This is a genomic window from Pseudooceanicola lipolyticus, from assembly GCF_002786325.1.
GTDB lineage: Bacteria > Pseudomonadota > Alphaproteobacteria > Rhodobacterales > Rhodobacteraceae > Pseudooceanicola_C > Pseudooceanicola_C lipolyticus.
This window is the reverse complement of the sequence record NZ_PGTB01000013.1, coordinates 1-56685: the sequence shown is the minus strand read 5'-3', so window position 1 is coordinate 56685 and position 56685 is coordinate 1. Positions and strand designations below refer to the sequence as shown.

The window sequence follows — 56685 nt, the reverse complement described above, 5'->3', positions numbered from 1 at the left end:
CCAGGCGTATGATCCCACATTGCGCGACATCTTCCTGACCCATGACAGCGATGACATGATGCGGCTGCGCAGGCTGAGCTTTGCCTATTCGGATGCGCTGTATGACACTGCGCCGCTGGCACGGCTGATCGAAGATTACACGCCTCCCTCGCTGATCCGGGCGATTGCCGCGCGGCACCGCGCAGGGGCGCGGCTGCTGGTGGTGACCACCAGCCTGGAAACCACCGAAGCCATGATATGGAATATGGGGGCCATCGCCGAGGCCGGGGCCTACGGGCTGTTCCGCGCGATCTTGCGCGCATCCTCGGCGATCCCCGGATTGTTCCCGCCGGTGAAGATCGAGTTCGAGGCGGGCGGCGCGACGCGACGCGAAACACATGTCGACGGCGGCGTGATTATGCAGTTCCTGGCACTTCCGGCCGCGGCCTTCGACCCGAACTGGCCGAAATCAAACGGTGGCAGGCTCTACATCGTGGTGAACAACACCCTGGACCCGGTGCCGCAGACCGCAAGTGCCACGGCCTTGGGCCTGTCGCAGCAGGCGGTTTCCGCGATGATCCGGGCCAGCGCCGGAACCGGTGTGACGGTGGCGCGGCAAACGGCAGACCGAAACGGAATCAGCACCTCGGTCGCCTCGGTCGCGCCGGAAATCGGTGCAACATGGGACGCCTCGGACCGGTTTGACGCCAAATACATGCGGCGGGTCTATCAGCACGGATATGAGAGCGCCCTGACAGGCGACTGCTGGGCGTGAAACGGCCGCCCCGGGCCGGAATTCAGACCGCCTTTGACCTCTCGGCACAGGCCTGGGACCGGTAGTCGCGCGGCGAGATGCCGAACCTGGCGCGGAAAGAGCGGCTGAAGTGCTCGACGCTTGAAAATCCCCGGGTCAGGCAGATTTGCGTCACCGAACAGCGCAGCAGGTCCGGGTTTCCCAGATCGGTCTTTGCCGCATGCAGCCGGCGTTCGCGTATCTTCATCGCAACCGTGGTACCGGAGTTTTCAAAGGCCTTGTTGAGCGCGCGCACCGAGATACCCAGCATGTCGGCCAGGACCGCCGGAGCGAAATCCTGGTCCTGAAATCGCGCTTCGATGACGCGCTCGACCCGCTCGCGCAGGGCCTGGCGTGCCGAAACCATTTCATTCGAACGCATGTCGCCGACGGCATTCAGCACATCCCGCAACAGGGCCAGTTCCAACTGCGGCGTGCCGACGGTTGCGAAATCGCTGATCTGGTTGCTCACCCCGCGCATCCGGTCAAACAGCAATGCACCGAACCCCTGGGTGGTGTTCACCCGGCCCGACGGCAATACCGGGGTGCCGGCCACTTCGGCCAACCGGTGTTTGGGCACCAACAGCGTGGCTTTTTCGATCGATTCCAGAACGTCGAACCGGATCGGACGGGCGGAATCCCAGATCAGTACATCGCCGGGCCGCATCTCGACCGACCAATTATCCTGGCGCACCCGTTCCCGCCCCTTCTGCAGGGCCAGAATGCCGTAAAAGTCGCCGCTGTCGGCCCGCGCCATCTTGGCGTCTCGAAATCCGGCACAAGGATCACAGCGACAGGTCACGAATGTCGTCACCCCGGTGTCCAGCGCTTGGATCTCTGCCCGGCAAAAGCGCTCGTTCGCTTTGTTCAGCCGCCAGGGCAAATGCGTGGCGTTGAGTGTATCATGCCAGACATCGAACCGGTCTTCGGTCCTGTATCGATCGGTTGACCAGGTTAACACCAACACTCCCCCCGGCCCGCGACCAACCGGCCTTCGGGCTGCACGAATTATCAACACTTGGTTCTTTGCCCGTCAAGAAGGCCTGTGTTGCGGCGGTTAGGGTGGCTGTCACGAGGAGGACCCACAATGAAAACCGACATTACTTTCAATACCGAAGACGGAACCACCCTGGCCGGCTGGTTCTTTGCCGCCGCCGGTGCCGACGGCCCGGCGCCGACGGTGATCATGTGCCATGGCTTTTCCGCCACCAAGGAAATGCACCTGGACGGCTTTGCCAAGACCTTTCAGGCCGCCGGCATGAACGTGATCGTTTACGACAACCGCAATCTCGGCGACAGCGGCGGCACGCCCCGTGGCGAGATCGACCCCGAACAGCAGATCCGCGACTTCCGGGATGCCATCACCTATGCCCAGGGGCGCGCGGATGTGGATCCCAACCGCATCGGCGCCTGGGGCTCCAGCTATAGCGGCGGCCATGTTCTGGTGGTCGCGGCGCGGGATCGTCGGGTGAAATGCGTGGTCTCGCAGGTGCCCCTGGTGCAGGGCCTGGAAAATGCCCGCCGCCTGGTCCGCTCGGATCTCTGGGCCGGTCTGCGCGAGGGCTTTGTCGCCGACCGCCAGGCCCGCCTGCGCGGCGAGGCCCCGCTGACCATGCCGGTGATCGGCGAAACCTTTGGCGATCCCTGCGCGCTGCCGACCGAGGACAGCCACAGGTTCTTCAGCGATCTGCCCGAGGAAAAGCGGGGCCGGTGGCAGAACGAGATCACCCTGCGGTCGATGGAGTTGTTCACCGAATATGAACCCGGCGATGCCATTGCCCGTATCGCCCCGACCCCGCTGATGATCGTTGTCGGCCGGGACGACCACCTGACGCCGGCCGACATGACCTTGGCAGCCTATGAGCGTGCACTCGAGCCCAAGAAACTGCTGGTGCTGGAATGCGGGCATTTCGAAGCCTATACCGACGGCCCATTCGAAATCTCTGCGCCAGCCCAATGCGAGTGGTTCCAGACGCATCTTTGATGACGCGGGGACCCTGACGCACGCTCGGACGGCGAAGTTGCGCCGGACTGATCCAGAGGCCGTCCGCCTGCCACGCGGGCGGCTTTTGCGTTGCATTCTTTCGAACCATCAAGCGCGGTGAAAACATGAAGCCCGACGGCGTTCCTCCGCACGAGGAGCGGCGCGGCTTGAGCCATCGCGGCAGGTCCTGAATGCCGCGCCCTTGCGCTGGTGCACCTGTGCACAGGCTCTGCCCCGGCGCGCGCCCGCAAAAATCTCTCCCCCGCGAATAAAAAAGTTGATGTGTAATAAAATATATTTTACTAAGCCAAATAGTTCGAATGAACAGGCTGCTGGGGAGGAGCGAAGCGATGCCGGATGTCGTATTGATCACGGGAGCCGCGACGGGAATTGGCCGCTTGACGGCCGAGACGCTCGCCCGTGGCGGGCATGTCGTTTTTGCCTCGATGCGCGATATTGCCGGTCGCAATGCGCCCCAGGCCGAGGCGCTTGCTGCGCTGGCACGTCGCGAGGGCCTGTCGCTGCACCCTGTCGAGATGGATATCCTGTCGGACAGTTCCGTCGATGCGGCGGTGCGCACGGTCCTGGAAACGGCCGGTCAGATCGACGTTCTGATGCACAATGCCGGTCATCTTGTTCTGGGTCCGACCGAAGCGTTTACGCCAGACGAGGTCGCGCAGAACTTTGCGGTCAATGTGCTGGGGGCGCATCGGGTCAACCGCGCGGTGCTTCCGGTGATGCGCCAGCGGGGGCAGGGCACGCTTCTCTGGATCAGCAGCACGACGGTTCACGGCGGTTTTCCACCCTTCCTGGGGCCATATGGGGCGGCAAAGGCTGCGATGGATTCGCTGGCAGGATCGCTCGCGCTGGAAGTGTCGCGTTTCGGGATCGAGACCGTCATCGTCTCGCCGGGCGCATTCACCACCGGCACCGAACACTTTCCCAAGGCCTCGCCGCCGAATGACCAGGCGCGGGCAGACGCTTATGCGCGCTATGACGATGTGACCAGCACGATTGCGGACCGGCTGTCGGCGCTGATGCCCGACGATGCGCATCCGCAGGTTGTCGCCGATGCCGTGCTGCAGCTTGTGAACATGCCGCTTGGCACGCGGCCCTTCCGGACGGTGGTCGATCTGCTGGGCGACGGCGCCGAGGAGGTGGCCAAAGCGGCGACCGGCGTTCGCCGGGGTTTCTTCGAGCGGATCGACCTTGCCGAACTGCTGACACCGCAGCCGACATCCTGAGCGCAGAGCGCCCCCCGCTTTCCATAGGAGGCCGAATGTCTGACTATATTGTTTTCTTTGCGCCGGGCACCTGCGCGCGCGTCCCGATGACCTGTCTTGAAGAGGCCGGCGTTCCATTCGAAAGCCGCGTCGTGTCGTTCACCGCCAAGGAGCAGCGCGGCAGCGACTATCTCAGGCTCAACCCCGCGGGCAAGGTGCCGGTCCTGGTGGAGGACGGGCGCCCGTTATCGGAAAATGTCGCCATCCTGACCTATCTCGACAGCCGGTTCCCCGACGCGGGCGTGATGCCGCCGGCCGAGACCGAGTTTGACCGCTGCCGGCATATCTCGGATCTCTCCTTCTGCGCTTCGGTCTTGCATCCGATCGTGACGCGCATCCGCATCCCCGAGCGCTTCTGTTCCCTGGACGGCGCCCGCAGCGATGTCTGGAAGCTGTCGGCCGAGATGATGATCCCGCATTTCGATTTCATCGATGCCCGGCTTGCCCGCAGCCCCTGGTGGTACGGCGACCGCTGGGCCGCGATGGACAGCTATGTCAACTGGGTCTGGTTTCGCGTCACCGGCGCGGGTTTCCCGCAAGAGCGCTATCCCAACCTGATGGCCCATGCCGAACGGATCGCCGCGCGGCCCTCGGTTCAACGGGTCCTGGCACGCGAAGCGGCAGGCCAGGAAGACCTTGTCTCGCGCGGGCTGCACTACGGGTTCCAGCCCGATGCAAGCGTTCCGCTCACCTGATTCCGGTCCAAGAGGAGGAGACCCATGTTCAAGAAAACCGCCCTGGCGGTGGCCGCCGCCGCCGCGCTTGCCCTGAGTGCCGTGCCGCGCAGCGCTTTGGCCGAGCAGCTTACGATCGCAAGCTTTCTGCCCGGCCCGCACCACCTGCATACCCGCATGTTGGGCTGGTTCGGGGAGGAACTTGAAAAACAATCCGGCGGCGAACTTTCGATCCAGCTCTTTCCGGGCGGTCAACTGGGCGCCGGCCCGGTCCAGCAATACAAGCGGGCCCTGGAAGGTGTGGCCGACATGACGCTGGGGGTCAGTGCCTATACGCCGACCGTCTTTCCCAAGACCATGCTGGCAATCCTTCCGGGCAGTTCGAACACCGCGGTGGAATCCACCGGGCGGCTTTGGGACGCCTACGAGGCGCACCTGGCCGACGAATACGACGAGGTGAAGCTGATTGCGCTGATGACGGTGGCCGGGAACGTGATTTCCTCGACCCGCGATCTGTCGACCCTCGACGCCTTTGCCGGGGCAAAGCTTGTGCCCTATGCGGCGATGACGCAGCCGATCCTGGAATCGCTTGGCGCGGTGCCGGTGCAGATGCCGATTACCGATGTTTACACCGGCCTTTCGACCGGGACGATCGATGCGGCCTACACCTCGTATTCCAATATCACGCCGCCCTGGAATTTCTGGGACGTGACCCCCTATTTCGTCGAGAACGTGCCGGTGCAATTCGCGGTGCTGTTCCTGGTGATGAACAAGGAGCGCTACCAGAGCCTGAGCGACGAGCAGCGCGCCCTGATCGACAGTCTTTCGGGGCGGGTATTGTCGATGAAAGGCGCGGAATCCTTCGACCTGGCCGATACCCTCTCGAAACAGCAGATGGCCGACAATCCCGACAAGATGAAGAACAGCCAGGTTGTGCGGATCACCGATGACGAACGCGCCCGCGTGATCGCGCGGTCGCAGGACGGGCTGCAAGCGATTTTCGCGGCATACCGGGCCAAGGGCATCGCGGATGCCGAGGCGGTGTACCAGGCCCTCAACCCCTGATCCGGGCCGAGGCAGAGGAGCGCCCCCTGATGGCAAGAACCGCGACATCTCGGCCGCCGGCCGCCGAAACGGCGCCCGGTCCCGGCTTTTTCGACCGGTGGCTGGTGCGGATCGCGCTGGCCACCGGGGGCACCGTTCTGACGGTGATGACGCTTCTTTGCGTGGTCAACGTCCTGATCATGCGCAAGCTTCTCGCCGCGCCCATCGTCGGGGCGGAAGATGCGCTGATCCTGCTGCTTGTCACCTTTGTCGCCCTGTCCATCCCGTTCGGGGCGCGGACCGGCGCACATATCGAGATCGAGGTGGTAAGCGAGATGTTGCCGCGCAGGATCGCGCTGGGCCAGCAGCTGGTGGCCCGGCTGGCTGGCGGTGCGTTTCTGGCACTGATGGCATGGCAACTTGCCGAAGCGGGAAGCCAGGCGGCGCGGTTCGGCGAGGTCACCCAGCAGCTCGAGCTCTCCTACGAGCCGTTCTACTACCTGCTCGCCCTTTGCTTTGGACTGTTCGCCGCGATCCAGATCGCCGACGCCTGGCGGATGATGCGGACGGGCGCGGCCGACATGTTGTCGCTGGAGGAAGAATGATGAGCGTCGAAACGGTCGGTGTCCTCGGGCTGGTCTGCCTGTTCGTCATGCTAGCGATGCGGTTTTCCGTGGCGCTCAGCATGATCATCGTGGGCTTTTTCGGCACGCTTCTCGCCACGCAGCAGAAAATGCTGGCCCTGGGCCTGCCGGCCGAGCGTGCCGCATCGCAGGGCTGGAAAACGGCGCTGTCCAATCTCTCGGGCGAGACCTTCGAGGCGGCGTCGAACTACAATCTTCTGGTGATCCCGCTTTTCATCCTGATGGGCAACCTCGCCGGGGTCTCGGGCATGTCGAACGGTCTGTTTCGCGCGGCCTATGCCTTTCTCGGGCATCTGCGCGGCGGGCTTGCCTCGGCAACGATCGCGGGCTGCGCGGGTTTTGCCGCGCTGTCGGGGTCGTCGCTGGCCGCCGCCGTGACGATGGGCCGTGTCGCCCTGCCGGAAATGCGCCGGTTCCGGTATGACGACGGGCTGGCCACCGGGGCGGTGGCCGCGGGCGGGACGCTCGGTTTCCTGATCCCGCCATCTGGCGGCATGATCATCTATGCAATCCTGACCGAACAGAGCATCGGCCAGCTGTTCATGGCCGGCATCATTCCCGGAATCCTGCTGTCGCTGCTGTTCATCGGCGTGATCAGCCTGCAGGTCTGGCGCCGGCCCGGGCTTGGCCCGGCCGGGGCGCGCTCGGACCTGGCCGAGAAGCGCCGCGCCCTGATCGGCGCGGCGCCGATCACCACGGTTATCGGGCTGACCATCGCGGGGATGTATACCGGCTTCTTCACGCCGGTCGAAGCCTCGGCTTTCGGCGCGGTGCTGACCTTCGCGATCGCGCTGGCCGAGCGCAAGCTGAGCTGGCGCAAGATGCACCTGGTGGCGCTGCAGACGATGAGCGCGACCTCGACGATCTTCCTGATTCTGATCGGCGCCTTCGTGTTCATTCCGTTCATGTCGCTGACCGAGATCCCGACCCGCATGGTCGAGTTCCTCACCGCTTTGCCGATCGGCAGCCTTGGCATCCTGGCGGTTGTGATCCTGGTCTACATCTTTCTCGGAACCTTCCTGGAAGGAATCGCGATGCTGGTGCTGACGCTGCCGGTGGTGATGCCGATCGCCGCCGCCCTGGGCTGGGACCTGGTCTGGTTCGGGATCGTCGTGGTGATCGTGCTGGAAATGGGCATGATCTCGCCGCCGGTGGGCATCAATGTCTTCATCGTGAAATCGATCGCGCCGGATGTGCCGATGCTGCGCATCTTCGCCGGTATCTGGCCGTTCTGGTTCGCGATGATCCTGATGCTGGTGCTGCTGATCGTCTTTCCGCAGATCGCCCTGTTCCTGCCCCAGACCATGTTCTGAGGTCGGCGCCCATCTGCCAAAAGAAAATGCCGCGCGACCCGGCGGTTGCGCGGCATGGCAGGTTTGGCGCGCCGGCGCTTCACAGCATGATGTTCAGCGCCTTGGTTTCCAGATAGCTGCGCATCTCCTCGACCCCTTCCTCGCGCTCGACGCCGCTGTTCTTGAAGCCGCCCCAGGGCATGCCGACAAAATGGGTGTTCGACCCGTTCACGAATATGCTGCCCGCGCGCAGCCGCCGGGCGGTGGTGATCGCGGTGCTGATGTCATTGGTCCAGATCGCGGCGGACAGCCCGTAGGAGGTGTCATTCGCATCGGCGAGCATGGTTTCGTAGTCATCCCAGGGCGCGACGGACATGACCGGGCCAAAGATCTCGTCACGCCACAGCCGCATATGCGGTGCGACATCGCCATAGACGGTAGGCTCGACCCAGAAGCCCCTGGCAAATTCCGCCCCGTCGGGCCGCTTGCCGCCGGTCATCAGGCGCGCACCCGCGGTCTGTTGCCGGTCGAAGAAACCGGTGACATGGGCATAGCTCTTGGCGTTGTTGATCGGGCCCATATCGGTCGTGTCGGCCATCGGGTCGCCCAGGCGCAGAGCGGCGACCTTGGCGGTGATGCGCTCCAGGACATCCTCGTAGAGGTCGCGATGGACCAGCACGCGCGAATTCGATCCACAGGATTGACCCTGCCAGGGAAAGTTCATGCCCCGCACGGCGCTTGTGGCTGCGGCTTCGGCATCCGCATCGGCAAAGACGATCATCGGGTTCTTGCCGCCCAGTTCCAGCGTGACATGCTTGACCGCGACTTCGGCCGCGGACCGCTGAATGGCACGGCCCGTCGCCACCGACCCGATCAGGGCAAGACGCTTGACCTCGGGGTGGCGGACCAGCGCATCGCCGGCCTCGGCCCCGGTTCCGTTGACGATATTGAAGACGCCGGGCGGCAGCATCTCCTGCGCCACCTCGCCCAGGATCAGGACCGACAGCGGCGAGGTCTCGGGCGGTTTGACAACCACGGCATTGCCAACCGCGAGCGCGGCGGCGGTGCGCGCCACGGAAAACAGGGCAGGGTGGTTATAGGCGGCAATCCTGCCGACCACGCCATAGGGCTCCAGCAGCGTCATGTGCATGTGCCGGGACGAGGCGGGAATGGTCTCGCCGCGCATCATCGGGGCGATCCCGGCATAAAAGCGCAGCGTCTTCAGGGTTTCGTCCATCGCGTGTTGTGTCGGCCTGAGCGTGTTGCCGCTGTCCCGCACCTCGATCCGCGACAATTCGTCAAAACGTTGCGCCAGCCGGTCGCCGAAGGCCCGCAGGATTTCCGCGCGTTCGTCCACCTCGCGCGCGGCCCAGGCGGGCCAGGCCCGTTCGGCGGCATCGATGGCGCGATGCATGTCGCGGGCCGACCCCAGCGGCGCGCGCCCGATCACCGCTTCGGTGGCGGGATCGATCGATGGCGCCCATCGGCCCGTTTCGCTTTCCACCAGTTCGCCGTCAATCAGCAGGCGGCCTTCGATCGGTTCCATGTGTTCGTCCCAGGTTGTTGCGTTAACGGCCCGCCAGTGACGGCAGGAAAAGTACGATCTGCGGATAGGCGGAAATCACCACCACCAGCCCGAGCGTGCAAAGCAGGTAGGGGATCACGGCGCGGGAAATGGCGAGGATGGATTTGCCCTCGGTCGCCCCCATCATGACAAAAAGCGCCATGCCGAAAGGCGGTGTGGCCAGGCCGAGCTCGATAAAGATCAGAATGAACACGCCCATCCAGAGCGGATCCAGGCCATAGCTTTGTGCCAGCGGCAGAAAGACCGGGATGGTCAAGAGCATGATGCCCACCGGCTCGAGGAACGCGCCGAACAGCAGCAGCACCAGCGCCATGGCGACCAGCACCTGGGGCAGGCTGGCGTCGATCCCGTTGACCCAGCCCACCAGTCCGCGTGTGGCCCCCGACATCGCCAGGATCTGGCTGAAGGTGGTCGAGGCCAGGATGATCATGAAGATCATGCCGCTGATCTTCATCGCGCTTTCCGCCGCGCGCGCGACGGCGTGCAGGCTGAGGCGGCGGAAGAACGCCGCCACGATCATCACCGCCACGACCCCGAAGGCCGCCGCCTCGGTCGGGGTGGCGATTCCGAGAACGATAAGCCCCATGACCATGAAGATGATGAACATCATCGGCAGAAGGTTCACCACCGCGAGTCTCAGCTTTTCGCGGCCGCTGGTCTGGGGCACGTCGTAATCGGGCGCGGTCTGGGGGCGGATGATGGTCAGGGTCCAGACCAGCGCGGCGTAGCCGAGCGCCAACAGCACGCCCGGAACCAGACCGGCAAGCAGAAGCCGTCCGACATCGAGGCTTGCAAGGCTGCCAAGCACCACCGCCAGGCCCGACGGCGGTATGATCGCGGCCAGACCTCCGGTGGCGATGATGGGTCCGATGGACAGGGTGTCGGAATAGCCGATCCTGCGCATTTCGGGATACATGCTGGATCCCATCATGGCGACGTTGCCAAGGCTGGACCCGGACAGCGCACTGAACAGCGTCCCGCCGCCGATGGCGACATAGGACAGGCGCCCGCGCACCCGCCCCATCAGCCGATCGACAACGAAGAACACCCGCTCGGCAATTCCGGTATGAAAAAACAGCTCGCCCATCAGGATGAACAGGGGGATCGGCAACAGCGCATAGTTCATCAGGGATTCCGACGCATTGGCGGCAAGCTGTACCAGGCCGAAATGACCGCCCATGAAGATGAAGACGCCAATGACATTGGCCAGAAGAAAGGCGAAGGCGACCGGAATCCGCAGCGCCATCAGGCTCAGGATCAGCCCGATCATCAGCCCCATCGAGGCATACCAGGGCATCATGACGTGGTCTCCTCGGGTGCCGTGCTGCAGGCGGCAAGCACGGCATGGCGCAGAAATTCGATCGCGCAGAGCGTAAGGCCGGAGCAAAGGATGGCATAGAGATACCAGCGCGGCACATCGACGGCGCGCACCGCCACCTCTCCGCGTTCGAAACTGTCGAGCCCCGCAAGGCCTGCATAGCGGGCCACGAACAGGCAGATCCCGGCGGCGGCCAGATCGGTGAATGCCAGCAGCGCTTTGCGCTGCCGCGCGCTCAGCGCTGCATTGATAAGCTCCATTGCAACATGTCCACGGGTTCGGACGAGCCAGGGCGCGGCGAGCATCGCCGAGGAGGGCAGGCCGAACTCGATGACGGTGCTCAGCCAGACCGGGGCGTGCAGCTGCGGGATCGCGCGGGCGATGACGTCCCACAGGGTGCCGATGACAATGAGGCCGAGATAGACGGCGCCCAGTGCGAACAGGCTGCGGATGAAGCCGGTCCAGATCGGGCCAACAGGTATGCGGGGCATGCTGCCCTCCTCCCTTGCGCCGCCGCGGCGGGGCCGCGGCGCGCTCGTCCGGGGTTATCGATCGGGGTAGAGCAGGGGACGGATCTTTGCCGCGTAGTCGGGCAAATCGGCTTCCAGCTTGGTCCAGACGACAGAGTAAGCGAGATCCTCGTAGCGCGCCGCGGCCTCCGGTTCGGGTTCGACCAACGAGATGCCGTCCGCCTTCAGACGCTCCTCCTCTTCAGCGATGCGGGCGGGCATCTCGGCGGTGATCTTGGCCTCGAGGGCCAGCGCCGCCTCTTGCAGGACTGTCTTTGCCGCCTCGGGCAACGCGTCATAGCGCGCCCCGTTCATCATGATGACGGGCGACCCCTGCCAGACGGCGGGACCGACGCGCGCCTTGAGCAGCCGGTTCACGCCGATATCCGACGCGAAGGTGATCCAGCCGAAGCCATCGACAACACCGCGTTCCAAGGCGCTGAACACCTCGGACTGGCTCATCATCACGTTCTCTGCGCCAAGCGCATCGAACCAGTCGCGATAGGTGCCGGCCGAGCGCAGCTTCTTGCCGGACAGCAGGACGTTCCCGTCGGCGTCGAATTCGGGCATGTCGCGGAGATAGATGTAATATCTTGTCCCACTGCCGTTCCAGGCCAGAAGCTCGGCCCCGAGCCGGCTGCGCCAGGCATTGCGCAGAAGTTCGAATGCACCGTTCTGGCGCGCCTGGGCGGCGGTGATGGTGGCACCGGTCAGCGCCTCGCTTTCCGGAACGCTGCCGGCGTAATAGCCCGCGGGCCCGCCCTGAATGTCGATGACACCATTGCGCAGGGCCGTGTCCTGCTGGGTCGGGGGGATCGCTTCGGGGCCGCCGATCACCTGGATGCTCACGATGCCCTTGCCGGCCTCGTTCACCATCTCGACATATTGCAGGAAGCTTTGCGTGATCACGTTGTTTGGTGGCAGCGCGGCGACGCCGCGCAAGACCTCTTCGGCCGGCGCGGTGCCAGCCCAGCCGATCCCGACCGCCATGGCGGCCATCCTTAGAAACTGTTTCATGCGTGGTATCCTCCCTAGATCCCGAACCGTGAAACTTCAAAATCCCGACCAAAATATATTTTCAGCAGTAATACACTTTTATTATTATACGAAAATTCAGTCAATCGTTGCTTCGGCGAATTTGCCCACTTTCTCGGCGAAGGCGCCTGGATGGTACGGAGCATTTCACGCTATTGCACCAACATAGAGCCCCAGAAGGCGTCTAGGTGGTCACTTCAGCGCAAAAGGATTCCACTATTATCTTATAGTGAAAATTGTGTATATCGATCTTCCCAGCCTTTCGGCGGCCGCGACTCCGGACAAGGGGGGCAGGGTGAGCCTGCCTCAGGCCGCGGGCTGGGCATGCTCGGGCCGGTCCCGGTCTTTTGCGACGATGGCGGATCGAATTCGCGACAGCGGCACCAGCAGATCTCCAAGCCGGTCCTGCCCGAAGATGGCCGCGACATAGCGATCGCGGCGCAGAAGGAATGCGTGATCGAGATGGTCGGCATAGGGCCTGCTCGACAGCATCCGGCTGTAATCGCGCAGGATGGCGAATCTGTCCGGGCGCGGATTGACGCCCTCGGGGGTGATGCCGATAACCGCCGCCCCGGCCTGGTGAAAGGCCGCCAGATCAGCGGGCGAGATCATGGTCTCGGGCCGGTTCCCGTACAACAGCACAACCGGCTGGTCGGGCAACAGATCGTCCAGCAGATGGCGCTTGTCCTCGGGCGTCGCCACCAAGGGTTGCGGAAACATCCGCCCCACCAGGCTGAGGGATTTCGGCCGCTGGTCGGGCCAGATCAACCCGGCATCGAAACGGGGCTTGGGCTTGTATTTCATCTGGGCAAAATAATCGCGGGCCGGCGGATACAGCTTGAGCGTATGGAAGGCCGCCCGGATCAACGCGCCCTTGAGAGCGGAACTGGGCATCATGACCTGCCCCATCCGCATCGCAAGCGTGATCATTTCCCAGGCATGCGGAGCGCGCTCGGCCTCATAGCTTGCCAGCAGGGGTTCAGGGTTGGTGGCGTGCAGCGCTTCGTGCAGTTTCCACCCGAGGTTATGGGCATCGCGCAACCCGCTATTCATGCCCTGGCCGGCGAAGGGCGGCGTCAGATGCGCCGCGTCGCCGGCAAGGAAAATGCGCCCGTCGCGCCAGCGTTCCGCCATCCGGGCGTGAAAGGTATAGACCTGCTGGCGACGGATCGGTTCATTTGCATCCGGGCCGACCATAGCCAAAAGTTTCCGCGCAAATTCAGGCGCTTCGGCCTGCTCGACCGTTTCGCCCCTGTTCAGCTTGAATTCATAGCGGCGGATTCCGGCGGGGCCGGGCAGGGTGATGCAGGAGCGCTGCGGCCAGCAGAAGACCTCGGTGTGGAAACAGCGGTTGCTGGTGGTCTTGAGGTCAAGGATCAGCCAGGGCTCTTCGAAGGTCGATCCCACCATCTTGATCCCCAGGTGCTTGCGCACGAAGGACCGGCCGCCATCACAGGCAACCAGGTATCTGGCGGCCACCTGCCGCTGGGTGCCATCCGCATGTGTCAGGGTTGCCTGGACCTGGTCCGCAGTTTGCGACACCGCGGTCAGTTCGGTCCCGAACAGGTCGGTCACCGTTTCATGGCGGGCCATCGCCCCGCGCAACAGAGTCACGAAATCCGGCTGTTGAAAGGCATTGCGCTTGTCAAAACCGTAATCCTTGGAAAACGGCTTGACGGTGGCAAAGACGTTTCCCTTCGGACCGCGATAGATCGAGCCATAGCCGCGGACACAGAGGCTGGCGACCTGCTGATGCAGGCCGACCGATTGCAGGGCGCGCAGGGATTCGTCGTCGATCGACACCGCCCGCGGTTCGCGCACGATGTCCATGCGTTTTTCGACGAGCAGGGTGGCGACCCCCATGTCACCCAGAATATTGGCCAGCAGCAATCCGGTCGGCCCGGCCCCGACGATCAGAACATCTGTCGCAAGGTCGGGAGGCCGGGTCATGGCGCCTGTTCCGCCACGATGGGATTGCGCAGCACGCCCAGGTTATCGATTTCAACCTCGACCACGTCGCCGGGGAACATGTAAACCGGCGGGTTTCGCTTGTCACCGACTCCGCCCGGCGTGCCGGTGACGATCACGTCGCCGGGGGACAGCGGCGTGAAGGTCGAGCAGTAGGCAACCAGGGTCTCCAGCGGAAACAGCAGATCCGACAACGCCGCCTTTTGCATGACCTCGCCGTTCAGACGCGTTTCGATCCCCAGGTCGCGATAGTCGCCGATTTCATCGGTGGTTACGAGATAGGGGCCGAAGGCGCCGGTTCCAGGAAAGTTCTTGCCCGGGGTAAACTGGATGGTGTGACGCTGCCAGTCGCGGACCGAGCCGTCATTATAGATCGAATACCCCGCGAGATGGTCCAGTGCCTCGGCTTCGGGTACGTTGCGGGCCGGCTTGCCTATGATGATGGCCAGTTCGCCTTCATAGTCGAAGCGCTCTGAAATTGCGGGCTTCACCAGGGGCTGGCCATGCGCGATCTGGGTGTCGGCAAAACGGGTGAACACGGTCGGATGCTCGACATCGGGCCGACCGGTTTCCTGCTTGTGCTTGAGGTAGTTCAGGCCGATGCACAGGATCTTGTTCGGGTTGGGCAGCACCGGCAACAGCTGGATATCCGCCCAGCCCAGGCCCGGCTTGCGTCCCGACAGGAAGGCCGCCGTCTCTGCCATCAAATCCCGCTCCAGCAACGCGCGAATATCGGTGACCTCCGGGGCAATCTTGCCCGTCAGGTCCACGATGCCACCGTCCACAACGGCGCCGAATCCGGGTTTGCCGGCACGGGTAAAGCTGATGAGTTTCATGATCTTTCTCCGAATGGCGGCGTCAGGACCGCAGAATTGCCTCGCCCCATTTGTTCAGGGTGCGCGGGTGCTGGGGCCAGTCCACGGTATCGCGGTCATAGATCACCTCCAGCTCGGCCGAGATTTCGATCCAGTTTTCGTCCGGGTCGGTGATGAAGATGAAGATGTTGTTGCCCGGGCCGTGCCGGCCAGGCCCCCACATGATCTGGATGCCCTGCGCGGCCAGGTGATCGCACCAGTCGCGGATATAGTCCCAATCGCCGGCCTCGTAGGAGTGATGGTCCACGCCGTTGCGGCCCGGTGTGTAAAAGCAGGCGATGGTGTGGTGTTCGAAATTCGAGGTGGTAAAGGCGGTGGCCAGGCGGCCGTCGTCATGCAGGACGCGATCGGTCAGCTGAGAACCCAGCTTGTCGACGTAAAACTCGACAAATGCCTGAACATCCTCGGAGGCATAGGTCAGGTGCTGGGTCGGCCCCTGGATGCCCTTGAATGTTCGGGTGTCGTCCTGCGCCAGGCCGAAACACACAAGGTGATTGTTGGCGTCGCGAACCCCGAAGGCGCCCTCCCGGAAATAGGGCGACGGGCAGGCCTCGATCGGGAGGCCTTCCTTGAGGACCCGCGCGCGCATCAGGTCCAGCCCCTCGGCATTGCGGCAGGCCAGGCCGGCATAGGCAAGCTTCTTGTTCTCACCCGGCACGACGACCATGCGGCGCCGAGGGCCTTCGCAGCGATAGGCCTCGGCGCTTTCATGCACCAACTCCATGTCCATCGCGCGGGAATAGAATTCGGCAAGAGCTTTGGGGTTGGCGCTCTCGTAGGCAATGTGATGCAGATAGGCGCCTGCCTGGACGGCGGTGTGGGTCATGGAAACCTCCTCATAAGTTGGCCTGTTTTACCAATATGAGGAAAATTAGCAATCAGAAATGTGCTGTATTTCCTAAATATGCAATTTTTGCACGCCCCCGCGCCGATACGCGAACGTCATTTCAATATTTTGGCATCACATGTCGTGCTGATCGGCGCGCATATCGGACTGGGCTTCTGCCATGAAGTTCTCGATCAGCGTGGCATGGGCGCGCAACAGCGATGACAGCCGCTGTACCCGAACCTCGCTGGTGTCGGCCTGGCGGACGACAAAGCTGAGCGAGGCATTGATCGCAAGGTCGTCATTCGTCACCGGCACGGCGATCCCCATCAGGCCGTCATCCACTTCACCGCGGGACACCGACAGGCCCGCGCGGCGAATCTGGGTAAGCTCGGCAACCAGTTCGTCGGGCACCGCCGCTTCACCGTCATGTACCTCGGCCAGCAGCTTCTTGCGTTTGCGGGTGGTCATGCTGGCCAGGATCGCCTTGGAGGTGGCGCCGCGAACGATCGGCATCGGCTTGCCCCGCTCATAGCTGGTGCGCTGATCCAGGGTATGCGCCTCGGCAACGCACATGACCTGCCGTCCATAAAGCCGGGCCAGAACCGCAACGCAGGGTTGACCCGCCTGTTCGACGAGGGTGCGCAGAAAGACCCCGCCCGAGCGCACAAGCGGATCGGTCTCGCGCAGGCGATGTTCGAATTCCAGGAAGGTCGGCCCCAGCCGATACCGGGATTCCTTCGTGCTTTCGACAAATCCGGCCTCTACCAGCTCGCGCACGGTGCGGTACACATTGCTGGGCGAGGTTCCGATCGCTTCGGACAGTTCCGCAACGGTCCATGACGCCTGTTCCGTCAGGAACAGCGTCAGCACATTGTTGTATCGGTCAAATCCGGCCATGTCGCGAACTCGTTGCAGGGATTGCGGGTTCGACGAAAGAAAGGGCTTTCGCCCCTGCTGTCAAACAATAACCTCGAAGCTGCATTCCGGCGGAAAGATGTCCTCGGCGCGCAGGCGCCGTCGGGTCACGCCCTGTTCATGGCAGTAGGTGAGAAAGGTGTTCAACGTGTGGGCATTTTCCCGCACGCCATAGGGCCAGGGCTCGCCATCGGGGAACAGCAGCCTGTTGCTGGCTTCGAAACTGGAGGGCCCCCAGCCCAGCGGTGCAAACGAGGTCGTGATGTCGCGGAACCGGTCGAACGCGCGGGCCTTGGCCTCGTTGAAGGCGTCCATGAGGTTGCGCATGATCCAGCGATTTGCCTCGTAGATATCGCGGCGCACCACCAGGACATGCATGATCGGAAAGATCCCGGTGCGGCGGAAATACTCCTCCTCGACCTTCTGTGGATCCGGGAACAGGCGGCGCACCCCGCGGTCCCCCTGCAGAAAGCTGTTGGGCGGGCGGGCGGAAATCGCGCAGTCGATGTCGCCAGCGGCCAGCATGTCGCTCAGGCAGCTGTCGGGGCGACGGACCAGGTCGATGCCCTCGGGCAGGGCCAGGTCGACCCCTTCCTTGCGCCCCGGGCTGTTCACCCCGGCCTGCACCCAGCTTATATCGCGCAGGTCCAACCCGACATCATGGGCGAGGTAGCCGCGCGCATACACGGTGGCCGTCTGCGACCATTGCGGCAGCCCGACCCGCTTGCCGCGAAGATCATCGACCGAGGTGATACCGGAGGCATCGTTGATGAAGAAACTGCTCTGCCGGAAAACCCGCGACGGGAAGACGGGCAGCCCGACAAATTCGGGCTCTGGCGTGTTCGCGACATGCGCGCAGAACCCCGCAAGCGAATATTCCGAGACATCGAATTCTCGGCCAAGCGCAAAGCGCAGACCGACCTGTTCGAACGGGTAGGACAGGATGTTCAGGTCGATGCCTTCCGGCCTGATCCGGCCGGTCACCAGATCCCGCGTGTGCGCGTAGTCGCTGATTGCCATCGTCAGTGAAAGTGCCATGTCCGGACCGGTCCTTTGCTATCGGCGGCCACGAAATGCCGCGCGGGCGCCGCCCCGGTTTTCGGGTTGCCATGCAGGGCCGCCAGCGCGACACGAGATGTGCCGAAGGCGAACATCTCGCGGTTTCTGCTGTGCGGCTTTCGGCATGAAGCGGCGGCTGTCTTCAGTTTCGGCAGGGCACTCACGGCCCACATTTTTTGGCTATTTAGCCATATATTGGAAATTATGCAACAATTGATAAACGTTTTTTGAACCCGAATGAACCGGCGGGCTCAATCTTGGCACAAGTGATGGTCCAGCTTGACACAGAGTGCGCGCAGGGCAATCCCCTCTGAACTATAAGAAAAATCACTCACCGTGACATTGATCCTGTTTTGTCAGGACAAGGCAGAGATCAACCCAGGCCGACGCGCACGGGTTTAACTCCGGAGCTCTCTATGCAATTTTGGCAAAATGTAGAAATTCAAAAATCATGCCGGCCTGGTCCAGCTAGGTCCGCGAACGGGCCGAGATTTCGCGGGCGCAGGTGCTGACGGCCAGTTGCAGGTCTTGCAGGCGGGCGGTATCCGCGCTGCCCGCCTGGAGCGACGCGCCAACAGCGCCAACCACCGCACCGGCCTTTTCGCGGATGACACAGCCGATCGCGACCTCGTCATCGCGAAATTCCCGGTCTTCGATGGCAAAGCCGTGGCGCCGGACCTGCCGGAGGCTTTCGACCAGTTCGCCCAGCGAAACGATCGTGTTGCGGGTCAGCGGCGACAGGCCGTGATCGGCGACCACGCGGGCGATTTCCGGCTCCGGCAGCCAGGCCAGGATCGCCTTGCCCAAGGCGGTGGCATGGGCGGCCTCGCCCAGCGAGCGGATGCCGGAGGCGTCGGTTTCGTAAAGGATGTTAAGTTCGGTCCCTTCGAAGGCGGCAAGCCGGACGGTCGAGCCGGTGTCTTCGGCAAGCCGGTCAAGAAAGGGGCGGGCCTCGCGCACGATATCGAACCGGGCGCCCCGCATCGAAGCGATCTCGGCCAGGCGCGGGCCGAGGAAATAGGCGCGCGGCTTGTCATGTTTGGCGACGTAGCCCCGGCGCAGCAGCGTGTTGAGCAGGTGATGGCAGGTTGACACCTTGAGGCCGGTCATCCGCGCGATGTCCTGCAGGCGCAGTTCCTGGCGCGACTCGGCCAGGGTTTCGATCAGCGTGATCGCGCGGTCGACCGCCTGCACCGTGGTCTGGTCACTTTTTTCGCCGGGCGCTTTCCATCCCGGCGCGACGGCGGGCGCATGGGCATCCTCCATCGACACCTTGGTGCGGGTATCGGTGATATCCGCCGGCTCCAGCCGATGGCCCGCGCGGGCGGTGGTGTCGTCATCCATGCTTGGGTCTCCGTGTCGCGCGGCAGGCATATGCATCCGCTGCCCGTCAATCATGATCGGTCGCCGCGCCGGGCGCAATCCGCGACGCGGCAGCGATGACCAGGGCCAAGCCGGTCATGCCTACGCCGAGGGCAGCGACGCCGGTCCATCCGAAGAAATGCCAGGTCTGGGCGCCGAGAAAGGTGCCAAGCGCCGCGCCGCAAAACCGGATCACCATATAAATGGTGTTCAGCCGGCTGGAGGCTTCGGGATCCAGCTGCAGGACTTCCGACATCGAAGATACGTGCCCCACCTGCATGCCAAGATCGAGAAGGACGACGGCCGGAATGATCCACAGGATCGCGCCCCCCGATACGCCCATGATCATGAAGGCCAACGCCATCAAGGCGCCGCTGGCCGAGATGATGAGCGGGGTGCCAAGCCGGTCGGTCAGGCGCCCGGCCATCGGAGCCGCCAGCACGCCCACGGCCCCGATCAGAGCCAGCAGACCCACGGCGGTGGAGGCTTCGTGCCGCAATTCGCGTTCGAAATGGAACACAATCGTGGTCCAGAACAGGGCGAAGGCCCCGAATTGCAGCGCCGCGACAAAGGCCAGCAGACGTAACCGGCCATGGTGCAGGAACAGTTCGGCCAGCGAGCTCAGCAGGCGGCGATAGCTGCCGGTGAAGGTGGGCGCCATAACCGGGAGCGACCGGCGCAGCAGGATCAACAGGACGATCATCAACCCCGCCGAGGTCCAGTAGACCGCCCGCCAGCCGAAGGCGCCGCCAAAGACGCCACCGACGAAACGCGACAGGATGATGCCCATCAGCAGCCCGCCCATGACAAACCCGACCGATCGGCCCGACTGCCCCTTTGGCGCAAGCCGCGCGGCAATGGGGGGCAGAAATTGCGGCACGATCGACGAAAACCCGACAAGGAAGGCAAGGCCAAGCAACAGGGGAAAGCCGGGCGCCAGCGCAAAACACACCAGCATGGCCGACGAGACCGCCAGCAGCACCGACAGGATCCGCCGCCGTTCCACCATGTCACCCAGCGGCAGCAGGAACAGCAGACCCAGCGCATAGCCGACCTGGGTCAGCGTCGCGATCATCGCGACCGAACGGTCAGAAGCGCGGAAATCCGTGGCGATTTCGGACAGCAGCGGTTGATTATAATAGTTGTTGGCCACGACCGCGCCGGCGGTCACAGCCATCAGCCAGACCAACTGCCGATGGCGGCGCGCGGTCATGGCGGTTGCGTCGATCTCACCAGGCAATGTCGGCATATCCTGCATCGGCCATCAGCCGCGGCCCGCGTTCGGCAATCTCGGCCCGCGCCCGTTCGGCGCCCGGCTGGTCGGTCAGCGCGCCATGCCGTTTGCGGAGGATACCGTCGACCAGCACGGTATCGACATTGCCGGGATGGGCGAACATGACCACGGCATTTTCCGGGTTCAGCGCCGGCCCCATGTTCCAATCATCGCGGCGCAGCAGCACGATATCTGCCTTCTTGCCGGGGGTCAGCGACCCGATCCGGTGCTCCATTCCCAGCACCCGGGCATTGTTGATGGTGGCCCATCGCAGCGCCTCGCCGGTGGTTACCTTCTCTTTCTGGTACACCCCGCCGCCGGTGCCGATGGTTTTCAGGTTCTCGGCCTCGAAGGCCGCGGCCTCGGGATTGCGCCCCTCTTCAAGTTCGCGCTGGGTCTGGACGTTGCGGTAGAACCGGTCGGCCTGCAGCGACAGGCGCATGGTCTCGAACATCGAGCCGGTCACCCCCACTTCGCTGTCATTGGCCACCGACGGCCGCCCGCCCTGGGCCGACACCCGGCCGATCAATGGCGGCACCCCGTGGCCGCGCAGTTCGGCCGGTGGCGTCGCGGTGATGGTACAGCCCGCATCCACCAGCGCCCGGATTTCTTCGTCGGGGATATAATTGGCATGCACCACGTTATGGCCCGCCGGCAGCAGGCCTTCCTTTTGCAGGTCCAGATAGCCGCCCGGATTCAGCCGGTTGCGGCGCCCCCAGACATGGGCGGAGGAAATCAGCCCCATCTCCTGGGCGAGCGCGAAATCCTGGCGGCAAACGTCGATGGTCGAATAATCCGGCCCCAGGACGCACATCGCCAGGGTGACCAGCGCATCGCCGGATGCAAACCGGTCCCGCCGCAACCGCTCGATCTCCGCTCTTGGATGCGGGATCTCGGAGAAATGCGGCTGCCCCGGCTGAGGTTTGGGTTTCACCGTACCATGCCCGAACAGCGCGCGCACGCCGCTGGCCGACAGGCCGTCGATGGCCGCGTCGGTATGGTCGGGGGTGGGATTGTTATGACACCAGTCGAACACCGTGGTGGTGCCGGCATCGATCTGGGACAGCCCGCCGGCGAATTCCGAATAATAGAGATCGTCGGGGCGGAACCGCGGCGCCGCGCCGGCGTGCAGGTAATTGTAGTAATCCGACCCGCCGAAATTCGACCCGATCCCCCGGATCACCGTCTGCCACAGATGGTTATGGGCATTCACCAGCCCCGGCATTGCGATCATCCGAGTGCCGTCAATCACTTCGGCATCCTCGACCGCCAGCTCGGGCCCAATGGCGGCGATCAGGTCGTCCTTCACCAGGATATCGCCGCGCGAAAGGTTGCCGATCTCGGGATCGACCGAGACGATCGCCGCTCCTCGAATCAAATAGGCTGACATATGGGTCCTACATTTCACTATATGAAAATTTCGAGAAGCTCTCGAATTCTTCTGTGACTATTCCTCGTGCCTTTCACACAAACAAGGGGGGTAAAGCCGATTTTTTTCATGAAATGCGTTGACATGACACTTTTTATCCGAAGATGCTGAAAAACACATCGAATAAGATTTCATGATGGGAAAAAATTGTGCTCGAGTTTGCACTGAAACGCCTGGGGCTTACACTGCTGGTTCTGGTCAGCGTGTCGATCATCACCTTCGCATTGGTGCGGCTGGCGGGCGATCCCGCGGTGGCGCTGGCCGGGGCCGAAGCCTCGTCAGAGGAGGTCGAGGCGGTGCGCATCGCCTATGGGTTCGACCGGCCGCTGACCGTGCAGTATTTCGGATGGCTGGGCGATGTGATGAAAGGCGATCTGGGATTCTCCAATATCCTGCAGCGCCCGGTCATGGAGGTGGTGATGGAGCGCCTGCCGGTCACCGCCAAGCTGGCCGGGCTGTCACTGCTGTTTGCGCTGGCGCTGGCGATACCGCTGGGCGTTTTGGCGGCGGCCAGGCGTAACTCGATGCTCGACCGGCTGGCCCTGTCGATTGCCGTGGTCGGGCAGGCGCTGCCCAACTTCTTCTTCGCGCTGCTGCTGATCCTGATCTTCGGCGTGACCCTGCGGTGGCTGCCGATCTCGGGCGACAGTTCGTTCCTGCACTACCTGATGCCGGCGATTGCCCTGGGGTATTTCTCGACCCCCGCCATCATGCGCCTGACCCGCGCCGGGATGATCGAGGTGCTGGAAAGCGATTATATCCGCACCGCCCGCGCCATGGGCCTGCCGCGCCGGCGGGTGATCCTGAAACACGCGCTGAGGAATGCCCTGATCCCGGTGGTCTCGCTGACCGCCGTGCAGCTGGGCTTTATGCTGTCCGGCTCGATCATCGTGGAATCGGTGTTTTCGATGAACGGGATCGGCCGGCTGGGCTGGCAATCGATCCAGCGCACTGATCTGGAGATGATGCAGGCGCTCGTCCTGATCATCTCGGTCATCTACCTCGCCCTCAATTATTTCGCGGACCTGCTAAACGGTCTGCTCGACCCCCGGCTGCGGGTGCAGTGACGGGACCGGACAAGAAAGACCGCATGACAGCCACCGACATGATCGATTCATCCGCCACCGCCGCCCCGGACGCAGTCGCCGCCCGGCCACGATCCGACACCTGGCACCGCGCCCGCCGCCATACCGGCCTGTTGATCGGCGCGGCGCTTGTCCTGGGCATCGTGATCCTGGCCCTGCTGGCCCCGCTGCTGGCGCCGCACGACCCCTACCTGCAGAATCTGTCTGCCCGCTTGATCCCGCCGGTCTGGCAGGGCGAGGGCAGCTGGGCCCACCCGCTGGGCACCGATGCCCTGGGCCGGGACTATCTGTCGCGGATCCTCTATGGCGCCCGGATCTCCTTGCTGATCGGGTTTGGCGCCACCGCGATCGCGCTGGTCATCGGCACCACCATGGGTGTTCTGGCCGGCTATTTCGGCGGCTGGCCCGATTTCATCGTCAGCTTTATCGTCAATGTCCGGCTGGCGCTGCCGGCGATGCTGGTGGCCTTGGTCGTCGTCGCCCTGGTGGGCGGTTCTCTGAACGTGGTCATCTGGACCCTCGGCTTTCTCGTCTGGGACCGGTTCGCGGTGGTGATGCGGGCGGCAACCCAGCAGATCCGCTCGCTTGACTATCTCGCGGCCGCCGAGGCCGCCGGCGCCTCGGTTCTGCGCATCCTGCTGAGCGAGGTGATGCCCAACGTTCTGGGGGCGCTGATCGTCGTTGCCACGCTGGAAATCGCCCAGGCGATCCTGTTCGAGGCGGCGCTGTCCTTCCTCGGGCTGGGGGTTCAGCCGCCCACGCCCAGCTGGGGCCTGATGATCTCGGAAGGCAAGGCGCATATGTTCTTCCGCCCCTGGGTGATCGCGATTCCCGGCGTGGCGCTGTTCGTTCTGGTCCTCGCCATCAACCTGCTGGGCGACGGCATCCGTGACGTCACCGCACCGGAGGGTCGCGCATGAGCCTGCTGAACGTCGAAAACCTGTGCATCGACATCCCCGGCACCCGTGGCACCCTGCACGCGGTCCGCGGTGTCAGCTTCCATGTCGACAAGGGCGAGACCCTGTGTATCGTCGGCGAGTCCGGCTGCGGCAAGTCGCTGACCTCGCATGCGCTGCTTGGCCTCAGCCCCCGCATCGCCAAGGTGCAGGCCGCCGCGCTGAGCTTTGACGGCACGGATCTGCGCAAGCTGCGCGAACGCGACTGGCAGAAGCTGCGCGGGCTGCGCCTGTCGATGATCTTCCAGGATCCGATGACCTCGCTGAACCCCAGCTTTACCATCGGCGCGCTGTTGACCGAGGTCTACCGCCGTCACCATCCCGCCTCGGCGGCCCAGGCCCGCGACCGGGCGATCGAAATCCTGCAGAAGGTCGGAATCGGCAATGCCGAGGAACGGCTGGCCCAGTATCCGCACCAGCTGTCGGGCGGCCTGCGCCAGCGCGTCATGATCGCCATGGGTCTGATCTGCGGCCCCGATCTGCTGATCGCGGACGAGCCCACCACCGCGCTGGACGTGAACATTCAGTTGCAGATCCTGCGCCTGTTGCAGGATCTCAAGCGTGACATGGGCCTGGGTATTCTGTTTGTCACCCACGACCTTGGCCTGGTCGCCCGGTTCGCTGACCGCGTCGCGGTGATGTATGCCGGCCGGATCGTCGAAACCGCGCCGGTGGCCGAGCTGTTCGCCAAGCCCTGCCACCCCTATACGCGCGCCCTGATCAACTGCATCCCGGTGCCGGGCAAAACCCAGCCCGGCGCGCCGCTGGGCGCGATTCCCGGCGTCGTGCCCTCGCTGATCGGACCGCAACAGGGCTGCGCCTTCCGCGACCGCTGTACCCATGCCACGCCGCTCTGCGCCAGCCGGCTCAAGCGCCAGCAGGACGGCGGTTCGCATGTCTACGAATGCCATTACACCCCCGAGGAGACCGCGGCATGACCGACATCTTGCTCTCGGCGCGTGACATCCGCCGCGACTTCCGGGTTTCCGGCGGCTTCGGCAAACCGCGCCGCACCGTCCAGGCCGTGCGCGGCGTCAGCCTCGACGTTCCGCGGGGCGGGGTGGTGGGCATCGTCGGCGAATCCGGCTGCGGCAAATCCACCCTTGCCAAGATTCTCCTCGGGCTCGACGCGCCCACCGCCGGCGCGGTGCTGTTCCAGGGCCGCCCGATCCACGACATGGCACGGGCCGAGCGCGCCGGCCACATCCAGCCGATTTTCCAGGATCCCTACCTGTCGCTGAACCCGCATAAACGGATCGAGACCATCATCGGGCTGCCGCTGCGCGTTGCCGGCACGCCCGAGCGCGAGATCCGCAAGCGGGTGGCGGAAATGATGGATCTCACCGGCCTGCCACAGCGCCTGGCAAATGCCTTTCCCAGCCAGATGTCGGGTGGGCAACGGCAGCGCGTGGCGATCGCCCGCGCCCTGATCGCCCGCCCCGAACTGGTGATCTGCGACGAGCCGACCTCGGCGCTCGACGTGTCGATCCAGGCACAGATCCTGAACCTGTTGCAGGACCTGCGCCGCGAACTGGGCCTGACCTATGTGCTGATCTCGCACAATCTTGCCGTGGTCGAACACATCGCCACCGAGGTCATGGTGATGAACCGGGGCGAGGTGATCGAGCATCGCCCCACCGCCGATCTGTTTGCCGCGCCGCAATCCGACTACACGCGCATGCTGCTTGCCTCGATCCTCACGCCAGAGCCCGGAAAGGGCCTTCCCGACCTGCATATCGAGCCCGCGTAAAAGCCAACAAGGAGACCCATCAATGACCCTTCGCCACACGCTCCTGTCCGGAGCCGCCGCCCTCGCCATGGCCCTGCCGGCCCAGGCCGGGCCGGATGACAATACTCTGGTCTGGTCCACCGATCGCGAGATCTCGGTCCCTTTCGTCTGGTGGGACACGGTGACCGAGATGGGCGCGATGATGTACCATATCTACGACACGCTGGTGTATCGCAATCCCGAGACCATGGCCTATGAACCCCTTCTGGCCACCAGCTGGGAATGGATTGACGACACCACGCTGGAACTGAAGCTGCGCCAGGGCGTGACCTATCACGATGGCAACAGCTTTACCGCCGACGATGTAGTCAAAAGCTATTCCATGCTTCTTGACCCGGCCACCGCCGTGGTCAACGACCGCTTCGTCAAATGGATGAACGAGGTGGAAAAGGTCGATGACTATACCGTGCGCCTCAACCTCGCCGAACCCTTCCCGGCGGCGCTGGAGTTCCTGTCGGGCACCCGCATGGCGGTTCCGCCCGCCGAGGCCTGGGAGGGCCTGCCCACCAAAGCCGACGGCACGCCCGATTTCGCCCAAATGCCTTCGATCGGCACCGGACCTTACAAGCTGGACCATTTCTCGCCGGGCGAGACCCTGACGCTGACCCGGTACGAAGGCTATTTCGACGGGCCAAAGGGCCAGCCCGCGATCGAGACGATCACCTTCCGCACCATTCCCGATCAGGAAACCCGCGTGGCGGAACTGATGGTTGGCGGCATCGACTGGATCACCGATCTGCCATCCGACATGGTCGAGCAGTTGGGTGCGGTTCCGGGCGTTGCGGTCACCGCCGGGCCGGACATGCGCATCGCTTATATCGCGCTGGACCGGACCGGCCGCAACGAGGGCACGCCGGTGGCCGACGTCAAGGTACGCCAGGCCATCGCCCATGCGATCGACCGCGAGACCATCGCCAAAGAGATCGTCGGACCCGCGGCGCAGGTGGTGAATGCCGCCTGCTATCCGACGCAGGTGGGCTGCACCGATGATGTGCCGCACTATGACTATGACCCCGAGAAGGCCAAGGCGCTTCTGGCCGAGGCCGGATATCCCGATGGCATCACCGTCGAGATGGGCGCCTATCGCGAGCGGCCGCATTCCGAGGCGGTCATGGGCTATCTGCGCGAATCGGGGATCAACGCGCAACTTACCTATCTGCAATGGTCCGGCCTGCGCGAACGGTTGACTGCCGGCGACATCGACATGGCGGTACGGACCTGGGCGTCCTCGGGGCTGAACGACGTCTCGGCCATCGCTTCGGTCCTGCTGAAGATGGCGCCCGATGATCTGTGCCAGTCGCCCGAAATCAAGGCCAAGCTGGACGCGGCCGATACCACGGTCGATGCCGACGCCCGCGCGGCGCTGTACAAGGAAGCGCTGACCATGGTGGCCGAAGAGGTCTGCTGGATCCCGCTGTTTTCCTATTCCAAGGTCTATGCGCATAACGAGGCGCTGAATTTCTTTCCCACCGCCGACGGCTTCCCGCTGTTCTATCTGGCCGAGTGGAAGGAATAACGGAACTGAGCCGCCGCTTCGCGGTTCTCCTTTAAAGGAGAGCCGCGATGAAAACTTCTTTCAAGGACCCTGACGCCTCGCCTGACGGCCTGATCCCCAACTCGGTTCAGGCCGCCTTGCCGGGAGCGCGGAACAATCGGCTTGCCCCCGTCATCTATGCCGGGGGCATGCTGGCGGCGGGGCTGGCGCTGTTGATCGCCAAGCCCGGCATCGGGCGGGTGCCCGAAGCGCGCCAGGCCAAAGACGCGCCCGGTGACCAGCGTGTCCGGCGCGCGGCGCAGGCGGGCCGCGATGCCGCGCATCATTTCGCACCTACCAATGTGACGGATTCAATCGGCAGATCGCTGGTGATCGGTGGCGCCGCGTTGCTGCTGACGCGGCTGCTGGACGAGGCCAGCGGCCGGAACGACCGCTGAACCACAGCGCATCCCGCGCCAAGCGGCACCGGGGGTGCACGCCCATGGGCCCCAAGCCCGGGGCCCATGGCATGCCAAGGCGAGCCGCCTAGACCTCGATCGGATAGGCGGCGAACAGACGTTCGGCCGAAGCCGCCTGGTCACGGCGCAGCGCGGCCATGTCGACATCCAGCACCTGCCCATCGGCCTTGCGCAGTTTGCCGGCGACCATCACCGTGTCGATATCGGAATTCTGCGCGAAGTGAACAACCGCCTGGGCCGGATCTATGGTGCCCATCATCGCCAGCGAATCGCGCCGGATCACGATCAGGTCCGCCTGCTTGCCCGGCGTCAGCGAACCGATGCGATGGTCCAGCCGCAGCGCGCGCGCATTGTCGATGGTGGCCCATTTCAGCGCCTCGACCGATGCCACTGGCGGCGCGGTCACCCGGGCCGCAGGCACCGCAACCTCGCGTTCCTCGACCTCGTCTTCGCCCAGCAGCCTGTCGGCATGCGCGGTGTTGTAAAGCCGCGCGCCCAGCAGCGAGGCGCGGATGGTCTCCAGCATGCCGCCGGTCAGATCGACCTCGACGTCCGGCCCGATCGAGGGACGGCCGCCCATGCGCAACACCCGGCTGACCAGCGGCTCCACCGGGTGGGGGCCCAGCTCGACCGCCGGGGTGGAGGTGATTGTGGCACCGTGATCCAGGATCACCCTCAGCTCGTCATCGCCGATATAGTTGGCGTGCACGATGTTGTGGTCGGGGCCCAGCAACCCTTCGCGGGCGATGGTCAGGTACCCGTCCGGCACCAGCCGGTTCAGGCCCCAGATATGCGCGCTGGACAGCAGGCCATAGTCGCGCGCCATCCTGAAATCGTGCCGGCAGACCTCGATGCCGGAATAGTCGGGGCCGAGAATGCAGGCGGCAAGCGTCACCAGCGCCTCGTCCTGGCTCAGCCGACCCTTGCGCAGCCGGTCGATTTCGCCAACCGGGTGCGGGATGGTGGAAAAATGCGGCTCGCCCGGTTTGGGCTTGGGCTTGACCGTGCCGTGGCCGAAAACCGCCCGCAGCCCGGCCTGGTCCAGCGCGTCGATGGCGGCGTCGGTATGTGCGGGGGTCGCGTTGTTGTGGCACCAGTCGAACAACGTGGTGGTCCCGGCTTCGATCTGCGCCAGGGCTCCGACCAGGGTGCCGATATGGGTGTCCTCTGGCGTATAATGGGGCGAGATACCCGCGTGAACCCAGCGGAAATAGCCGCCCGAGGGCCAATCTGCGCCGATCGCCCGGATCGCGCCCTGCCAGGTGTGCATATGGGCATTCACAAAGCCGGGCATCACGATGGCCCCCGCCGCCTCGATCACCTTGGCGTCCTCCGCCTCGATGCTGGGAGAGACCTGCACGATGCGGTCCTCTTCGACCAGCACATCGCCGGTGAGGCGGCCGATCTCATCGTCCATGGAGAGGATCTGCCCGCCCTTGATCAGGGTTCTCGTCATTGTCGTTTTGTCCTTTTTCCGAATGCGTCCGGGCGCCCGGCAAGGGGCGCCCGAGACCTGGGGTGTCAGAGGCTCACTTCCAAGAAGAAAGGAAGAAGAGCGGGAAGCCGTCGGCGGTGGCGAAGAAATCGAGCTCTTCGGTATACGCGTAGGGTTTCGAGTGCGAGTAGAGCGGGATCCAGCAGACCTCTTCCGCAACCACCTCCAGCGCCTGCTTATAGGTCGCGGCACGAAGCTCGGGGTCGATGGTGGTGTCGGCGGTGTCCAGCAGTTCCTTGACCTTCGGGTTCTGACAGTAATCGTCCGGGGTCATCTTCAGCAGGACCGAGGCGATCCCCGAAATGTCGTTCAGGCCGGAGGACGCCCAACCGGTCTGCGCCATCTCCATCTTGCCGTCGTTCATCTTCGAACGCAGCCCGGCCCATTGCAGCATCGAGATATCGGCATCGATCCCCACCTCGCGCAGATTGCCGATGATCGCCTCCAGCAGATAGCGGTCGCGGAAGGCATCGATGGTGATGTTGATGCCATCGCCAAAGCCCGCCTCTTGCAGCAGCGCCTTCGACTTCTCGGGATCATAGGCATATCCCTCGACATCCTGGGTGCAGCCGACCTGGGTGGGATAGCAGCCGGCATTCAGCACATTGGCCGCCGGACCGACAAGGTTCTCGGCGATCGCCTGCTTGTCGATGGCATGGGCAATGGCCTTGCGCACGCGGACATCGGCAATCGGAGTGTCCCCCGAACGTCCGGTGGCATCCAGGGTCAAATAGCTCACCCGCATGTCCGGCCCGTCAAGCACGGTGATACCGGGCAGGCCGCGCAGGCTGTCGACGGTGTCCTGGGTCAGCCCCGTCACCCAGTCGACCGATCCCACCATCAGTTCGGCAACCGCGGTTTCGGCGTCCAGGATCGTCTTCATGTGCAGCGTCTTGATCGCCGGCTTGCCCTTGGGGCCCTCGAAGTAGGCTTCGTTGCGTTCGAGGATCATGTCGCCACCCGGCACGAACGAGACCATCCGGTAGGGGCCGGTGCCGATCACCGGCATCGCGGCATAGTCGGGTTCGCCGGCAGCGGTGCGCGGCGGGTTCTCCCAGACTTCCGAGGGCATGATGCCCATCCGGGTCGAGGCGAGGAATTCGAAGGCGGCGGGGAACGGTTTTTCCGTGGAGATCCGCACCGTCATGTCATCGACCTTTTCGACCGCGGCCATCCACTTGACCAGGCCGGCATTCATCACGGCGGTGGCAGGGTCGATCAGGTGTGAATAGCTGACCACCACGTCATCGGCATCAAAGCTGGAACCGTCATGGAAGGTCACGCCGTCGCGCAGCTTGAATTCCAGGGTAAGGTCGTCTACCCGCTCCCAGCTTTCGGCCAGCAGCGGCAGGTATTCAAAGGTCTCGGGATCGCGGTAAACCAGGGTATCGAAATAGTGGTGCTGCATGGCGGCCACGTCGATCAGGTTCTCCCACCACACCAGCGGAACGTTTGCCTCGCGGTTGGTCACCCAGACCAGCGTATCCTCCGCCGGCCCGGCGATCGCGGGCGCGGCGGTCAGCGCGGCAAGGGCAAGGGCCGTGGTTGTCATCAGATGCTTCATCGTTTCACCTTTTTCATTTTGTGAAATTTTTATCCGGAACTCTTTCAGAGAATGCGGAGCGATCTGGCTTTTGGTCAACAATTTAGCGCCTTGCCCTACGGTTCATTGAAATCCGTTTGCCTAATTCTGCAACTTTTCCGGCAATATGAAATATTGTGAAGGTAAACCCGCCGTCCCCGCGCGCCATCTGGCGGCGCGCAAGCACCGCAGCGCGGCGAGGGCCACGCTTGTGCTGCGCGGAATGTCGGCGATACCTGACCCCGGCCGCCCGTTGCCTGCGCGGGTGGGCGCGGTGCGCGCGCTGCGCTATCCGGTAAGCTTAGTTATGTTTACTTTGTTCGGAGCTGTCGCCTTGAGTACAGGTTTCTTTCGGCCGCCCACCCGGAGCTGCCGGCATCAGGCCCGTGGGCGGCCGTAATACAGCATCGAGACATGCTCGGCCTCGGCAAAGAACAGCCAGCGTTCGACCAAGAGTCCGATGCCGGCCGAAAGCGTCGCCACGGCCAGCATCAGCGGCGACAGGCCGCTGCCCAGAACCACCAGGCCGGCAAGCGGGATCGGCACCGCGAACAGCGCCACCAGCGCGATGCGGCGCAGCCGGGTGGCATGGCGGCGGCCGATTTCATAGCCCATTTCACGCATGATGAAATTGGGGCGGGTATGCGGCGGGTCCAGAACGCGGACGTGCGCCTCGGCGTCCAGGCCAAGCGCCATCTGCGCGGTATATGCGCCGCGATCGCCATCGATACGGGCGAAATAGGCCAGCTTGAGCAGCAGCGCCAGAACCAGGCTGCCGCTGGCCAGCACAGCCGGCCAATGCAGGCCGGAAAAAGCCAGGATCAACGCCAGCAGCAAGGCACCCGAGGCCGCCGCCAGCCCAAGATAGACCAGCGGGACCAGCGGCTGGTGCCACTGCCGGATGGTGCGCAGCGAGGCATAGATCATCCCCGTGCACCAAACCGTCACCACCGCGCCCGCCGCCACCAACAGGCCCAGCAGGGGGCTGAGCGGCGTCTGCACTCCGAACAGCCAGACCAGCGCCAGCAGGCCCGCCGGCACATAGGTTGCCAGCGCCGCAATCCCCTCGCGCGACAGCCAGGACGAGCGCCATTGCGACAAGGCCCGCCAGGCGCGTTCGGGATGGCCGAGGTGGAAGGTCGACGAAAACAGCCCCGCGGTCACCAGCACCAGCGCCGTTGCAAGCGCAAGGAAGGGCAGCCAGCGACTGTCGGGCAAAAGCCCGGCAACATGCGCCAGGCCCAGCCAGAACATTAACCCATAGCCCGCCCCGGAGGCGGTGGTGAAGAAGATCACCGAATAGGCGGGATGCATCCTGTCCTCCTCAGCGCGTCAGGGCCCGGTCGACCCAGGCAAACAGCGTGTCCAGCCGTCCCTTGCCTTCGGCCGTTGCCGGTTTGGGCAGCGCCGGCACTTCGCTGCCGGGGCGGGCGGTGGCGGGATGGCCGGGCTGGTGCGGCTGCGCCTGGGCAACCGGCCCCCGGCGCGGCGGCAGGTAGGTGTTGACCGGGCGATAGCCGAATTCCGCCAGCAGATCGAACCCGCCGCGTTCCTCGGCGGCGCGGCTGACCGCGCTCTCGGGATCGGCAAAATCGCCGAAGGCGCGCGCCCCGGTCGGACAGGCGCGCACGCAGGCGGGAACGCGGTCTTCCTCGGGGATGGTGTCGTTATAGATCCGGTCGACGCACAGGGTGCATTTCTTCATCACGCCGTCGTCGTGGTCATATTCCCGCGCCCCGTAGGGACAGGCCCAGGAACACAGCTTGCAGCCGATGCAGGTGTCGGGATTCACAAGCACGATGCCGTCTTCGACGCGCTTGTAGGACGCGCCGGTGGGGCAGACGGTCACGCAGTCGGGCGTTTCGCAATGCAGGCAGGAGCGCGGGAAATGCAGGGTGCGGTCCCAGCCGGGCGCGCTGACCTCGTAGGAATGAACCCGGTTCAGCCAGACGCCGGACGGATCGGCGCCATAGGGGTCGTGATCGGAGAGCGGCGCCGAATAGCCGCCGGTATTCCACTCCTTGCAGGAGGTCACGCAGGCCTGGCAGCCGACGCAGATGTCCAGGTCGATGGACAGGCCCAGCTTCTTGTCGGAACAGGCGGGAAGAGATGTCATGCCTTGGCCTTTCGGAATTCCGCCCCAAAGGCGAGACGGCGGGGCGAAGCCGGTTGATGGTCGCGCCCCAGCGGCTCGAAGCGCGGCTCGGTCTCGCCGCCGCCCTCGGCCTTCTCGATTGCGACACGCAGGTCGAACCACGCGGCCTGGCCGGTGATCGGGTCGGAGTTGGAATAGCGATAGCCGCCGCCGCCCTCGGGCAGAAGCTCGGAAATCAGGTGGTTCAGCAGGAAGCCCTGGTTGCTTTCGGGCGCGTCGTCATCCAGCCCCCAGGCCCCGCGCCGCTTGCCGATGGCATTCCAGGTCCAGACGGTATGCGGGTTGACCCCCTGCATCAGGCGAACCTGGCATTTGACCCGTCCCTGATGCGAGGACAGCCAGACCCAGTCATCATCACCAACGCCGATCTGCGCGCCCACCGAGCCATGTATGTACAGCCGGTTGGCCGCGGTGATCTGGCGCAACCAGGCGTTCTGCGATCCCCAGGAATGGTACATATGCATCGGGCGCTGGGTGATCGCATGCAGCGGAAAGCCCTGCACCAGTTGCTCTTCCAGCGGCGGATACCAGAACGGCAGCGGGTCGAAATGTGTCTCTATGCGGGCGCGGGCGCGGTCGGGCGGCAGGCGGTCGCCATGGCCGCGCGCGGCAAGCCGGAACCGCTGCAGCGGTTCGCTGTAAAGCTGGAAGATCGTCGGCTCCGGCGACATCCGGATGCCTTTCTCGATGCCCCAGTCGAGATAGCCGCGATTGGCGTGGCGGAAATAGGCATGTTCCGGCGCGATATGCTGGCCGAAAAAGGCGCCGTTCTCGATGTATTTCTCAAGCTGGTCGGGATTCGGCGCGCCGACGCAGGTCTCTGTTCCGCTCGCGCCGCGAAACCCGGCCAGCGGCCCGATGCCCGGTTTGCGTTCGTGGTTCACGATATAATCGGGATAGCCGCCGGGATATTTCGGGCTGCCATCCTCGTTGACGAATTTCGGCAGGCGCAGCCGCGCGCCCAGATCGATCAGCACCTCCTGGAAGCCGCGCACATCGCGGTCCGGCGCGACCACCGGCCAGCGGATCGCATCCGCCACCAGTTCGGGCTCGGAAATCGGCCGGTCCAACAGCGAGATGCAGTCCCAGCGCTCCAGATAGGTGGTGTCGGGCAGGATCAGATCGGCAAAGGGGACGGTCTCGGAATAATAGGCGTCGGAATAGATGATCTTGGGGATCACATAGTCGCCGTTCTCGTCCTGCGCGGTCAGCGCATCCAGCGTGCCCGGAACGTTCATCGACGAGTTCCACGCCATGTTGGCCATATACATGAACAACACGTCGATGCCGTAGGGGTCTTTCTGCGCGGCGTTGTTGATGACCATGTGCATCAGGCCATGCGCGCTCATCGGGGCGTCCCAGGAAAACCCCTTGTCCAGCCGGTTCGGCCCCCCGTTTTCATCCAGCAGCAGGTGTTCCGGCCCGTGCGGAAACCCCAGATGCGGCCCGCCCAGCGGCAGCTCGGGCTTGATGTCACCCGACGCGCCATGCGGCAAAAGGTTTGGCGGCGTCTGCTTGGGATAAGGCGGCTTATAGCGAAAGCCGCCTGGACAATCGATCGACCCCAGCAGGATCTGCAGGATATGGATCATCCGGCAGGTCTGGAACCCGTTGGAATGCGCCGAGATTCCGCGCATCGCGTGCATGCTGACCGGGCGGCCGATCATCTTGTCATGCCTGCGCCCGGCCCAATCGGTCCAGGGCTGGTCCAGCACGATCTCCTCCTGGAAGGCGACATGGGCCAGTTCGCCGGCGATGCGCCGGATCTGCTCGGCCGGAACGCCGGTGCGTTCGGCCACCGCCGCGGGGCTGTAGGCATCGTCCAGATAGCGTTCCGCCATCAGCTCGAAAACCGGTCGGGCGCTGCGCCCGTCGGGCAGGCGATGCCGGCCGGTCAGCACCGGCTGGATGCCCGCGGCTTTGCCGTTGACCAGCCGGCCGCCGGCCCGGTCCCATGCCAGCGGGTTGCCATCCGCATCGCGCGCGAACAGCCCGTCATCGGCCTCGCCCGGCGCATCGACAACCAGCCAGGGCGCGTTGGTATAGCGGACCAGATAGTCGAGGTCGATCTGTTCGGTCCGGAACAGTTCATGGATCAGCGCCCCGACGAACAAACCGTCCGTGCCGGGGCGGATGCCGACCCATTCGTCGGCCACCGCGTTATAGCCGGTGCGCACCGGATTGATCGACACCACCTTGGCCCCGCGCGCCTTCAGCTTGCCGATGCCGATCTTGATCGGGTTGCTGGCATGGTCCTCGGCCACCCCGAACAGCATGAAATACTTGGTCAGGTCCCAGTCCGGATCGCCGAATTCCCAGAACGCGCCGCCGAAGGTATAAAGCCCGCCGGCCGCCATGTTGACCGAGCAGAACCCGCCATGCGCGGCGAAATTCGGGGTCCCGAACTGCATCGCCCAGAACCCCGTCAGGCTCTGGCTCTGGTCGCGCCCGGTAAAGAAGGCCAGCTTGCGCGGATCCGTCTTGCGCACCGCCCCCAACCAGCCGGTCGCGATGTCCAGCGCCTCGTCCCAGGAGATCTCCTCGAATTGCCCCGAGCCGCGCGGCCCGACGCGTTTCATCGGCGCGCGCAGCCGGGCGGGCGAGTAATGCTGCATGATCCCGGCGCTGCCCTTGCCGCACAGCACGCCCTTGTTCACCGGGTGATCGCGGTTGCCCTCGATATAGCGCACCTTGCCGTCGCGCAGATGCACGTCGATGCCGCAGCGGCAGGCGCACATATAGCAGGTGGTTTTCCGCAGGGTGTCGCCCACCGGCTGGTTGGTGTCGACCTCTGGCTGTCCTGGCATCATCCGCTTCACTGGCTGTTGGGTCCTCGGGTCAGGATCGCGCCGGATCAAGCATAAATCAAATTCATTGTATTGCTGGTTTCGTTCGATCCGATATATGATTTTACATGACGTTCGAACAACTCAGGGTCTTTGTCGTCGTTGCCGAACGGCTGCATGTCACACGCGCCGCCGAGGCGCTGAACCTGACGCAATCGGCGGTCAGCGTGTCCATCGCCAAGCTTGAAGAGCAGTCGGACGTCAAGCTGTTCCACCGGATCGGCCGCGGGATCGAGCTTTCCGAGGCAGGCAAGATATTTCTCGAAGAGGCGCGTCAGATCCTCGCCCGCATGGACTCGGCACGGGTGGTGCTGCAGGATCTGGCACGCGAACCCCGCGGCCGCCTGCGGGTATATTCCAGCCAGACGGTGGCCAGCTATTGGCTGCCGCCGCGGCTGGTCGGGTTGCACGAAGCCTTCCCCGAAATCGACATCCAGGTCACCGTCGGCAACACCGCGCAGGTGGCCGCGGCGGTCGGCGAAGGGCGTGCCGATGTCGGCTTGGTCGAGGGCGAGGTCGGGGATTCGACGCTGCACCAGCAGGTCATCGGGCAGGATCACCTTGTCATCTGGGTCCGCCAGGACCACCCCTGGGCCGGCTGTCGGCGGGTCGAGCCGGCAGACTATGACAAGTCGCGCTGGATCCTGCGCGAGCGCGGCTCGGGCACGCGGGCCGAGTTCGAGCGCCATCTCGCGCAGACCGGGGTCGCGCTGGAGGACCTGACGGTGAGTTTCGAATTGCCGTCGAACGAGGCCATCCTTGGGGCCATCGCGGCGGGCGGCCACGCCACCGCCCTGTCGGACCTGGCACTGACCCACGCGCCTTCGCTTGCAACCGTCCGCATGGACGGCGGCGCGCGCCGCTTCTCGGCCCTCACGCATCCCAGCCGCCACCGCACCCGGGCGATGGCGGCCCTGTTCGAAGTGCTCGGCTGCCCGCTGCAAAACAGCCACCAGCCGGCATAGGCCTGCGCGCGATGCGCCGGGGCATGACCCGCGCCTTACTTTGAAACGCCGCCAGCGGCGGCCCCGGCCTATTGGCGCAAAGTCGCCCGCTCGCGGCCTTCCACCGCCTTCAACGCCGGGCGCGCGCCGCAGCGCTTGACCCAGGCCTGCACCGAGGGCTGCACCGGCATGGCATCCGGCAGCCATTGGAACGGGCTCGACAACAGCAGGTCGACCGCCGAATATTCCTCGCCCAGCAGATAGGGCTGGTGCTCCAACACTTCGGAAAGGCGGGCAAACATGGTGTCCAGGTCGCGGAACGTGGTGTGCAGGGCGGGATGTTCGATCTTCGCCCAGTCCAGGACCAGCACGGGTTCCATCACGCCCTGGTAATAGAAGAGCCAGCTGAGAAAGGCGCCGCGCTGCGGGTGTCCGACCGGACGGCCAAGGCCCGAGTCGGGGAACCGGTCCGTCAGATAGGCAACGATGGCGCCGCGCTCGCGCACGTGGTCGGTGCCCTCGGTCAGATAGGGAACCTTGCTCTCGGGATGCGGGTTGCGCGGATCGGGGCCACCGCTGCCATCCTGACGGGCGACGGTGACCTCGATCACCTCGATCTGGTCGGCGATGCCCATTTCCTGGATCAGCACGATGATCGAGGACGAGCGCGAGTTGGGTGCGTGGTAGAGGGTTGGCATTGGGTGCCTCCTGAAGGTTGCGGTGCCTTGCCATAGCCGCCCCCTGCTGACAGATTGCGTCAGCATGGCCCGGACCGACCGCCTCATGCGCCTGATGGACGCGCTGCGCCGCCTGCCCGCGCCGGTTACCGCCGCGCGGCTGGCGACCGAAACCGGCGTGTCGCGGCGACAGCTGTATCGCGACATCGCCACGCTGCGCGCCGGCGGCGCCCTGATCGATGGCGAGGCCGGGCTGGGTTACCGGCTGACCGAGGATCCGGCCTTACCGCCGCAAAGTTTCTCGCGGCTCGAGATCGAGGCGCTTGTGCTTGCCGTCGGAGACCTGCGCCAGACCGGCGACGCGGCGCTGGAGGCGGCGGGCCAATCGGCCCTGGCCCGGATCATCGCCACCCTGGCCGACCAGCAGGCGCGACAGGCCATGCACACCGTCTTGCGCAGCTTCCGGCCGCCCCCTACCCGCGCGGCGGTTGCGGTGGACATGGCGCTGTTGCGGCGCGCCTGCTGGGAGGAGCTGGCGCTCGACCTGCGGTATCGCGATCTCAAGGGCCGGATCACCGAGCGCGAGGTCTGGCCCCTGGGCATCAGCTATTCGGATCGCACGCTGATGCTGCTGGTCTGGTGCTGCCTGCGGCAGGACTGGCGGATTTTCCACGCCTCGGGGATCGAACAGGCCGAGCTGAACGGGCGCAGCTTCAGACCCCGGCGCGTGTCCTTGTTGCGCGAATACGCGGCAACGCAGGCCCGCACTGAATCGTCGATACAAGCATAGCGGCAACCGATCCGCGCGGGAAGGCCGCCCCTGCCCTCCCATGCTGCGGCCTGCAAGCTCACGGCGCCGTCCCATTGGCCGGCCGCCAGCAGGCTTCGCCATGACATTGCGAATGTTTCCCGATAGGACTGTCGGCCGAAATACCTCCTTTGCCGATGGATATACGCAATGTCCCAGCCAACCATGGCCGCAGGTTTCGCCGCAGCGTTTCTGGACTATGCCGTCCGGCAGGGTGCCCCGAGGCCAGCGCTCTTGGCCGCGTCGGGCCTGGTGGAGGCCGATATCGCCGACCAGGACGCGCGGGTTTCGGTCGCCGCCTACCAGGCGCTGATCGCGGCCGCCATGGCGGCAACGGGGGATACCGCGCTCCTGCTCAAACATACGCTGGACTCCCGGCTCGAGACGATGTCGATCGTCGGGCAGATCATGCACTCCGCGCAATCGCTCGCCCACGCCATCGGGCAACTCAACCGCTACCTGCATCTGATCACCGAGCTCGACGTTGCAAGCGCCCCGGAGCGGTTCGAATTGCTCGACCAGGACGGCGCGGTCTGGATTGTCGACCACGTCGCCGTCTCTGGGCCGGATTACATCATGCTCGAGGCGTCATTCGCACGTTTCATCAGCGAGTTCCGCCGGTCCTTTCCGGGCGCAACCTTCGCGCTGGAGATGGAGGTGACCTATCCGCCACCGCCGCACGCGGCCGAATATCCGGACCTGTTCCAGGTCCCGGTGCGGTTCAACGCCGCGCGCAATGCCCTCAGGATCGACCCGGTCTGGCTCAGCGACGCCTCCGACTTCGAACCGGGCCACGCCTATTCCTTCGGCATCTTCTCCCGCCACGCCGATGGGCTGCTCGAGGCGCTGGGGCGGTCGGACCGGCTGCGCGACCGGATCGAGGCGGCGATCCTGCCCAACCTGCACGAGGGCTCCCTGTCGATGTCCAAGCTGGCGCGCGACCTGGGCATGAGCCGGCAGACGCTATATCGCCGGCTCAAGGCCGAAGACGAAACCTTTGCCGAGATCCATGACGACCTGCGCCGCCGCATGGCGCTGGACTATCTGACCGCGCGCAAGGTTTCGGTGAACGAAACCGCCTACCTGCTGGGCTTCTCCGAGGCCTCTTCCTTCGTGCGCGCCTTCAAGCGCTGGACCGGGCACAGCCCCACCGCCTATCTCGATCGGGGCTGCTGACCCCGGATCGTCGCAATCTGATACGCAGTGTCAATTTCCTGATCTCTGCGGTCATGTCGGTCCGCTGCTTGGCCCTCTACCTAATGCCCATCGCATACACCCGATGATGGACAAGCCATGACACCCCTGATCCCGACATTCTGCGCCGCCGCGCTTGTTCTTTCGGCCTGCGCGGAAAGCGGCGCCAACTATACCCCGATTTTGGATGGCGCGCCGTCTGCCGCGTTCCAAAGCGATCTGTCCGCATGCCAGACGCTGGCGCGCAACCAGCGGCAGTTCGATCAGGAAACCGCCGCCGCGGCGGTTCTGGGCGCGGGCACCGGCGCGTTGCTTGGCGAACTCGATGACGAGGGCGATGCCCTTGGCGGGGCCGTGGCCGGCGCGCTGGTCGGCGGGATCGCCGGGGCCGTAGATGCCAGCGAGCGGCGCCAGGCAATCGTTCTGAACTGCCTGCGCGGCCGTGGCCACCGCGTGGTTGGCTGAGGAGGATTCGCCATGCCCCGTATTCTGCACTATCGCCGCCACCGCTTTGACGCGCTGATGACCCTGCTGACCGGCCGGGGCGGCGCGGCGGGCGCAGCGATTGCCCGGTGCCTCGTGGCCGGGAGCGTTCTGCTCCTACGGCGGAACGACCCCAACCAGGCGTCGGCGCGCTAGCCGCGGATTTCGCCCGTCAGCCAGGACCGGAACGTCTCGATCTCGTCGCGTCCGCCGGTGTCATCGTTGAACACCAGGTAATAGGCCTCGCGAATCGGCAGGCAGTAGTCGAAGGGCGACACCAGGCTGCCGCGCTCCAGGAAGGGCTGCGAGAAGCTCTTGTGGATCAGCGCAGCACCGAAACCCGCGGCAATCGACTGCAGCGCGATCAACGAGGAATCCGCCGTAAGCCAGACCGGCGGCTCGGGACAGCCCAGATCGAACTGGTCCGACAGGCGGCGCCACTCGATCTCGGAGCCGAGCACCGGGACGATCCCGGCCTGAAGCATATCCTGCACGCGCGGGTCGGCCCCGAAGGATTTCAGGTGATCGGGGTGGCAGACCACGGTGGCGACCTCGTCGCCGAGTTTCCAGATATCCGTTTCGTTCCAGTGGCCGGTGCCGTAACGGATGTCGACATCAATGGTTTCGTGATCCATCCGGTCGGACCAGACTGCCGTCGAGAGCGCGATCTCGATATCGGGATACAGGTCGTGAAAGGCCTTCAGCCGCGGCGCCAGCACAAGCGTCGCATAGGAAATCGAGGCGCGGATGCGCAGCTTGCGCTTGCGACGCACGTGGAAAAGACCGTCGGTCGCCTCCTGCATCTCGAAAAAGGATTTGCGGACCGGCAAGGCATAGGCCTGCCCCATGTCGGTAAGCACGACCCCCCGCGGCAGGCGCCGGAACAGCGGCGTGCCAAGGTACTTTTCCAACAGGCGAATCTGCTGGCTCACCGCCGCCGGGGTCAGGTTCAGCTCGATGGCCGCATCGGAAAAGCTGCTGTGGCGTGCCGCGGCTTCGAAGGCTCTGAGCCAGGTCACGTGGGGCAGTCGCATCGGGCACCTTCGGTCATAAGCGGATCGGAGAAGCGGGCAGTATCGATCATATAGTCTGCGCCAACGATGTGAATCGCGCGAGCCTCAAATTGACGGCACCCAATGGCGCAAGATCGATTGTTTGTCACCCGGGCATCTCGGCGTCCACAACCGGACCATATTGCAGGACCGTGGATGATGAAAAACGCCTCATATGATTACGTCGTCGTCGGCGCCGGCTCGGCCGGTTGCGCGCTGGTCGAAAGGCTCACGCGCGACGGCCGGACGCGCGTCCTGCTGATCGAGGCGGGCGGCTCCGATCGGCGCTTCTGGATCAAGGTGCCCGTCGGGTACGGGGTCAATTTCGCCAATCCGCGCCTGAACTGGGGCTACCATACCGAACCGGACGCCGCGTTGAACGGGCGCCGCGTCTATTGGCCGCGCGGCAGGGTGATCGGCGGATCAAGCTCGATCAATGCCATGGCCTATATGCGCGGGTTGCCTGAGGATTACGATGGCTGGGCAAGTGCCGGGGCCGCAGGCTGGGCCTGGCACGACGTGCGCCCCGTCTTCGATGGCATGGAGCGCCACCTTGAACGCGGCACGGATGGCAGGCCGTGCACACGCGGCGCCGGGCTGCTGACCGTCAGCGATCTTGGCGATCAGATGACTCCCTTTTCCGCCCGGTTCCTCGCTGCGGCCGAGGACTGCGGCTGGACCACCTGCGCCGATCTCAGCTCGGTCACCCAAGAAGCCGTCGGCTATTACCGCAGCACCGTCAGACACGGGATGCGCTGCTCGGCCGCGGACGCTTTTCTTGCCCCGGCCCGCAAGCGGGGCAACCTGCGGGTAATGACCGACGCCCTGGTCGAGCACATCACCTTCGACGGCACGCGGGCAACCGGGCTGCGGCTGCGCACAGGCGGAGAGGCCTTCGAGGTGACCGCCGGGCGCGAGGTGATCCTCTGCGCCGGCGCCGTCAATTCTCCCAAGCTGTTGCAGCTGTCCGGCATCGGCGCGCCGGACCGGCTGCGCGCTCATGGTCTGACGGTCCGCCATCGCCTACCCGAAGTCGGGCGGGGCCTTCAGGATCACCTCGCCATCTCGCACGTCTTCCGGGCCACCGCGCCGACGCTCAACAACATTCTCGGGCGCCTGCCGCCGCGCCTTCTGGCCGGGCTGCATTATCTGGCCCGGCGGCGTGGGCCGCTGAGCGTACCGATCAACCAGGTCGGCGGATACCTGTGCAGCGACCCCGCGCTGGCGGTGCCGGACATGCAGATCTACTGCAATCCGCTGTCCTACTGGGCCGCCCCGGACGGGCGGCCGGTCCTCGACCGCGAGCCGGGCTTCATGCTCAGCGCCCAGCTTTGCCGCCCCACCAGCCGGGGCGAGATCGCGATCCGCTCCGCCGATCCGGCCGCGCCGCCGCTGATACGGCCCAACTCGCTGGCAACAGAATATGACCGCGCGGGCGCGCGCCGCGCCATCGCGCTGATCGACCGCATCGCCGCGGCGCCCGCGCTGTCCGCGGTCACGCAAACCCGCCTGGTGCCTGCGCCCGAGACGCGGGATCCCGATGCCCTGATGGAGGATTTCCGCGAACGCGCCTCCACCGTCTTTCACCCCACATCCACCTGTCGCATGGGCCACAGCGCCCAGGATTCGGTGCTGGACGCCCGGTTGCGCGTGCATGGGCTGTCGGGCCTGCGGGTTGTCGACGCCTCGGCCTTTCCGGCCGTGACCTCGGGCAACACCAACGCCCCCACGATGATGCTGGCCGTGCGCGCCGCCGAGATGATCCTCGAAGATGCCGCGACCGGAAACCACGAAAGGGTGCTCGCCCATGCGTCTTGAGCAAATCGAAACCTTCGTCTTCGGCAACCCGCCGCCCCGCCACGGCGGGCGCTATTTCATCTTTGTCCGGCTGACCACGGCCTGTGGGATCACCGGCGTGGGCGAGATTTACAATGCCACTTTCGGGCCCGATCTGGTGGCGGCGATGGCGGTGGACATGTTCACCCGCCAATTCGAGGGCGCCGATCCGCACCATATCGAGCGCCTGTGGCGCCAGAGCTACGGCGCAGGATTCACCCAGCGGCCCGACGTGACGGTGATGGGCGTGCTCAGCGGGCTGGAAATGGCCTGCTGGGACATCATCGGCAAGGCGGCGGACCAGCCGGTCTATCAGCTGCTTGGCGGCCGGGTGCAGGACCGCCTGCGCAGCTATACCTATCTGTATCCGCCCGAGGGCGACGTTTATCCCGCACCGGGCGCGCCCAGTGTCTATGACGACCCCGACCTTGCCGCCGAAGCGGCGGCAAAGGCGGTGGCGCAGGGCTTTACCGCCGTCAAGTTCGACCCGGCCGGCCCCTATTCCATCTACGACGGTCACCAGCCGCGCATGGAGGACCTGACGCGGTCCGAGCGCTTCTGCAAACGCATCCGCGAGGCCGTGGGCGACCGCGCCGACCTGCTGTTCGGCACCCACGGGCAATTCACCGTCTCGGGGGCAAAGCGCATGGCCCGGCGGCTGGAGGCTTACGACCCGCTTTGGTTCGAAGAGCCGGTGCCGCCCGAGAACCCGGCGGACATGGCCGAAATCGCCCGCCACACCTCAATCCCGGTGGCGGCGGGCGAACGGCTCTGCACCAAGCACGAATTCGCCCGCCTGCTCGAAACCGGCGCAGCCTCGATCCTGCAGATGAACCTCGGCCGGGTCGGCGGGCTCTTGGAGGCCAAGAAGATCGCCGGCATGGCCGAGACCCGGCAGGCCCAGATCGCGCCGCATCTCTATTGCGGTCCGGTGGTCGCCGCGGCCAACATCCAGATCGCCGCCTGCAGCCCGAATTTCCTGATCCTCGAAAGCATCGGCCGTTTCGAGGGGCCCTACATGTCCTGCCTCAAGACCGGCATCACCTGGCAGGACGGCTATGTCATCCCGCCCGACAGCCCCGGCCTTGGCGTTGAACTCGACGACGCGGCCATCGCCGCGTCCCCCTATACCGATACCGAGCTGCATCTGACGATGGCGACGCAGCCGGTAATCCCCTGAATTTCGGAAGGAAAAGCGATGCAAACGCTCGACACTTTCTACATCGGCGGCGCATGGGTGACCCCGGACGGACAAGCAACCATGCCAATCCGGAACCCCGCCGATAACAGCCGGATCGGAACCCTCACGCTGGGCAGTCCGGCGGATGTGGACCGTGCCGTTTCTGCCGCCAAGAACGCCTTTGAGAGCTTTTCGCGCACCACCAAGGACGAGCGGCTTGCGCTGCTGCACAAGCTTCTGGAGATCACCAGGCGGCGTCAGGGCGAACTTGCCCGTGCCATGACCACTGAAATGGGCGCGCCGGCGACCATGTCCCACGATGTCCAGGCCGCAAGTGCAATCGGGCATCTCGAGGCGTTCATCGCCGCGCTGGACGGCCTGCCCGAGGAAGAGACCCTGCCCAATGGCGACATTCTCACGCGCGAACCGATCGGCGTCGTCGGCATGATCACCCCCTGGAACTGGCCGATCAACCAGATTGCGCTCAAGGTCATCCCGGCGCTGGCCACCGGCGCGACCTGCGTTCTGAAACCCTCCGAACACACGCCGCTATCGGCCAACATCTATGCCGAGATCGTGCACGAGGCCGGCTATCCGGCCGGCGTCTTCAACCTGGTCCACGGCGACGGGCCCGGCGTGGGCGCGGCAATCGCGGGCCATCCCGACGTCGCGATGGTCTCGTTCACCGGTTCGACCCGCGCCGGGACCGAGGTGTCGCGCGCCGCGGCGCCGGGCGTCAAGCGCGTGACCCTGGAACTGGGGGGCAAGTCGCCCAACCTGGTCTTTGCCGATTGTGACCTGGAAACGCGCATCGCCGAGGGGGTCGCAGAGTGTTTCGACAATACCGGCCAGTCCTGCAACGCGCCCACGCGGATGTTGGTGGAACGGTCCTGTTACGATCGCGCGCTGCAGCTTGCCCGCCGCGCCGCCGAGGCGCAGAAGGTCGACGACCCGGCGAAGGCGGGCGACCATATCGGCCCGCTGTTTGACGAAATTCAGTATGACCGCGTGCAGGCGATGATCCAGGCCGGCATCGACGAAGGCGCCACCCTGCTGACCGGCGGGCTGGGCAAGCCCGAGGGCCTCGAAGACGGCTGGTTCGTGCGCCCAACGGTCTTTGCCGATGTCGACAACGCGATGACGATCGCGCGCGAAGAAATCTTCGGCCCGGTGCTGGTGATGATCCCCTTCGAGACCGAGGAAGAGGCCATCGCCATCGCCAATGACACCGATTTCGGCCTTGCCGCCTTTGTGCAGACGGGTGACGCCGCCCGGGCGCGCCGCGTCGCCGACCGCCTGCGCGCCGGCGTCATCGCCATCAACGGGCGCGGCACCGATTACGGCTCGCCCTTCGGTGGCTACAAGAAATCCGGCAACGGCCGCGAGGGCGGAGTCTTCGGCCTGGAGGACTACCAGGAAATCAAGGTGCGCGCGCCCTTCGTGGCCTGACCCGCGCTGCCGGCAGGGGCGCAACGTTCAAGATCGCGCCCCGCCGGTCCGATGAAACCCCGGGCCCCGGCCTCCGGCCTTGGGCCCGTCAGTCGATAAGCGTGTCGGCGCGCTGCCCGGCCCGCTCGTGATGCACCGGCAGGGTCCGGCCATAAAGCTGCTGTGTGCGCTCGACACTGCCCACCATGTCCGGCGCCTGGACATAGGAAAAGATCGCGACATAGCGCGGTCGCGACCCTGCCAAGGGCGCAACACGATGCAGCGAGTACCGGCCCTTGAACAGCTGCAGGTCGCCGGGTTCCAGTTCCAGCGACACGACCCGGTCCGAGATGCCGTCCAGCACCTTTGCCACCTCGTCGAAATGCTCGTCCACGGTATCGCGTATCATCGGCGCATATTCGAAGGCTCCGCCCTCGTCCGCGTTTTGCAGCGCCAGCGTGACGGTGAAGTTGTTGGTATCGAAATGCCAGGGAAACCCGTTCCCGGCGCCCGCGGCGTTCACGATGACATCCGCCAGCGGATCGGCATAGCGGAAAAACCGGTCCTCGGATTCCTCCAGGCAGTCGCGGATGAAGGTGTCGAATCCGGCGCAATCATGGATCGTCCGCAGCGCCCCGCCCGGTTCGAAGTTATCCGCCGGGATGAAGGCGTTGGACCGGTCGAAGAAACGCCGCCGCGGATCGCTTTCCGGCAAGGTCGGGTCTTCCTTGGTGAAATAGGCATTCGTGCGCGAGTGGCTGGCATGGCTCTTGTCTGCCACCGCATCGGTTTCCGCCACCGCGGCGGCCACACCCGCCGGGGTCAGGAACCCCTTCAACACCGCGCAGCCACGCGCCGCCAGCCCGGCCCGCACTTCGGCAAGCACCGCGTCGCGGGCAGGACCGGGGGTCGAGATCGGATAGCGGTGCAGATCGATCAGGTCAGTCGCCAACATGGGTATTGCTCCGTTCAGGGTGATACCGGCCGAAAAAACCCGGCCGGCAGGTTGCCGGACCACGCGCGCAAGCTGCAGGGCGCCGACGTTCCGGGGGGCTCAGGCGCGCTGCAGATCCGGTTCCGGGGCGATCCGCCCGTCAAATCCCTGATAGGCCAGCACACGATGGGTGCTGCGCAGCGCACCCCGGTCGGTATAGCAGCCGCGCAGATGGCGCTTGCCGCTATCGGCGACATAGCCTTCGCGCCCGTGGACGATGCGGTGGTTGTCGAAGATCACGCAATTGCCCGCCTCCGAGCGGAACCGCACCAGAAAGCGCTCTTCCTGCATCATCTTCAGGAACTTGACGAAAGCCGGATAATAGTCGTCCAGCAGGGTCTGCGGCAGGTCCATCGCGTCCTGCAGGTGTTGAGAGATGGTCACCCCGGTCACGCGCCCCTCGGGATCGGTCTCGATCACGCGCTGATGGGCGCGGTAGTCCCAGTTGTCGTGGCGGTAGAAGAACGGGATCTTGTTGTTGGCAAGCAGGTGGAAGGCGGCGGGGTCTTCCTGGCGCAGGGCTTCGGCCACCGCGGCACCGTCAAGAAACAGCGACAGGCCGCCCTCGACGCTGTTCTCCAGGCAATGCAGGAACTGCACGCCGGGCGCGGCTTCCTCGCCCGGCAAGTCGGTATGCATCTCCAGCGGCCCGGCGGTGAAGGCCAGGTTGGTCGGCGCGATCTCGACCCGCACGTCGAAAAACAGCCCCTCGGCCGAGGGCGTGATCGGCCCGATCGCCTCGACCAACCGCGGCAGGCTGTCCTTGCCGCCGTCCATGCCGGTGACGATGGCAATGCCGTCCTCGATCAGCGCGCGGGTCAGTTGCGCCCGCGCGGCCGGGTCGGTCAGCACCGCCTGTTGCGGCACCCGCAAGAAGCTTGCGCCGCGATCGGCATACCACAGGTTTCGCGGCAGGTCGGCCGGGTCCTCGGCACGGCCGCGCGTGGCAAAGCTTTCCAGCAGCGCCAGCGGAATGCGGCTGACCTGCGCCTCGGACTGCCAGTCCACCACCAGCACGTCGCCCTCGATATGGGCCTGCCGCGCGCGCGGCAGCGAGGGCAGCGAGGCAACGTCGAAAATTCGCTCGCGCGTTTGCGGGTCGATGCAGCTGGGGCAGACATCCCGCAGCCAGCAATAGTTGAAATATGTCTCGCCCGCCGCAAGCGGAACGGACAGGCCAGTGTCGGTCAGGATGATCTGGGTCATGGGCGCACTCATTGGCTGGCGATCAGGTGGCGTAGTCAGAGGACTCGTGGTCGAGGATCCGGCGGATCGCGGTCAGATGCGCCTCGGCCTGTCCCGGATAGTTTTCCAGGTCGCGCGCGGTCTGCTCGGCGATCTCGTCCGGAATCCGGCGCAGGGGCTGGCCGGTCTGAAGCGCGCGGATATAGGTCTCGGCCGCACGCTCGAAGTAATAGAGCCGGTTGAAGGCATCGCCGACGGTGTCACCCAGAACGAGAACGCCGTGATTGCCCATCACCATCACCTTCTTCGCCGGGTCGGACAGCATCGCGGCACAGCGCTCGCCCTCGTCCTCGAAGGCCAGCCCGCCGAACTGTTCATCGATGACGACGCGATTGTAGAAGGTCGCCGTGTTCTGGTCGATCGGCGGCAGCGTGCTGTCGGCAAGCGAGGCCAGGACGGTTGCAAAGATGGAATGGGCGTGCATCACGCAGCGCGCATGCGGACAGCGCCGGTGGATGGATCCGTGCAGCCCCCATGCGGTCGGGTCCGGCGCGTCGGGCCGGTTCAGCACATCGGGGTCATTGGCGTCGAGCAGCAGCAGCTCTGACGCGCGAATGCGCGAGAAATGCACCTGGTTGGGGTTGATCAGAAACTGCGTCCCCTCCGCGTTCACGGCGAGGCTGAAATGATTGGCCACGGCTTCGTGCATGTTCAGGCGCGCGGTCCAACGGAAAGCGGCTGCCAGATCGCTGCGCTCCTGCCAAAGGGTCAGGTTCGGCGACTCATCAAGGCTCATCGCGCTCACTCCGCCGCGACGGGGCGCGCCCGCCCCGGGGGAAAGACCTCATAGCCGGGCTCTTCCGGCTCGTCGTCGATCAGTTCCGCGGGAAAGCCCTCGGCAAGGATCGACAGGCCCGTCGCCTCTTCGAGGCGGCGGATGATGTCATCGGTATTGGCACGCTCGCCATAGCGCGACTGGCCGTCCTTCATGATGTCGATGATCATCGGCGACATCTCCAGCGGCACGTTGTTGCGCTCGGCAATGGTCTGGAACAGTCCGAGATCCTTCAGGATCAGGTCCATGGTAAAGCTCACGTCCCGCGAGCCGTTCAGGATCAGCTGGCTTTCGGTCTCGTGCACAAAGCTGGTCCCCGACGAGATCTTCATCGCCTCGTAGGTGGTGGCCAGGTCCATTCCGGCCGCCTTCATGGTGACCAGTGCCTCGCAGCAGGTCAGCAGGTTCGCCGTGGCCAGATAATTGGTCATCACCTTCAGCGTCGAGGCCGTGCCGACGGCGCCGGTATGCAGCACCCGCCGGCCAAGGCGTGTCAGAAGCGGCAGAACTCTTTCAAAGGTCTGGCGGTCGCAGCCCGCGAAGATCGAGATATTGCCCGTATCCGCCCGGTGGCAGCCACCTGAAACCGGGCAGTCCACGGCAGTGCCGCCCTTCTGCTCGACCAATGCGGCCAGGCGGCGGATCTCGGCCTCGTCCGTGGTCGACATTTCAAGCCAGGTCTTGCCCGGCCCGACCTCGGGAAGCATCTCGTCCATGATGGCGGCCGAGATCGCCGGCGACGGCAGGCAGGTGATCACCACGTCGCACTCGCGCATCAGCGCCGCGGCGTTTTCGGCGATGCCCGCACCGCGGGCGGCGAAATCCGCCATCACCTGCGCGTTCCGGTCCAATACGGTAAGGTCGATCCGGTTGCGCAGGAGGCTGCCGGCCAGTTTTCCGCCCACGTTCCCGAGGCCGATGAACCCGACTTTCATGATGTACTCCGATGCGTCGATGAAATTTGCCCTGAGCGTGCCAAACTTTTTGCCGGCTTAGAAACGATGGCTTTGAACGCTCAGGGGAAAATCTCGTTGAAGCAGTTTCGCCCGCCCGGCCATATCGGCTGCAGATAAGCTGCGGCGCCCTCGGCCCTGCGCCGCGCACAGCAGAACTCACCCGCGGCAGACAGGCCGTGCCTGTCAGCTGCGGCACCGCTTACCGCTGTCAGGGCGTCCGCGTCTCAGACCTCGCCAAGGCGTTCGTTGGCCTCGTCGATCCGCCGCAGCCGGGCGCTGGCCGCGCGCCCGGCTTTCAGGGTCGTGCGGGTGACGATCTGATGGCACAGGTTGACAACGGCAGCGTGGTTGAATTGCGGGCTGGAGGTTTCGATCCGGCACCGGAAATGCCAGTTCACCCGCTCGTCAGGCCCGGCGCCGTCGTCGGTGATCATCGCGGTGGCCACCCCGACCCGGCCCAGTTCGGCGATCAGCCGGTCGGTATTGGCGGCGCGCCGGCGCAAGGCCACCACGATCACCAGATCCTCGCCGGTCATTTCGGCGGTGTATTCGCCCAGGCTTTCGCCGGCCTGCGGAATCACCGTCGCCGCCGGGATCACCTTCAGCAGCTGCCAGTACAGATAATCGGCAAACACCCGGCTGATCCGATAGCCGATCAGCCAGACACGGCGCGCCGACAGCATGGCCTCGGCCAATTGCTCCAGCTCCGCCGGATCGATGCGCTCGAGCGTCCAGGCGACATTGGCCATCTCTTCCCGCATCAGATCGGCCAGCGGGCTCTGCCCCCACAGCGGTTCGGCATGGGCGATGAAATGGCGCGACCCGGTCTGGCGCTCGTCGCGGGCGGCGCGGCGGGCGACCTCATAGCTTTCAAACCCGATGCGGCGCACGAAACGTGATACCGTGGCCTTCGACACGCCGCTGAGGCGGGCCAGTTCCTGCGCGTCGTAAGCGGCTAGATCGCCGGGAAAATCGAGCAGGAAGCTGCCCAGCTTGTGCTCGGCGCGGTGCAGCTCCGGCAGGACGGCGCGAATCCGGGCCAGAAAGGTGGTGGGCGTGTCAGCCTGAAACTGTGGTTCCATATTTTCAATCTGCCGCACAGGGGGCGGAATCACAAGACAAGGGAGGGAGAATCACGGCCGCTCCGGTCAGGGACAGGTCCAAAACCCCTATTGCAAGGGGGAATTCATCCCAAAGGCGCGGCAAATTTGGGCAAAGATCCGGCGCGATGCACAGCCGGATGGCGAAACTGCAGTTTTTTCGGGCTTCCACACAGAAACTTCAGTTTCATGTATTTGTGGAATCGCCAAACCGTGAAACTGTGATTTCACCAACAGCAGAGAGGATGTCCCGATGCACCGCAGAACCCTTCTTGCCACCGCCATCGCCGCGCTGGCAACCGCCGCGCTTCCGGTTGCGGCCGATACCGCCTGGCCCGAGCGCCCCGTCCGCATCCTGGTCTCGTTCCCGCCCGGCGGCTCATCCGACCTGGTCGCGCGCCTGCTGTCCGAGAAGCTCTCTGCGCAGCTGGGCCAGCAATTCGTGGTCGAGAACAAGCCCGGCGCGGCGGGCACTGTGGCTGCCTCGGCGCTGCAACAGGCCGCGCCCGACGGCTACACGCTGATGCTGTCCAACCTGACGCCGTTCAACGTGGCGCCGATCCGGTTTCCCGACACCCCCTATGACCCGATCGACGATTTTGACCACATCACCTATGTCGGCACCGTGCATCTTGGCTTGTTTGCGGCGCCGTCGGTCGACACCGCCGATCTGGCCGCCTTTGTCGAAAAGGCCAAGGCCGAGCCGGGCTTTTATGAATATGGCAGTTCCGGCGTCGGCTCGTGGGGCCACATCATCGCCGAGCAGTTCCAGGCCGAAACCGGGGCCGAGCTGTTTCACATCCCCTACAAAGGGTCCGGCCCGATGCGGCTCGATTTCATGAGCGGCGTGGTGCCGATGATCTTCGACGCGGTGCCGCAGAACCTGCCGGCGGTGCAGGACGGTTCGGCAATCCCGCTGGCGGTCTCGGCCCCCGCGCGCATCGCCTCGCTGCCCGAGGTGCCGACCTTTGTCGAAGCCGGCTATGACATCGTCGCCGAAAACTGGCTGGGCGTCAGCGCCCCGGCGGGTGTGGCCGACGAAATCAAGGCCAAGCTCGACACCGCCCTGACCGCGGCCATGGAGATGGACGACGTCAAGGCCCAGTTCGACACCTGGGGCCTGATCCGCGAGCCCAAGACCAGCGATGAATTCTCGGCCTATGTCGCCGATCAGCTGACCAAATGGACACCGCTGGTCACCGCGGCATCGCAATGAGCGGCGACATGAAAATCGCGGTCTTCTTCGTGGGCGAGGTGCAGGATGACGGCTTTAACGCCTCTGCCCTCGCCGGGGCCGAGCGGGCGGCGCAGGACGGGCTGGCAGCGATCACCCTGGTTTCGGGTGTGCGCTACGACCAGGACGAGATCCGCGCCCGCCTCGCCGAGGTGGTGCCTGAGGTCGACGGGCTGGTGTTCATCGGCGGCCAGGGCAACATCGCCACGCCGGAAATCGCCGCCCGCCACCCTGACAAGCGCTTTGCCATCGTGCAGGGTCAGAAAACCGGCGCCAACCTGGCCAGCTATGACGTGCGCCAGGAAGACTCGGCCTTCCTGGCCGGTGTCCTGGCGGCGCATCTCAGCCGGACCGGCATTGTCGGGCATCTGTCCGGGCACCGGGTGCGGCCCGGGCTGAAAGGGCGCGCCGCCTTTGTCGCCGGTGTCGCCCATGCCGATCCCGGGGTAAAGGTGCTGACCGGCTTCTGCGGCACCCAGGATGACAGCGCCGTCACCCGGCGCTGGGCCAAGGCCGAAATCGCCGGCGGCGCCGATGTCCTCTTCACCATGCTGAACGCCGCCCGGCGCGGCGCGGTCGAGGCCTGCCGCGCCGGCCGCGTGTGGCAGATCGGCAATGCGCTGGACTGGGTGGCAAAGGATCCGGAGGTGTTTGTCGCCTCGGCGCTTGCCCGGATCGATCTGGGAGTCGAACGCGCAATCGGCGACATGGTTGCCGGGCACTGCCCCGAGGCGATTGTCGAGTTCGGGCTGAACACGGGCGACGCCGTGTCGCTGCGCCTCGGCTCCGCGGTGCCCGCCGCCGCCGCCACCGCGGTCGAGGCCGCGGCCAGCGCGCTCCGGGCCGGCCGGATCTCGATTCCCGACACGTATGACGGCCCGGAATTCGAACCCGAGGCGGTGCGATGCGACGGCTGATCTCGCATCTCGGCCCGCTCCTGATGCTGGGGGCCGGGCTGATCTTTGCGATCGGCGCGATGACCTCGCTGGAACTCGGGTCGCTGCGCCGCATGGGGCCCGGCGCCTTTCCCCTGCTGGTCGGCGGGCTGCTCTGCCTGCTGGCGCTGATCGGGCTGGTGCAGAACCTGCGCCATCCGATACCGGTGCAGGCCGCCGATCCGATGGCGGTGATCGGCGTGGCCGGCGGCGTCGCCGCCTTCGCGCTGTTCACGCCGCTTGCCGGTGTGCTGCCCGCAACCGCGCTGGCGGTGCTGGTCACCGGCACGGTGATCCCCGGCTTTCGCTGGTCGCACCGCATTGCCCTGGCGATCGGCGTCGCCCTGGCCGTCTGGCTGATCTTCGTGCTTGGCCTCGGCATTCCCTTCATCGCCATCCGGGGGCTGTAACATGGACCTACTCGACAATCTGGCCCTGGGCCTCAGCACCGCCGCCACCATTCAGAACCTGCTCTATTGCTTTGTCGGGGTGTTCCTGGGCACGTTTATCGGCGTGCTCCCCGGGGTCGGCCCGCTGGCGGCGGTTGCCATGCTGCTGCCGGTCTCGTTCTACCTGCCGCCGGAAACTGCCCTGGTGATGCTGGCCGGGGTCTATTACGGCGCAGAATATGGCGGCTCGATCGCTTCGATCCTGCTGAATATCCCCGGCACCCCCTCGGCCTCGGTCACCTGTCTTGACGGCTATCCGATGGCGCAGCAGGGCCGCGCCGGCATCGCGCTGTTTTCCACCGCGATGGCCTCGATGTTCGGCGCCCTGTTCGGTGTCGTGGTCATGGTGCTGCTGTCGCCGCGGCTGGCGGAATTCGCGCTGCTGTTCCAGCCGGCCGAATATTTCTCGGTGATGGTGCTGGGCCTCGTCGCCGCCTCGGTGGTCAGCACCTCCGGGGCCACGCGCGGGCTGATGATGGTTTGCCTGGGCATCCTGCTGGGCACCATCGGCGTCGATGTGAATTCGGGCGAGACCCGGTTCACCGGCGGCATCCAGGAATTGCGCGACGGGGTCTCTCTGGTGGTGGTCGCGATGGGGCTGTTCGGCATTTCCGAGGTCATGGTCTCTCTGCGCGGCGCCACCCAAAGCTATGCCGGCGCCGGGCTGATCGGCAGCATGTTCCCCACCGCCGCCGAATGGGCGCGCAGCCTGATGCCGGCGCTGCGCGGTTCGGTAATCGGCAGCTTTTTCGGCACCCTTCCGGGCACCGGCCAGACGGTTGCCAGCTTTGTCAGCTATGCCCTGGAAAAGCGGGTCAACAAACGCGCCCACCAGTTTGGCAAGGGCGCGATCGAAGGCGTGGTGGTGCCCGAAGCCGCCAACAACGCCGCCGCCCAGACCGCCTTTATTCCCACCCTGACGCTGGGCATTCCGGGATCGACCACGATGGCGCTGATGCTCGGGGCGCTGATGATCCACGGGATCACCCCGGGCCCGCGGCTGATCTCGGACCATCCCGAGCTGTTCTGGGGCCTCGTGGTCAGCTTTGTCTTCGGCAACATCTTTCTGCTGGTACTGAACATCCCGCTGATCGGCATCTGGGTCCGCCTGCTGCGGGTGCCGCATTACTATCTCTACCCGACCGTCATCGTGCTGATCTGCGTCGGCGTCTATTCGATCTCGAATTCGCTCACCGATGTCTGGGCCACGCTGATCTTCGGCGCCATCGGCTATGGTCTCCGGCTGTTCAGGTTCGAACCCGCGCCGCTGCTGATCGGCTTCGTGCTCGGCCCGATGATGGAGGAATATTTCCGCCGGGCGATGCTGTTGTCGCGCGGCGATGCCACCGTGTTCCTGACCCGCCCCGGCAGCGCCGCGCTGCTGGCGGGTGCGGTGCTGCTGCTGGCGGCAACGCTGTTCCCGTGGCGGCAGTGGCTGGCCCGTGCAATCACCCGCGCAAGGGGCCGGATCCGCAGCTGACCGGTGCCCAAGGCGCGGGCTGGTTCCGATCCGCGCCCGTTGCGGGCGCCACCGCGCGGGCAGTGCCGCTATACCGTCTTGCCCTTGCTCAGCTGGTCCAGCCAGGCCTCGGCCTCGCGCAGGATCTGGGCGCGGTCGTCTTCGTCGCGCTTGTCCCAGTTGCGATAAATCACCTTCATGCGCGGGTTGTCTTCGAACCGGTCGCGGTGGCGGTCGATGAAATACCAGTACAACAAGTTAAACGGGCAGGCGGTCTCGCCGCTTTTGGCCTTCACGTCATAGGCGCAGTCGCGGCAATAGTTCGACATCTTGGCAATGTAATTGCCCGACGAGACATAGGGTTTCGAGGCGACGATGCCGCCATCGGCGAACTGGCTCATCCCCACCGTGTTCGGCGCCTCGACCCATTCATAGGCATCGGCATAGACCGACAGGTACCATTCATGCACCTCGGCCGGATCGATCCCGGCCAGCAGGGCGAAATTGCCGGTGATCATCAGGCGCTGAATGTGGTGGGCATAGGCGTATTTGCGGGTCTGGGCGACGACCTCGGCCATGCAGGCCATCCGCGTCTCGCCGCCCCAGTACAGGTCCGGCAGCCCGCGCTGGTGATTCAGCGCGTTGCGGCGGGCATAGTCGGGCCCTTCGAGAAAATAGACCCCGCGGACAAATTCGCGCCAGCCGATGATCTGGCGGATGAATCCTTCGGTCGCGTTCAGCGGCGCCTTGCCATCCTGCCAGGCCTGTTCGCAGCGCTGGCACACCTCCAGCGGGTCCAGCAAACCGATATTCAGATAGGGCGAGATCACCGCGTGCCACAGCATCGGCTCGCCGCGCAGCATCGCGTCCTGGTAATCGCCGAATTTTGGCAGGCCGTGCTCGATGAAATGGTCCAGCACCTTCAGCGCCTGCTTGCGGTCGGTGGCAAAGCCAAACGGGCGCAGGTCGCCGAAATGGTCGCCGAACCGCTCCTCGACCAGATCCAGCACCTGGTCGACCGTGTCATCGGGGGCAAAGCTCAACGGCTCGGGCGGATCGGCATCGTCGCTGGCGGGCTTGCGGTTGTCCGCGTCATAATTCCAGCTGCCCCCGGCGGGGTCGTCCCCCTCCATCAACAGCCCGGTCTTGCGGCGCATCTCGCGGTAAAACCATTCCATGCGCAATTCCTTGCGGCCCTCGGCCCAGTCGGCGAATTCGCTGCGCGAACACAGGAACCGGTCGTCCGGGTGCTGGTGCAGGGTCAGCGGCAGATCGTCCAAAGCCGCGATCAGGCGCCATTCACCGGGCGTGGTGGCGATCACCTCGTCGGCCTCGAAGGCCTCGGCGCGGCGCAGCAGCTCGCCGGGGATCGACCCGGCATTGTCGCTGTCGTCCAGCCGCGCATAGGCCACCTGCCAGCCATCCGCTTCGAGATTGGCGGCGAATTTCCGCATCGCCGCCAGGACCAGCGCGATCTTTTTCGGGTGGTGCGGGACATAGCGGGCCTCGTCCATCACCTCGGCCATCACCACCACGTCGCGCTCCTTGTCGGCGGCGCGCAGCGCGGCGATTTCGGTGGTCAGCTGGTCGCCCAGCACCAGCACCAGGCGGGGTTTCACCATGGCACCACCTGTCCGGCCCAGTCGAAGAATTGCCCGCTCTGCTCTGGCCCCAGCCCGTCCAGCACATCCAGCAGGTTGGCCGCCGCCTGCGCTGCCGCGACCTTCTTATGCGCCGGGTAATCTTGGGTGAACGCGGTCTCGACGGTGCCGGGATGCAGCGCGACCACCACCGCCTCGGCATGGGTGCGGGCCAGTTCGATGGCGGCGGTATGCACGATCTGGTTCGCCGCCGCCTTGGCGGCGCGATAGCTGTACCAGCCGCCCAGCCGGTTGTCGCCGATCGAGCCGACCCGCGCGGTCAGCACCCCGACAACCGACCGCCCCCTGCGCGGCAGCAATCGCGGCGCATGGCGCAACACCAGGGCCGGGCCAATGGCGTTCACCGCCAGCACCTGCGCCATGCTGCGCGCCTCGATCTCGGCCAGCGATTTCTCCGGGCGGCTGTCGGGCGGGGCCAGGATGCCGCTGGCAATCAGCAGGCTGTCAAACGGGCCATCGAGCCGGTCCAGACCGGCCGCGACCGAGTCGGGATCGGCCAGGTCGAAGCCGTCCTGCGAGCGCGACAGCCGCGTGACCGTGTCACCCCGCTGTTCCAGCGCCGCG

The 56685-nt window shown here is 65.1% G+C and carries 52 protein-coding genes (1 of these 52 only partly in view); 25 read left to right on the top strand and 27 right to left on the bottom strand.

What is annotated here, in order from left to right:
* Positions 1-754 carry the 3' portion of a patatin-like phospholipase family protein gene (locus tag CVM52_RS06640; protein WP_172720932.1) on the top strand. Its footprint begins 287 nt before the window's first position, so only the last 754 of its 1041 coding nucleotides appear in the window; the start codon falls outside the window, past its left edge; it ends in the stop codon at positions 752-754.
* Between the two features lie 22 nt (positions 755-776).
* Here the strand turns inward: CVM52_RS06640 and CVM52_RS06635 are convergent, their stop codons facing one another.
* The gene (locus CVM52_RS06635) at positions 777-1733 is read right to left on the bottom strand and encodes a helix-turn-helix domain-containing protein (protein ID WP_172720931.1); all 957 of its coding nucleotides are present in this window, start codon (positions 1731-1733) and stop codon (positions 777-779) included.
* 126 nt (positions 1734-1859) lie between these two features.
* On the opposite strand from CVM52_RS06635, the gene CVM52_RS06630 reads away from it, so the two are divergent.
* From CVM52_RS06630 to CVM52_RS06605, 6 genes are all read left to right on the top strand, one after another.
* Entirely contained in the window at positions 1860-2756 is an 897-nt protein-coding gene (locus CVM52_RS06630) for an alpha/beta hydrolase (protein ID WP_100161720.1), read from the top strand.
* 350 nt (positions 2757-3106) lie between these two features.
* A complete protein-coding gene (locus CVM52_RS06625; protein ID WP_100161734.1) occupies positions 3107-4000 on the top strand; it encodes an SDR family oxidoreductase in 894 nt (297 codons plus the stop codon).
* A gap of 35 nt (positions 4001-4035) precedes the next feature.
* Entirely contained in the window at positions 4036-4734 is a 699-nt protein-coding gene (locus tag CVM52_RS06620) for a glutathione S-transferase family protein (protein WP_100161719.1), read from the top strand.
* Between the two features lie 24 nt (positions 4735-4758).
* Positions 4759-5778, top strand: coding sequence for a TRAP transporter substrate-binding protein (locus CVM52_RS06615; RefSeq protein WP_100161718.1), 1020 nt, complete (start codon positions 4759-4761; stop codon positions 5776-5778).
* A gap of 29 nt (positions 5779-5807) precedes the next feature.
* Positions 5808-6362: a TRAP transporter small permease gene (locus CVM52_RS06610; protein WP_100161717.1), complete on the top strand. Its 555-nt coding sequence runs from the start codon at positions 5808-5810 to the stop codon at positions 6360-6362.
* Complete coding sequence (locus CVM52_RS06605) at positions 6362-7714, top strand: TRAP transporter large permease (RefSeq protein ID WP_172720930.1); 1353 nt, start codon at positions 6362-6364, stop codon at positions 7712-7714. The genes CVM52_RS06610 and CVM52_RS06605 overlap by 1 nt, the downstream gene beginning before the upstream one ends.
* 79 nt (positions 7715-7793) lie before the next feature.
* On the opposite strand, the gene CVM52_RS06600 is transcribed toward CVM52_RS06605, so the two are convergent.
* The 12 genes from CVM52_RS06600 to CVM52_RS06545 all read right to left on the bottom strand — a co-directional run bounded on the left by CVM52_RS06600 (position 7794) and on the right by CVM52_RS06545 (position 21811).
* Complete coding sequence (locus CVM52_RS06600; protein ID WP_100161715.1) at positions 7794-9239, bottom strand: aldehyde dehydrogenase family protein; 1446 nt, start codon at positions 9237-9239, stop codon at positions 7794-7796.
* Between the two features lie 22 nt (positions 9240-9261).
* The gene (locus CVM52_RS06595) at positions 9262-10578 is read right to left on the bottom strand and encodes a TRAP transporter large permease (protein ID WP_240620883.1); all 1317 of its coding nucleotides are present in this window, start codon (positions 10576-10578) and stop codon (positions 9262-9264) included.
* Positions 10575-11087: a TRAP transporter small permease gene (locus tag CVM52_RS06590; protein ID WP_100161714.1), complete on the bottom strand. Its 513-nt coding sequence runs from the start codon at positions 11085-11087 to the stop codon at positions 10575-10577. The genes CVM52_RS06595 and CVM52_RS06590 overlap by 4 nt, the downstream gene beginning before the upstream one ends.
* Before the next feature lie 54 nt (positions 11088-11141).
* On the bottom strand, positions 11142-12122 hold the full coding sequence (locus tag CVM52_RS06585) for a type 2 periplasmic-binding domain-containing protein (RefSeq protein WP_100161713.1): 981 nt from the start codon (positions 12120-12122) through the stop codon (positions 11142-11144).
* 324 nt (positions 12123-12446) lie between these two features.
* Positions 12447-14090, bottom strand: a complete 1644-nt coding sequence (locus CVM52_RS06580; RefSeq protein WP_100161712.1) for a bifunctional 3-(3-hydroxy-phenyl)propionate/3-hydroxycinnamic acid hydroxylase — start codon at positions 14088-14090, stop codon at positions 12447-12449.
* Positions 14087-14944: a fumarylacetoacetate hydrolase family protein gene (locus tag CVM52_RS06575; protein WP_100161711.1), complete on the bottom strand. Its 858-nt coding sequence runs from the start codon at positions 14942-14944 to the stop codon at positions 14087-14089. Before CVM52_RS06575 ends, CVM52_RS06580 begins: the two co-directional genes overlap by 4 nt.
* Before the next feature lie 22 nt (positions 14945-14966).
* Complete coding sequence (locus CVM52_RS06570; protein ID WP_100161710.1) at positions 14967-15809, bottom strand: VOC family protein; 843 nt, start codon at positions 15807-15809, stop codon at positions 14967-14969.
* Positions 15810-15944: 135 nt separating this feature from the next.
* The gene (locus CVM52_RS06565; RefSeq protein ID WP_100161709.1) at positions 15945-16709 is read right to left on the bottom strand and encodes an IclR family transcriptional regulator; all 765 of its coding nucleotides are present in this window, start codon (positions 16707-16709) and stop codon (positions 15945-15947) included.
* A gap of 60 nt (positions 16710-16769) precedes the next feature.
* Positions 16770-17765 (bottom strand): substrate-binding domain-containing protein, encoded by a 996-nt coding sequence (locus CVM52_RS06560; RefSeq protein ID WP_133119800.1) that lies wholly within the window; start codon positions 17763-17765, stop codon positions 16770-16772.
* A gap of 489 nt (positions 17766-18254) precedes the next feature.
* Complete coding sequence (locus tag CVM52_RS06555) at positions 18255-19130, bottom strand: IclR family transcriptional regulator (protein ID WP_100161707.1); 876 nt, start codon at positions 19128-19130, stop codon at positions 18255-18257.
* 46 nt (positions 19131-19176) lie between these two features.
* A complete protein-coding gene (locus tag CVM52_RS06550; RefSeq protein WP_172720929.1) occupies positions 19177-20361 on the bottom strand; it encodes an MFS transporter in 1185 nt (394 codons plus the stop codon).
* Positions 20362-20377: 16 nt separating this feature from the next.
* The gene (locus CVM52_RS06545; protein WP_100161705.1) at positions 20378-21811 is read right to left on the bottom strand and encodes an amidohydrolase family protein; all 1434 of its coding nucleotides are present in this window, start codon (positions 21809-21811) and stop codon (positions 20378-20380) included.
* A 188-nt stretch (positions 21812-21999) separates the two neighbouring features.
* On the opposite strand from CVM52_RS06545, the gene CVM52_RS06540 reads away from it, so the two are divergent.
* From CVM52_RS06540 to CVM52_RS06515, 6 genes are read left to right on the top strand one after another with little or no spacing between them, the layout of a single operon-like run.
* The gene (locus CVM52_RS06540) at positions 22000-22917 is read left to right on the top strand and encodes an ABC transporter permease (RefSeq protein ID WP_100161704.1); all 918 of its coding nucleotides are present in this window, start codon (positions 22000-22002) and stop codon (positions 22915-22917) included.
* A 38-nt stretch (positions 22918-22955) separates the two neighbouring features.
* Entirely contained in the window at positions 22956-23855 is a 900-nt protein-coding gene (locus CVM52_RS06535; RefSeq protein ID WP_205964902.1) for an ABC transporter permease, read from the top strand.
* A complete protein-coding gene (locus CVM52_RS06530; protein ID WP_100161703.1) occupies positions 23852-24829 on the top strand; it encodes an ABC transporter ATP-binding protein in 978 nt (325 codons plus the stop codon). The genes CVM52_RS06535 and CVM52_RS06530 overlap by 4 nt, the downstream gene beginning before the upstream one ends.
* On the top strand, positions 24826-25641 hold the full coding sequence (locus CVM52_RS06525; RefSeq protein WP_100161702.1) for an ATP-binding cassette domain-containing protein: 816 nt from the start codon (positions 24826-24828) through the stop codon (positions 25639-25641). Before CVM52_RS06530 ends, CVM52_RS06525 begins: the two co-directional genes overlap by 4 nt.
* 22 nt (positions 25642-25663) lie before the next feature.
* Positions 25664-27196 carry an ABC transporter substrate-binding protein gene (locus tag CVM52_RS06520; RefSeq protein WP_100161701.1) on the top strand — a complete coding sequence of 511 codons (1533 nt, stop codon included), beginning with the start codon at positions 25664-25666 and terminating at the stop codon, positions 27194-27196.
* Positions 27197-27243: 47 nt separating this feature from the next.
* Positions 27244-27612, top strand: a complete 369-nt coding sequence (locus tag CVM52_RS06515) for a hypothetical protein (protein WP_240620882.1) — start codon at positions 27244-27246, stop codon at positions 27610-27612.
* An 88-nt stretch (positions 27613-27700) separates the two neighbouring features.
* Here the strand turns inward: CVM52_RS06515 and CVM52_RS06510 are convergent, their stop codons facing one another.
* The 5 genes from CVM52_RS06510 to CVM52_RS06490 all read right to left on the bottom strand — a co-directional run bounded on the left by CVM52_RS06510 (position 27701) and on the right by CVM52_RS06490 (position 35675).
* A complete protein-coding gene (locus CVM52_RS06510; protein ID WP_100161700.1) occupies positions 27701-29089 on the bottom strand; it encodes an amidohydrolase family protein in 1389 nt (462 codons plus the stop codon).
* Between the two features lie 73 nt (positions 29090-29162).
* Positions 29163-30692, bottom strand: a complete 1530-nt coding sequence (locus CVM52_RS06505) for an ABC transporter substrate-binding protein (RefSeq protein ID WP_133119799.1) — start codon at positions 30690-30692, stop codon at positions 29163-29165.
* A 396-nt stretch (positions 30693-31088) separates the two neighbouring features.
* Positions 31089-32024: a dimethyl sulfoxide reductase anchor subunit family protein gene (locus tag CVM52_RS06500; protein WP_100161698.1), complete on the bottom strand. Its 936-nt coding sequence runs from the start codon at positions 32022-32024 to the stop codon at positions 31089-31091.
* A 10-nt stretch (positions 32025-32034) separates the two neighbouring features.
* Complete coding sequence (locus tag CVM52_RS06495; protein WP_100161697.1) at positions 32035-32826, bottom strand: 4Fe-4S dicluster domain-containing protein; 792 nt, start codon at positions 32824-32826, stop codon at positions 32035-32037.
* Positions 32823-35675, bottom strand: coding sequence for a molybdopterin oxidoreductase family protein (locus tag CVM52_RS06490; protein WP_100161696.1), 2853 nt, complete (start codon positions 35673-35675; stop codon positions 32823-32825). The genes CVM52_RS06495 and CVM52_RS06490 overlap by 4 nt, the downstream gene beginning before the upstream one ends.
* Positions 35676-35779: 104 nt before the next feature.
* Here CVM52_RS06490 and CVM52_RS06485 point away from each other — a divergent pair, with 104 nt between their 5' ends.
* The gene (locus tag CVM52_RS06485; RefSeq protein WP_100161695.1) at positions 35780-36676 is read left to right on the top strand and encodes a LysR substrate-binding domain-containing protein; all 897 of its coding nucleotides are present in this window, start codon (positions 35780-35782) and stop codon (positions 36674-36676) included.
* Positions 36677-36744: 68 nt separating this feature from the next.
* Here CVM52_RS06485 and CVM52_RS06480 read toward each other — a convergent pair whose 3' ends face one another.
* On the bottom strand, positions 36745-37353 hold the full coding sequence (locus CVM52_RS06480) for a glutathione S-transferase family protein (protein WP_100161694.1): 609 nt from the start codon (positions 37351-37353) through the stop codon (positions 36745-36747).
* A 64-nt stretch (positions 37354-37417) separates the two neighbouring features.
* Here CVM52_RS06480 and CVM52_RS06475 point away from each other — a divergent pair, with 64 nt between their 5' ends.
* From CVM52_RS06475 to CVM52_RS26825, 4 genes are all read left to right on the top strand, one after another.
* A complete protein-coding gene (locus CVM52_RS06475; protein WP_100161693.1) occupies positions 37418-38122 on the top strand; it encodes a helix-turn-helix transcriptional regulator in 705 nt (234 codons plus the stop codon).
* Positions 38123-38290: 168 nt separating this feature from the next.
* Complete coding sequence (locus CVM52_RS06470; RefSeq protein WP_100161692.1) at positions 38291-39316, top strand: AraC family transcriptional regulator; 1026 nt, start codon at positions 38291-38293, stop codon at positions 39314-39316.
* Between the two features lie 117 nt (positions 39317-39433).
* Positions 39434-39799, top strand: coding sequence for a YMGG-like glycine zipper-containing protein (locus CVM52_RS06465; RefSeq protein ID WP_100161691.1), 366 nt, complete (start codon positions 39434-39436; stop codon positions 39797-39799).
* Positions 39800-39811: 12 nt separating this feature from the next.
* A complete protein-coding gene (locus CVM52_RS26825; RefSeq protein ID WP_172720927.1) occupies positions 39812-39973 on the top strand; it encodes a hypothetical protein in 162 nt (53 codons plus the stop codon).
* On the opposite strand, the gene CVM52_RS06460 is transcribed toward CVM52_RS26825, so the two are convergent.
* Positions 39970-40851 carry a LysR substrate-binding domain-containing protein gene (locus CVM52_RS06460; protein ID WP_100161690.1) on the bottom strand — a complete coding sequence of 294 codons (882 nt, stop codon included), beginning with the start codon at positions 40849-40851 and terminating at the stop codon, positions 39970-39972. The two genes, CVM52_RS26825 and CVM52_RS06460, sit on opposite strands and share 4 nt — an antisense overlap.
* A 177-nt stretch (positions 40852-41028) precedes the next feature.
* Here CVM52_RS06460 and CVM52_RS06455 point away from each other — a divergent pair, with 177 nt between their 5' ends.
* Genes CVM52_RS06455 through CVM52_RS06445 form a run of 3 tightly spaced genes read left to right on the top strand, consistent with a single transcriptional unit; the run spans position 41029 to position 45334 of the window.
* Entirely contained in the window at positions 41029-42687 is a 1659-nt protein-coding gene (locus CVM52_RS06455) for a GMC family oxidoreductase (RefSeq protein ID WP_100161730.1), read from the top strand.
* Positions 42677-43885: a mandelate racemase/muconate lactonizing enzyme family protein gene (locus CVM52_RS06450; RefSeq protein ID WP_100161689.1), complete on the top strand. Its 1209-nt coding sequence runs from the start codon at positions 42677-42679 to the stop codon at positions 43883-43885. The genes CVM52_RS06455 and CVM52_RS06450 overlap by 11 nt, the downstream gene beginning before the upstream one ends.
* An 18-nt stretch (positions 43886-43903) precedes the next feature.
* On the top strand, positions 43904-45334 hold the full coding sequence (locus CVM52_RS06445; protein WP_100161688.1) for an aldehyde dehydrogenase family protein: 1431 nt from the start codon (positions 43904-43906) through the stop codon (positions 45332-45334).
* Between the two features lie 88 nt (positions 45335-45422).
* Here CVM52_RS06445 and CVM52_RS06440 read toward each other — a convergent pair whose 3' ends face one another.
* The 5 genes from CVM52_RS06440 to CVM52_RS06420 all read right to left on the bottom strand — a co-directional run bounded on the left by CVM52_RS06440 (position 45423) and on the right by CVM52_RS06420 (position 50365).
* Entirely contained in the window at positions 45423-46268 is an 846-nt protein-coding gene (locus tag CVM52_RS06440) for a HalD/BesD family halogenase (protein WP_100161687.1), read from the bottom strand.
* A gap of 99 nt (positions 46269-46367) precedes the next feature.
* Complete coding sequence (locus CVM52_RS06435) at positions 46368-47513, bottom strand: TauD/TfdA family dioxygenase (RefSeq protein WP_240620881.1); 1146 nt, start codon at positions 47511-47513, stop codon at positions 46368-46370.
* 22 nt (positions 47514-47535) lie between these two features.
* Positions 47536-48288 carry a class II aldolase and adducin N-terminal domain-containing protein gene (locus tag CVM52_RS06430; protein ID WP_100161729.1) on the bottom strand — a complete coding sequence of 251 codons (753 nt, stop codon included), beginning with the start codon at positions 48286-48288 and terminating at the stop codon, positions 47536-47538.
* Between the two features lie 5 nt (positions 48289-48293).
* Complete coding sequence (locus CVM52_RS06425; protein WP_100161685.1) at positions 48294-49262, bottom strand: NAD(P)-dependent oxidoreductase; 969 nt, start codon at positions 49260-49262, stop codon at positions 48294-48296.
* A gap of 245 nt (positions 49263-49507) precedes the next feature.
* Entirely contained in the window at positions 49508-50365 is an 858-nt protein-coding gene (locus CVM52_RS06420) for a MurR/RpiR family transcriptional regulator (protein WP_100161728.1), read from the bottom strand.
* A 271-nt stretch (positions 50366-50636) separates the two neighbouring features.
* Between CVM52_RS06420 and CVM52_RS06415 the strand changes: the two genes are divergently transcribed.
* The 4 genes from CVM52_RS06415 to CVM52_RS06400 are packed head-to-tail and all read left to right on the top strand — an operon-like array spanning position 50637 to position 54481.
* On the top strand, positions 50637-51599 hold the full coding sequence (locus tag CVM52_RS06415; RefSeq protein ID WP_100161684.1) for a Bug family tripartite tricarboxylate transporter substrate binding protein: 963 nt from the start codon (positions 50637-50639) through the stop codon (positions 51597-51599).
* An 8-nt stretch (positions 51600-51607) separates the two neighbouring features.
* The gene (locus CVM52_RS06410; protein ID WP_172720926.1) at positions 51608-52534 is read left to right on the top strand and encodes a BMP family protein; all 927 of its coding nucleotides are present in this window, start codon (positions 51608-51610) and stop codon (positions 52532-52534) included.
* Positions 52522-52962, top strand: a complete 441-nt coding sequence (locus CVM52_RS06405) for a tripartite tricarboxylate transporter TctB family protein (protein WP_100161682.1) — start codon at positions 52522-52524, stop codon at positions 52960-52962. Before CVM52_RS06410 ends, CVM52_RS06405 begins: the two co-directional genes overlap by 13 nt.
* 1 nt (position 52963) lies before the next feature.
* On the top strand, positions 52964-54481 hold the full coding sequence (locus CVM52_RS06400) for a tripartite tricarboxylate transporter permease (RefSeq protein WP_100161681.1): 1518 nt from the start codon (positions 52964-52966) through the stop codon (positions 54479-54481).
* A gap of 68 nt (positions 54482-54549) precedes the next feature.
* Here CVM52_RS06400 and CVM52_RS06395 read toward each other — a convergent pair whose 3' ends face one another.
* Together CVM52_RS06395 and CVM52_RS06390 are read right to left on the bottom strand one after the other, a co-directional pair.
* Complete coding sequence (locus CVM52_RS06395; protein WP_100161680.1) at positions 54550-56082, bottom strand: cryptochrome/photolyase family protein; 1533 nt, start codon at positions 56080-56082, stop codon at positions 54550-54552.
* The coding region (locus tag CVM52_RS06390) for an SDR family oxidoreductase (RefSeq protein WP_100161679.1) at positions 56076-56685 on the bottom strand (610 nt) is incomplete at its 5' end. The genes CVM52_RS06395 and CVM52_RS06390, both read right to left, overlap by 7 nt.

Excerpts from the sequence above, each read along its gene's own strand:
- CVM52_RS06590 (WP_100161714.1), bottom strand. The coding sequence starts at position 11,087 with ATGCCCCGCATACCTGTTGGCCCGATCTGGACCGGCTTCATCCGCAGC.
- CVM52_RS06500 (WP_100161698.1), bottom strand. The coding sequence starts at position 32,024 with ATGCATCCCGCCTATTCGGTGATCTTCTTCACCACCGCCTCCGGGGCG.
- CVM52_RS06565 (WP_100161709.1), bottom strand. The coding sequence starts at position 16,709 with ATGGCCGGATTTGACCGATACAACAATGTGCTGACGCTGTTCCTGACG.
- CVM52_RS06505 (WP_133119799.1), bottom strand. The coding sequence starts at position 30,692 with ATGAAGCATCTGATGACAACCACGGCCCTTGCCCTTGCCGCGCTGACC.
- CVM52_RS06575 (WP_100161711.1), bottom strand. The coding sequence starts at position 14,944 with ATGAAACTCATCAGCTTTACCCGTGCCGGCAAACCCGGATTCGGCGCC.
- CVM52_RS06515 (WP_240620882.1), top strand. The coding sequence starts at position 27,244 with ATGAAAACTTCTTTCAAGGACCCTGACGCCTCGCCTGACGGCCTGATC.
- CVM52_RS06435 (WP_240620881.1), bottom strand. The coding sequence starts at position 47,513 with ATGACCCAGATCATCCTGACCGACACTGGCCTGTCCGTTCCGCTTGCG.
- CVM52_RS06535 (WP_205964902.1), top strand. The coding sequence starts at position 22,956 with ATGATCGATTCATCCGCCACCGCCGCCCCGGACGCAGTCGCCGCCCGG.
- CVM52_RS06560 (WP_133119800.1), bottom strand. The coding sequence starts at position 17,765 with ATGGCACTTTCACTGACGATGGCAATCAGCGACTACGCGCACACGCGG.
- CVM52_RS06480 (WP_100161694.1), bottom strand. The coding sequence starts at position 37,353 with ATGCCAACCCTCTACCACGCACCCAACTCGCGCTCGTCCTCGATCATC.
- CVM52_RS06585 (WP_100161713.1), bottom strand. The coding sequence starts at position 12,122 with ATGAAACAGTTTCTAAGGATGGCCGCCATGGCGGTCGGGATCGGCTGG.
- CVM52_RS06545 (WP_100161705.1), bottom strand. The coding sequence starts at position 21,811 with ATGTCAGCCTATTTGATTCGAGGAGCGGCGATCGTCTCGGTCGATCCC.
- CVM52_RS06485 (WP_100161695.1), top strand. The coding sequence starts at position 35,780 with ATGACGTTCGAACAACTCAGGGTCTTTGTCGTCGTTGCCGAACGGCTG.
- CVM52_RS06615 (WP_100161718.1), top strand. The coding sequence starts at position 4,759 with ATGTTCAAGAAAACCGCCCTGGCGGTGGCCGCCGCCGCCGCGCTTGCC.
- CVM52_RS06455 (WP_100161730.1), top strand. The coding sequence starts at position 41,029 with ATGAAAAACGCCTCATATGATTACGTCGTCGTCGGCGCCGGCTCGGCC.
- CVM52_RS06525 (WP_100161702.1), top strand. The coding sequence starts at position 24,826 with ATGACCGACATCTTGCTCTCGGCGCGTGACATCCGCCGCGACTTCCGG.
- CVM52_RS06520 (WP_100161701.1), top strand. The coding sequence starts at position 25,664 with ATGACCCTTCGCCACACGCTCCTGTCCGGAGCCGCCGCCCTCGCCATG.
- CVM52_RS06450 (WP_100161689.1), top strand. The coding sequence starts at position 42,677 with ATGCGTCTTGAGCAAATCGAAACCTTCGTCTTCGGCAACCCGCCGCCC.
- CVM52_RS06595 (WP_240620883.1), bottom strand. The coding sequence starts at position 10,578 with ATGATGCCCTGGTATGCCTCGATGGGGCTGATGATCGGGCTGATCCTG.
- CVM52_RS06630 (WP_100161720.1), top strand. The coding sequence starts at position 1,860 with ATGAAAACCGACATTACTTTCAATACCGAAGACGGAACCACCCTGGCC.
- CVM52_RS26825 (WP_172720927.1), top strand. The coding sequence starts at position 39,812 with ATGCCCCGTATTCTGCACTATCGCCGCCACCGCTTTGACGCGCTGATG.
- CVM52_RS06440 (WP_100161687.1), bottom strand. The coding sequence starts at position 46,268 with ATGTTGGCGACTGACCTGATCGATCTGCACCGCTATCCGATCTCGACC.
- CVM52_RS06605 (WP_172720930.1), top strand. The coding sequence starts at position 6,362 with ATGAGCGTCGAAACGGTCGGTGTCCTCGGGCTGGTCTGCCTGTTCGTC.
- CVM52_RS06550 (WP_172720929.1), bottom strand. The coding sequence starts at position 20,361 with ATGACCGCGCGCCGCCATCGGCAGTTGGTCTGGCTGATGGCTGTGACC.
- CVM52_RS06530 (WP_100161703.1), top strand. The coding sequence starts at position 23,852 with ATGAGCCTGCTGAACGTCGAAAACCTGTGCATCGACATCCCCGGCACC.
- CVM52_RS06600 (WP_100161715.1), bottom strand. The coding sequence starts at position 9,239 with ATGGAACCGATCGAAGGCCGCCTGCTGATTGACGGCGAACTGGTGGAA.
- CVM52_RS06405 (WP_100161682.1), top strand. The coding sequence starts at position 52,522 with ATGCGACGGCTGATCTCGCATCTCGGCCCGCTCCTGATGCTGGGGGCC.
- CVM52_RS06620 (WP_100161719.1), top strand. The coding sequence starts at position 4,036 with ATGTCTGACTATATTGTTTTCTTTGCGCCGGGCACCTGCGCGCGCGTC.
- CVM52_RS06475 (WP_100161693.1), top strand. The coding sequence starts at position 37,418 with ATGGCCCGGACCGACCGCCTCATGCGCCTGATGGACGCGCTGCGCCGC.
- CVM52_RS06470 (WP_100161692.1), top strand. The coding sequence starts at position 38,291 with ATGTCCCAGCCAACCATGGCCGCAGGTTTCGCCGCAGCGTTTCTGGAC.
- CVM52_RS06415 (WP_100161684.1), top strand. The coding sequence starts at position 50,637 with ATGCACCGCAGAACCCTTCTTGCCACCGCCATCGCCGCGCTGGCAACC.
- CVM52_RS06580 (WP_100161712.1), bottom strand. The coding sequence starts at position 14,090 with ATGACCCGGCCTCCCGACCTTGCGACAGATGTTCTGATCGTCGGGGCC.
- CVM52_RS06610 (WP_100161717.1), top strand. The coding sequence starts at position 5,808 with ATGGCAAGAACCGCGACATCTCGGCCGCCGGCCGCCGAAACGGCGCCC.
- CVM52_RS06420 (WP_100161728.1), bottom strand. The coding sequence starts at position 50,365 with ATGGAACCACAGTTTCAGGCTGACACGCCCACCACCTTTCTGGCCCGG.
- CVM52_RS06510 (WP_100161700.1), bottom strand. The coding sequence starts at position 29,089 with ATGACGAGAACCCTGATCAAGGGCGGGCAGATCCTCTCCATGGACGAT.
- CVM52_RS06445 (WP_100161688.1), top strand. The coding sequence starts at position 43,904 with ATGCAAACGCTCGACACTTTCTACATCGGCGGCGCATGGGTGACCCCG.
- CVM52_RS06490 (WP_100161696.1), bottom strand. The coding sequence starts at position 35,675 with ATGATGCCAGGACAGCCAGAGGTCGACACCAACCAGCCGGTGGGCGAC.
- CVM52_RS06625 (WP_100161734.1), top strand. The coding sequence starts at position 3,107 with ATGCCGGATGTCGTATTGATCACGGGAGCCGCGACGGGAATTGGCCGC.
- CVM52_RS06410 (WP_172720926.1), top strand. The coding sequence starts at position 51,608 with ATGAAAATCGCGGTCTTCTTCGTGGGCGAGGTGCAGGATGACGGCTTT.
- CVM52_RS06555 (WP_100161707.1), bottom strand. The coding sequence starts at position 19,130 with ATGGATGACGACACCACCGCCCGCGCGGGCCATCGGCTGGAGCCGGCG.
- CVM52_RS06465 (WP_100161691.1), top strand. The coding sequence starts at position 39,434 with ATGACACCCCTGATCCCGACATTCTGCGCCGCCGCGCTTGTTCTTTCG.
- CVM52_RS06400 (WP_100161681.1), top strand. The coding sequence starts at position 52,964 with ATGGACCTACTCGACAATCTGGCCCTGGGCCTCAGCACCGCCGCCACC.
- CVM52_RS06495 (WP_100161697.1), bottom strand. The coding sequence starts at position 32,826 with ATGACATCTCTTCCCGCCTGTTCCGACAAGAAGCTGGGCCTGTCCATC.
- CVM52_RS06425 (WP_100161685.1), bottom strand. The coding sequence starts at position 49,262 with ATGAAAGTCGGGTTCATCGGCCTCGGGAACGTGGGCGGAAAACTGGCC.
- CVM52_RS06430 (WP_100161729.1), bottom strand. The coding sequence starts at position 48,288 with ATGAGCCTTGATGAGTCGCCGAACCTGACCCTTTGGCAGGAGCGCAGC.
- CVM52_RS06570 (WP_100161710.1), bottom strand. The coding sequence starts at position 15,809 with ATGACCCACACCGCCGTCCAGGCAGGCGCCTATCTGCATCACATTGCC.
- CVM52_RS06460 (WP_100161690.1), bottom strand. The coding sequence starts at position 40,851 with ATGCGACTGCCCCACGTGACCTGGCTCAGAGCCTTCGAAGCCGCGGCA.
- CVM52_RS06395 (WP_100161680.1), bottom strand. The coding sequence starts at position 56,082 with ATGGTGAAACCCCGCCTGGTGCTGGTGCTGGGCGACCAGCTGACCACC.